The sequence below is a fragment of the Pseudolactococcus insecticola genome, assembly GCF_011170065.1.
GTDB lineage: Bacteria > Bacillota > Bacilli > Lactobacillales > Streptococcaceae > Pseudolactococcus > Pseudolactococcus insecticola.
This window is the reverse complement of record NZ_BLLH01000001.1, coordinates 1-56,742: the sequence shown is the minus strand read 5'-3', so window position 1 is coordinate 56,742 and position 56,742 is coordinate 1. Positions and strand designations below refer to the sequence as shown.

Genomic DNA, 56,742 nt, shown 5'->3' with positions numbered 1-56,742 from the left:
TATTTTATCGTGATTAACTCAGTCCAACCATTTGGCTGCAGCTTTAATTTCTGCTTGGAAACCTGTGTAGAGATCCAAAATGATCTCTTCAACAGATTCTTCTTTTGTGACAAGACCAGCAATCTGACCTGCCATGACTGAGCCGTTATCTACGTCGCCATGGATAACTGAGGCTGGTAATTTACCAGCTCCCATTTCTTCAAAGACGCTCAAATCAGGATTTTCTTGTTTGAAGGCGTCAAGCTCTGCTGCGTCAAAATCTTTTGTCAGCTGATTTTTGATGGAACGCACGGCGTGACCAAAATGACTAGCAGAGATGACTGTTGAAATATCTTTTGCTTTTAAGATTTTATCTTTATAGTTTTGGTGGGCGTTTGACTCTGTAGCGACAACAAAACGCGTGCCGACTTGAACAGCCTCAGCACCCAGCATGAAGCCTGCAGCCATTCCCTTGCCATCAGCGATACCGCCAGCCGCAATGACTGGCAAATCAACAGCGTCAGAGACTTGACGCACAAGCGTCATTGTTGTCAGCTGACCGATGTGTCCGCCAGCCTCCATGCCTTCAGCCACAATGGCATCAACGCCAATACGCGACATTGACTTTGCCTGTGCGACACTTGCGACTACTGGAATCACGATCATGCCGGCTTCTTTGAAGCGCGCCATGTATTTTTTAGGCGAGCCAGCACCGGTTGTGACCACCTTCACGCCTTCTTCGATGACAAGATCCACAATATCGTCAACAAATGGTGACAAAAGCATGATATTGACACCAAAAGGTTTGTCAGTCAGCTCGCGAATGCGATCAATATGCCCTTTAACGATATCTTTTGGCGCATTGCCGCCTCCGATGATCCCGAGACCACCAGCTTTTGACACGGCGCCAGCCAAGTCACCGTCAGCGACCCAGGCCATACCACCTTGGAAAATTGGGTATTTAATGTTAAGTAATTCTGTAATTTTAGTTTTCATAATCTATTTCTTTTAATTTTTAAACATAAAATGATTGTCAACTCTAAAAATAGTTTGATAATCAAAGTATTAGACTAAAAATTTTGAGAACGTCATTGTCATAACGCTCCCAAAATTTTCGAGTATTTACTCAGCGATTTTTGCCTCAACAAACGTCACCAAGTCACCAACTGTGTTCAAGCCATCTTCAGTTTCGATTGCGATGTCGTAAGCATCTTCGATTTCGTTAATGATTTGGAAGATGTCAAGTGAGTCCGCGTCAAGCGATTCAAATGTTGTGTCAAGCGAGATTTCGCTTGCATCTTTACCGAGTTCTTCAACGATGATACTTTGCACTTTTTCAAATACTGCCATGATAATTTCTCCAAATTTTCTATTTTAATCTATAATAAAACAATTATTACCTAAATTTTAACAACAAGTGTGCCCCATGTCAAGCCACCACCAAAACCTGTTAACACAATTGTCTGCGAACCGTCCAATTTTATGGTGCCAGCTGCGACTGATTCTGATAGTAAGATTGGGATACTTGCCGCGCTTGTATTGCCGTAGTGCTGCATGTTCTGCAGAAATTTGGCACGATCCGCCTTGACTTTTCGAGCCATTTTATCCAAGATTCGTGAATTTGCCTGATGTAAAAGAAAATAATCAACATCTTCAGCAGGTATAGCTGCTTTTTCAAGACTCTCAAGCATATTCTTCGGCACATCACGGACGGCAAAATCAAAAATCGCACGACCGTCCATTTTCAAAAACGCATCATCAACTAGACCAGATTTTGAAAATGGTGATGACGGTGACGTTAGGCTGCTCGTCAGACTCATCCCACGATTGCCATCACTCTTAAGCTGTTCTGACAGAATCAAAGGATGTTGTTCATCAGAAGTCACGTTAGGCGACACAGCTTCTATCAGAACACCGCCAGCACCATCGCCAAAGAGCACGCTTGTTGAACGATCAGACCAATCCAGTACTTTTGAGAGGACCTCAGCGCCGATGACTAAGCCTTTTTGATAAGCACCACTTGCAATCAATTTATCCGCCATTGATAACGCATAAACAAAGCCACTGCAGGCAGCCGTCAGATCAAAGGCAAAGGCGTTTGTCGCGCCAATCTTTGACTGCACCAATGTTGCTGTGCTTGGCATATTGCCATCGGGCGTGATTGTTGCAACGATGATAAAATCAATCATCTCAGCCGTGTAGTCTGTCTGATCAAGCAATTGCTCTGCAACTTGCGCCGCTAAGTCTGACGTATTTTCATCGACTGAGATATGACGCGCCTTGATCCCTGTTCGCGAGCTAATCCACTCGTCAGAAGTGTCCATGATTTTTGAGAGATCATCGTTTGTTATGATCTGTTTTGGGGCGTAGTGCGCTGCGGCTGTGAGTTTAGAAACAGTCATTTAATCTCCTCCAAAAAGTTGTGAAGATTTTCCAAACCTGTTTGCAAAATCTTGACCGAGTCATCCGGCATGTCTGCTACAAAGCGCTTGACCATTTCACGATGAAATTTATGATGCAGTCGGTATAACAGCCTGCCCCGCCTTGAGAGCGAGACATGCACTACCCGTCTGTCGCTTTCGCTGCGATAGCGCTCAATGTAACCTTTTTTCTCCAGCCTATTGAGCGACACCGTCACCGTTCCCACCGTCAGCATCAGGTCCTTAGCGATGTCGCTTGGCGTTGTCACCTTGGCTTCACCGATGCTGTCAATGGTGTGCATCTCCTTGATTGACACGTCTGAAAATTGCGACGTGCGCAAACTTGCCTCCTCAATCACCAAAACATTATTGAAAATGTGCGTCAGGTATTTATTGATTTTTTCATATTCTACCGTCATGCACCCCTCCTTTAAGTTTGATAATCAAGTTGTTTGACTATCAAATTATATCAAGAATCTTTTCTCATGTCAATAATAATTAAAAAACAATTTGACAATCAAGTAAAGTTTGTTAAAATAGTAAATGTAACATCTAGTTTTCAAAACTACCAAAAATAGTCTATCTAATACGATTCTCAAAAATAGAAAAAAGAGGCACTAATCACATGACCCTTCCAGAACTCAAAATCGGCAATCTGACTGCCAAATATCCCATTATACAAGGTGGTATGGGGATTGGCATTTCCCTACATCGCCTGGCTGGAACCGTTGCAGCTCAAGGCGGTATCGGTATTTTATCAACTGCACAAATCGGCTTTCAAGAAGAAAACTTCAAACGTGCTTCCGTCAGAACCAATCTAAAAGCCATCAAAACGCAACTCGACAAAGCTCGTGAGATTGCAAATGGCGGGATTTTAGGTTTTAATGTCATGGTCGCAAGTTTCAGGTATGAAGATGTCGTCAAGGCAACGGTCGCAGCGGGCGCAGACGTCATCATCTCAGGCGCTGGCTTGCCCATGAACCTACCTGAGCTTGTTGGCAATGCCAAGACAAAAATCGCGCCAATCGTTTCAAGCGTCAAAGCCGCAAAAATCATCCTGAGAAATTGGGCAAAAAAATACGACCGTACTGCTGATTTCGTCGTTATCGAAGGTCCTAAAGCCGGAGGTCACCTTGGCTTCAAGGCTGATCAGGTTGAGGACGCCATGCAAACGATGGACGATGAAGTTATCAAAATCATCGACCACATCAAAACATACGAAGAAAAATTTCAAACGACTATTCCTGTTGTTTTCGCAGGCGGTGTCTGGGATAGAGGTGATATCGACCACTATCTTGCGCTCGGTTGTGCAGGCGTTCAAATGGCAACACGCTTTATCGGCACAGCCGAATGTGATGCGCCTGATGACTTCAAGGACCGTTTTCTTAAGGCAACCAAAGATGACATTCACCTGACAACGTCCCCTGTTGGCCTGCCAGGACGTGCGATTGACAACACCTTTACTAAGACCATATCAGCTGGCGTCGATGCTTACAAGGCTCAGGAAGCGCCTAAAACACCAATTATTCCACTTGACCCTTGCCTCAATTGTCTTCAAAATAAACTTTGCGACCGCAAAACAATCCCCTACTGCATCAGCCAAGCCCTGCTCAACTCCGTCGAGCATAGAACAGAGATGGGCCTGATTTTCTCTGGTACCAACGGGTACCGCATCAATGAAATCACGACTGTTAAAGCAGTTTTTGATGATTTGACTGCTTGATGAGTTTGAGCTGACTCAAAAAAAACACTGATTTCGCAATAGAAATCAGCGTTTTTTTTGTACTCAGGAAACACTCACATTTTTCATCAGTGCTCGCATCAAATCGACGCGGCTGATAGTCCCAATCAGGCGTTTGTCTTTGAAGACTGCAACTTTACTGAGATTATTTTGTGAGAAAAGTTTGCTAATTTCAGTCAGCGTCATTTCTTTATTGATAATTTTCGGTTTGGGTGTTGCGATGGTCATAAGGTTCTTTTTGAGGAGTTCTCCTGCTTTTTCGATAACTGTTTCCTCATCTGTTAGCTATTTTAGCATAGCAGCAACATTTTGCAAGATGGTCACTTTTTCAAATAAAAAAACTGGCCTTCACCAGTTGAAAAGTTTGACGATTTTCATGTTAAAACGGACTTCTCGGGCATAGAATATATTACCACCGTTTTTATAGAGTTTGCCTTTATTGAACAAAAGCGAGTCATAGGTGATGTGGTAGTAAGTCTCGCCAGTCGTATTGCCAAGGCTTGGCGCGACGACGTCTTTGGAATATTTTTCGGCTAATGGCAGCGTGTTGACACTCCCATTTTCAGCAATATAATCCACATAGGCTTTGCCAAAGTTATAGGCTTGAACGCCAGTCCAGACGTCAACGTTTTTGGCATTGGCATATTCTAAAACCTCGGTCAGATTTGTGATGCCTTGGTGGATACTCTCTTCCTCAGTTTTGATGTTTTTTTCAGTCGATTCTGTCGACTGCATGACGTCAGTCTGTTTGCCCTTGGTTTCCGTGTAGATGATGGCAAGTACAAGGTTGCGATTGCCTGAAATACCGTGTTTTTTAAGCACTTTCGTTACATAATCATCATACTTCATGACACTTTTGACGTTTTCATGCGTGCGATAAATCCAAAAACCAACTGCCAAAACCACTAGCAAAATGAACAGATTTCTAATTTTTTTGAGCACTTTTCCTCCTTTCGTGTAAATTGGCATAATTTTTTACAAAGTTTACCATTTATTTTTGATTTCTTCGATATTTTTGATGATAATCGAGTAAGTACCGTCATCATTTTGGATAAATTCGACCGTTTTAGCATCTTCGTAAAGGCTTTGTGGCACAATCATCTCAATCCCATTTGACAGGGATAATTTTTGATTGGCTAATTTTTTTTCGATCTTGTCCATCGGCATCTGCTCAAATCGGATCTGCTCTGGCATCTCTTCTTTGACCTTGTCTTTAAACGCGAGACGCGCCGTCAGATTATCTGCAAACAACTGATCAGCAAGCCCTTCAGGACTGAGTACCTCCTGTTTTTCGACCGCATGAAAAACAGCATTTTGTACTTTTTGAGAAAAAGCAAAGTCGTCATCGTCAAAAGACTTTGCGACCGTTTCAGCAGATTTTTTGATGGCTTTAATAGCCTTATTGACAGAAATTTCTGGCTTATCTGCAAGCAGATTTTCCGAAAAATAATTGTAGCTTTTACCATTATATTTGATACGCTTTTCGAGCAAGTAATAGGTATTTGTCACACGGTTGATGGCAATGGCTTCATCGGCTGCACTGCCTGCGCCTGGTAACGATGATTCACTTTTGCGAATCTTGATCTGACCACTTGTCGCATCAAAGTCATGCGAAAAAGAATCCCGCAGCGACAGTCTGATAAATGCAAAATGCGTCTGGGTTTCTAGTTCATATTCGACAAAAAGCAAGTCATTTTGCTTTTGCTTTTCTGATAAAACAAATGCTTCTCGCCAGAAATTTGCAACAGCAACAGTGGACGCAATAAAATCATCCGTCAGAAGTGCTAAAAACTGATTTCCACCTGACAATTGGCCACGTTTTGCCTCGTCAGAATAGATTTTCTCGACTTTTTTCGTCACATAGTCCAGCATGACTGGCGTGAGTTCCATCAAATTTTCAGAAAAAACTATCTCAGGATTACCTGGATCAAATGCGTGCAAAATCGCTTTTTTGATATAGATATCCATCTTAATAAAGCGGGAAGGCGTCTGTCAAACTGATGACGTCAGCCTTGATTTGATCAAGTACAGCCTGGTCATCTTTGTTTTGCAAGGCTTTGACAATAAAGTTCGCAACTTTTGCTGCTTCAGCTTCTTTGAAACCACGTGATGTGATGGCAGCTGAGCCAATCCGCACGCCTGATGTCTTAAACGGGCTGAGCGTTTCGTATGGTACAGCGTTTTTATTGAGCGTAATAGACACCGTGTCCAGAAGATTTTGTGCTTCTTTCCCGTTGATGCCAAAACCTGTGACATTGAGCATGAACATATGATTGTCTGTGCCACCAGAAATCACGCGCAAACCAGCATTTTCAAAGGTGTCTGCCATGGTTTTCGCATTTTTAATCACTTGCGCTTGGTAGTCTTTGAAAGCAGGATCAAGCGCTTCTTTGAAAGCAACCGCTTTCCCAGCGATGACGTGCATGAGCGGGCCACCTTGGATGCCAGGGAAGATGGCTGAGTTGATCTTTTTAGCCAAGTCTTCGTCATTGGTGAGAATCAGGCCACCACGTGGGCCACGGAGCGTTTTATGCGTCGTAGACGTTGTAATATCAGCATAAGGAACTGGATTAGGGTGCAAACCAGCCGCAACAAGCCCAGCGATATGCGCCATATCAACCATGAGCTTAGCGCCAACGGCGTCGGCAATCTCACGGAATTTAGCAAAATCAATCGTACGTGAATAACTAGACGCACCTGTCACGATAAGCTTAGGCTGAACTTCTTTAGCCTGTGCCAAGATTTGATCATAGTCAAGCAATTCTGTTTCTTTGTCAACGTTATAACCGACAAAATGGTAAGTTTTCCCAGAAAAATTGACAGGTGAACCGTGCGTCAAGTGACCGCCAGCTGCTAGATCAAGTCCCATGACAGTGTCACCGGGTTCGATTAGAGCTAGATAGGCTGCTGCATTGGCTTGTGAGCCTGAGTGCGCTTGCACATTTGCAAACTCAGCACCAAATAGCGCTTTTGCACGTTCAATTGCAAGAGTTTCTACCACGTCAACGCATTCAGTTCCGCCATAATAACGTTTGCCTGGATAACCTTCGGCGTATTTATTTGTCAAAAGTGTACCTTGTGCGGCTAAAACAGCTTTTGAAACGACATTTTCAGAGGCGATGAGTTCAATATTTTCTTGTTGACGTTTTTCTTCTGCGTGAATGGCATCCCACAGGTCTTGGTCGTATGCTTCGTAGTTAGGATTGTCAAAAATCATTTTTTATTACCTCGTTAATTTCTTCTAGTGTGATAACGCCTTGGCGTAAAATTTCGGGGCGACTGCCAGTTAGCGAGACGATGGTTGAGTCGCATCCACTTATCGCTGCATCATCCGTCAGAATTGCTGCAATCTGACCATCTAAATCTCTCAGCACATCTTGCGCCGTTTTAGGACTTGGATGACCCGTCAGATTGGCAGAAGGACCGACTAAGGGACCCGTTTGGCGCAAAATCTCAAGCGTCACTGGATGAGCAGGAACACGAAAACCTACTGTTTTCATGCCGTTATTAACACGTTTAGGGACTGAAACACTCGCCTCTAAAATCATCGTCAGGCTACCTGGCATAAATTTATTATACAACTTTTCCAGATATTTTGGGTGATTTTTGGAAAATTCTTGCAGCTCCTGAAAACTCGAGATATTCAGATTGAGTGCATGATCAAACGTTCGTTTTTTCACGTTAAAAACGCGCTCTAACACCTTTTCATCGCGTGCGAGACCAAACAGACCGTAAACCGTTTCAGTCGGCAAAGCAACAAGTTCTCCCGCACGCAACAACTCAACGGCACGTGCGCTATCAGCTAAGGTCAATCTCTCAGTCAATGGCAATCATCCTGTCCTTTCCAGACAAGTCCTTAAGGACTCTAATCCGTTTTTCTGGCAACTGTTCTTTGAAAATCTGACGCACACGCGCACCTTGCAAATAGCCGATTTCTAGATAAATCTTACCCGTTTGACTTAAAAACTTGGCTGATTTTTCAGCGATTTTTTGGTAAATGGCAAACCCGTCATTTTCAGCAAACAATGCCAAATGTGGCTCATAATCCAGCACATTTTTTGCCATGTCAGCAGCCTCAAAATCTGCTATATAAGGCGGATTCGATATGATAATGTCATACTTTCCACTCAAGTTATCAAAGACATCTGAGACTTGAAATGTCAGATTTGCGATGCCATTTTTAGCTGTATTTTCTCTAGCCAAGTCAAGCGCTTCTGACGAAATATCTGTGGCTGTAACTTGCCAAGTTGGCTGTTTTTTTGCGAGTGACAGCGCAATGACGCCTGTCCCCGTCCCAATATCCAGTACTTTTAAGCTATCTCGACCGTTATTTTCAGCCAATATCAAAGCCACTAACTCCTCAGTCTCAGGACGCGGAATCAGAGCACGTGCATCAACATTGACAGTAAGCCCGTAAAATTCGGTCTCGCCCACAATATACTGGGCAGGCTCATCGGCGAGCAGACGCTTTGCAATCTCAGCCAAAAAAGCCGCATCTGCCGGCGTTATCTCACTGTTTAGCATCATGATCAGGTCGGTGTAGCTGAGATGTCGCGCATAACGAAAAACATAGCGCAACTCCTCTGGCCGTGCGAGCTCTTGCTCATATTGCTGAAAAGTTTGTAAATAGGTCATAGATTTTCTTTCAATGCTGCCTGTAATTTTACCTGTAATGTCGTCTGGGGCATTTTTTCATAGTCTTCATCTGAAAAATACGTCCAGTTTTTATGACTACCATGCGTCTCAACCTTAACTAGCATGATTTGCCATTTTTGGTGCGTAAAAATGTGTGTGACTGGTTTTATCGTCAGCTGCTGAGCCGTCGGATAAATAGCTGCAACACCTTCATAAATGTCATCCCAAGACGTGAATTCTAGTAAGGGAAACGTCCAAAAATCCGCCAGTAATCCAGTCGTCGGACGTTGCGTGTAGGCAAATCTAGCGCCATCATCTGACTCTGAGACCAAAGCTGCATAAAACCTCTGCACTTGCTTGACTTTCTTAGACTTAACTGGAAAATCAAGCTCTGTCCCGTCTTTAAAACTTAGATTAAACCGTGCAAATGGCGATTCGGCAGTCGTTTTTGTTTTAGCAGCCATCAGAGACGTTCCCAAGTCCATAATCGCCTGATTAAAATCACCTGGCCGTACTGGATCCACAATTGGGGCAATCTTGTCATAAAAAATCTGACGAGACTTTGGCAAAGCAATATCTGCCGTGATTTTAAGCAGCCGTGAAAACACGCGAAACATGTTGCCATCAAGTGCTGGCACGACTTCATGGAAGGAAATACTGGCAATAGCTGCTGCTGTATAAGGCCCAATCCCTGCTAATTTTTGCAGGTCTTTTGCCGTCCGTGGAAACTGTCCTGAAAAGTCTATCATGACTTGCTGCGCTGCCTTTTGCATATTACGCACTCGCGAGTAATAGCCTAGGCCCGACCAGAGTTTCAATAACAGCTCTTCGTCAGCCACCGCAAGATCAGCAACCGTCGGCAAGGCGAAAAGAAAGCGCTCATAGTAAGGAATTACCGTTTCAACCTGAGTTTGTTGTAGCATAATCTCACTAACCCAGACATGATAAGCGTCAGTGTTCTCTCGCCAAGGCAAGTGCGTACGTCCACTTTCATCGTACCAATCAAGTAAGGTCTTTCGGAAGTCCGCCACTGTTTCTCGTGATTCTGACCAATCAGAAAATGCTGTCACTGTTTCAAATCCTCAAGTTTTTGCGTCTGATCAAATAAAATCAACGCATCAATCACTTCGTCAAGCTTGCCTGACAAAATCGTGTCAAGTTTTTGTAGCGTCAGACCAATTCTGTGGTCTGTTACACGATTTTGCGGAAAATTATAGGTCCGAATTCGCTCAGAACGATCGCCCGTCCCAACCGTTGACTTGCGAAATTCATCGTTTTTATCCTGCTCGATCTGCGCAAAATAGTCATAAACACGCGCATTGATGATCTTCATGGCTTTATCGCGGTTTTTCTGTTGATTGCGTTCCTCTTGCATCTCGACTTTGATTCCCGTCGGTTCATGGACAATCCGCACGGCCGTTGCAACCTTGTTGACATTTTGCCCACCCGCACCAGACGCATGATAGATGTCGATACGCAGGTCTTTCGGGTCAATGTCGATGTCGAAATCTTCGATTTCTGGCATGACAAGTACAGTTGCAGTTGAGGTATGCACGCGCCCTTGCGTCTCTGTTTTTGGCACACGTTGTACCCTATGAGCACCACTCTCGTACTTGAGCTTGGAATAGACCGAGTTTCCAGAAATCATGACAGACACCTCTTTGATACCGCCTATCTCTGTGACATTTGACTCTAAAATCTCAAACTTCCACCCTTGATTTTCAGAGTACTTTTGATACATACTCAATAAATCTCCAGCAAATAAAGCTGCCTCATCGCCACCTGCAGCACCGCGGATTTCCAAGATGATATTTTTATCATCGTTTGGATCTTTTGGCAAGAGCAGTATCTTTATCGCCTCTTCTAACTGACTTTTTTCATTTTTCAAGTCTTTGAGTTCTTCTTTGAACATCTCAGCTTCATCGGCAGCAAGACTTGAGTCAGACAGCATTCCCTCGGCATCAGATATGCCTGTTGTCACTTCGACATAGCGTTCGTAGGCAGCAACAGTTTCACGTAAACCAGCCTCTTCTTTTGAGAGTGCCATAAAACGCTTGGTGTCGCTTACGACATCAGGGTCGCTGAGCAGCCCACCAAGTTCTTCATAGCGGTCCGCCATAATTTGTAGTTGGTCAAACATAGTATCTCTTTCCTTTATTTTTTCATTTTTTCTAAATCTGGTTTTAGCCAATGTTTGCGACAAACTGGCAGATAAGCCTCATTGCCTCCGATTTGGATCTGGCTGCCTTCATAGACGGGTTTGCCATTTTCAGTGCGTAGAACCATAGTTGCTTTCTTGCTACAAAACCAGCAAATTGTCTTGATTTCTTCGATTTTATCGGCTAATAATAACAAGTATTTACTGCCTTCAAAAAGCTCATTTTGAAAGTCATTTTTAAGACCAAAGGCCATGACGGGCACGTCAAGCTCATCAACAACTCTAGCAAGCTCATAGATATTTTTTTTACTGAGAAATTGCGCTTCATCTATCAAGATGCAGTAGGGTTTAGCCGCAAGCTGCGCCACATAGCCAAAAACATCAAACTCGTCATCTATCGGCACCGCTTTTTCACGCATGCCAATGCGGCTGCTCACAACGCCAATCTCATCCCGGTTATCAATGGCGCTCGTCATGATCACAACAGGTTTCCCCTGCTCCTCATAGTTATGTGCCACCTTTAAAATTTCGATAGATTTTCCGCTATTCATCGTGCCATATTTGAAATATAATTGTGCCATTTTAGCTTTACTTGCCTCTACTTCTTGTTTCGCTTTTGTTATCATTTTATTTTACCATATTTTGACGAGATTGATAAGGCGTCCTGGTTATTCGGCTAAGTATCCCCAAAACGACTTATGTCTTGAAATTTTTCCAAAAATATGTGAAAATATGACCATAGAAAAGAGGATTAACCGATGCCATTTGTACACGTTGATTTATTTGAAGGACGTTCTGACGAACAAAAAATCGCACTCGCACGCGATATTACTGAAGTTGTTATCAAAAATACTGGTGCGCCAAAATCTGCCATCCATGTCTTTATCAATGACATGAAAGAAGGCACCTATTTCCCTCAAGGAGAAATCAAAAAAGTAGACTAAGCTAAAAAATGCTACAATCAAACAAAAAAACGGCTGCTACATGATAAGCGTCCGTTTTTTGTTTGTCTAAAATTTTTGGGGAAAATTTGTATTGCTATGTGCCGGCAGTTTTTACTATGTACAGATTTTTCTGGTAGAGTGTCTGGTGTTTTCTTGAAAAATCAAACGATGTGCACCTGCTGCCGCAGGTCTTGGCTGTAAAGCCTGTGTTGCTATGTGTAATCTTATGTTGCCGCTTATTTTGCAGCGTTATGTGTCTTGATTAAGCTTCTGCTTTGACCAAAACATAGCGATTGCGTTCCATGAAGACGTGTTTATCGTCGTCTTCACAACCAATTACCTCAACAAGAATAGTATTCTCGTATTTTTTTCTCACAATTCCTGTTATTTTTTCTGAGAATGAGATTGGTTGGCATGTGATAGTAGCACCGATTTCCATGAGTTGTTGTTTCCTTTCTTTACGTTATATTTATATTATATACTTGTTATTTTATAATGTCAATTACAAGTATATTACAAAATAATAAACAAGATATTTCACAGCGCAATGATATTATGCTATAATAGCGAAAACAGGTTAGAAAGGGAATTATGCGCGTTCTTATCACATCTGGCGGGACGACTGAAAACATTGATCAAGTCCGCGGGATTACAAATTTTGCCACAGGCAGTCTTGGAAAACGCTTATCAGAACGTTTTTTAATGGCTGGTCATGAGGTTATTTTATTAGCAGGCTTGCAAGCAATTGTTCCTGATGAGCAAAAAGCGCTTACGATTATCCGCATTTCTGACGTGGCTAGCTTGAGCACGGCCATGGCAAGGTGGTTACCAACGTCAGATGTCGTGGTGCATAGCATGGCGGTTTCTGACTATACTCCGACTTATATGACTGACTTTGATACAGTTGCTGCGTCAGGTGATCTCAACTCATTTCTGGCGAAAACAAACGATGCTGGTAAGATTTCATCTCAGTCTGACTATCAAGTTATGTTTTTGAAAAAGACGCCAAAGGTCATTTCTACTATAAAAGTGATTAACCCGAACGTTATTTTATTCGGTTTCAAGTTACTGGTTGACGTTTCAAAAGAAAAGCTAGTCGATGTCGCAAGTCAGTCATTGACCAAAAACAAAGCCGACTTTATCCTGGCAAATGACTTAACTGAAATCAATGCGAGTCAGCACCACGCTTTTTTAGTGAGTCAATCCAATAGTGGTTTTGTTATAGAAGAAAGTCACACCAAAGATGAAATTGCAGCCTTAATTGTTGCAAAAAGCGAGGAAACTTATGACAAAAATCACTCTGGCCGTAACAGGTAGTATCTCAGCCTACAAAGCCGCTGACATCACATCAGCACTCGGTAAACTTGGCCACGAAGTCACCGTTTTGATGACAGATGCTGCGCAGGCATTTATCACGCCACTCACTTTGCAAGTGCTCTCTAAGCGCCCAGTCCATACATCTATCATGGCTGAGGATCGCGCTGATGTGGTCAACCACATTGACCTAGCAAAAAATACCGAGCTTTTTCTGGTGGCACCTGCTTCAGCGGACACACTTGCGCGCCTAGCACAAGGTCATGCTGATGACATCATCACATCTGTTGCACTTGCGCTTCCCCAAGGTGTCAAAAAAATGATCGCACCAGCCATGAATACCAATATGTATGAAAATCCTTTAACTCAAAAAAATATCCAAACTCTGACAGACATCGGCTTTATAGAAATCGCACCCAAAGTCGCACTACTTGCCTGTGGCGACCGTGGCAAGGGTGCCTTGGCTGATGTTTCAGACATTGTCCAGAGTGTTCAAAAAATTGTCGGTATCGTAGACTAACTCGAAACTGACTCAAAACGCAGACTAAAAACTAGTGACACGACCACTTTTATGGTATAATCGTGATAACTATTTTCATCTTACCATGTTTGACAGAAAGGACTGGGTGTGTGTTCGCATCTTTGCAACACGCATCTAACTCAAAAAAATGACGCAATCAAAAAAAACTTCTAAAGCCTCAGATATCGCTATTCTTAGTATTTTTATCGCCATTATGATAGTCGTGCATCTACTATCAAAAATAGTTTACACCTTCTGGCCGTTTCCGATACAGCCCACACTGCTCCACGTCCCCGTCATCATTGGCTCAATCGTGCTTGGCTGGCGAAAAGGTGCCTTTCTCGGATTTGTCATGGGCCTGATCTCCATGCTCAACTCGACCATTGCACCGATTCCAACATCATTTTTATTCTCACCTTTTGCACCAAATGGGAACGGCTGGTCACTTTTTGTCGCCTTTGTGCCTCGTATTTTAGTTGGCATTCTGCCGTTTTTCATCTATAAATTGGCTAAAAATCGTTTTGGTGCTGGTCTAGCTGGCTTTCTTGGCTCAGCGACAAATACAGTACTCGTTTTGGAATCAGCTTTCTTGTTATTTAACAATCAGCTGAATATGACATTTAAAGCCTTGATTGCTACTATTATTGCGACAAATTCAATTGCTGAGGCGATTGCTGCTGCTATATTAACTGCAGCGATTGTACCAATTTTACTCAAACTGAAAAAAAGTTAAAAATTAACCTTATTTGCTCCGTTAAAACGTGAAATTCACGTTTTTTTTTGTTAAAATAGAAGTATAGTGTAACTGCTTACAAATCGAAAGGAGACTTTAATGTCTTATCAAGAAAATTTTCAAAAATGGGCTGATTTTTCGGAATTACCTGATTACCTCAAAAACGAGCTAAATGCCATGGACGAGCACATAAAAGAAGATGCTTTTTATACGTCGCTTGCTTTTGGGACGGCTGGTCAACGTGGCTTGATCGGTGCAGGTACTAATCGCATGAATATCTACACTGCGCGCGAAACGACTGAAGGTCTTGCACGCCTAATGGATACCAAGGGCGATGCTAAAAAACGTGGCGTTGCCATTGCCTACGACTCACGCCATTTTTCACGCGAGTTTGCCTTTGATGCGGCGCGCGTTTTAGCCTTGCATGACATCCCGTCTTACGTTTTCGAGTCGCTACGTCCGACGCCTGAGCTCTCATTTGCCATTCGTGAGCTTGGTACTTTGACTGGTGTTATGATCACAGCGTCTCACAACCCTGCTGCCTACAACGGTTACAAGGTTTATGGCGAAGATGGCGGACAAATGCCGCCTGAAGATGCGGATCAATTGACAGCCTTTATCAATGAGATTGACAACATCTTTACCATTGCACTTGCTGATGAAGATAGCGAACTGATTACTGTTATCGGTGATGAGATTGACCAAAAATATCTGGAAAACGTTAAGTCTGTTACCATTAACCAAAAAATCATCGATGATTTTGGTAAAAACCTCAATATTGTCTTTACGCCACTTCATGGTACAGGCGAGATGCTTGGTCGTAAAACTTTAGCACAGGCTGGTTTTGAGAAAATCGCCGTTGTCGAAGAACAAGCCATTCCTGACGGTGATTTTCCAACGCTCAAATCACCAAATCCAGAGAATCAAGCAGCCTTTGAGTACTCTGAAAAACTTGGGCGAAAAGTCGACGCTGATATGCTTGTCGCAACTGACCCAGATGCTGACCGGATTGGTGTTGAAGTTCGCCTGCCAAGTGGCGATTATCAACCACTTTCAGGTAACCAAATCGGTGCCGTACTTGCCAAATATATCCTAGAAGCGCACAAAACTGCAGGCACACTGCCTGAAAATGCTGCCGTTGTCAAATCAATCGTATCAACTGAACTTGTAACTGCGATCACAAAATCTTACGGCGTCAAGATGATTAACGTCTTGACTGGCTTCAAGTTCATTGCTGAACAGATCCAAGAGTTTGAAGAAACAGGTTCACAGACCTACATGATGGGCTTTGAGGAATCTTTTGGTTACCTTATCAAACCCTTTGTTCGTGATAAAGATGCCATTCAAGCCTTGCTACTCATTTGTGAAGTGGCAGCCTACTACAAATCTCAAGGCAAAACACTCTACGATGGCATCCAAGACATCTATGCCGAGTACGGTTATTATAAAGAAAACACGATTTCTGTCACGCTCGAAGGCATTGACGGTGCAGCACAAATCAAGGCTGTCATGGATAAATTCCGTCAGAACACACCGACTGCTTTTAACGGTGTCGCTGTTGTTCTGACAGAAGATTTCCTTGAAAATACTGCAACTGATGCTGCGGGTACGGTCACAAAAATGACAACACCTCCGTCAAATGTTTTGAAATATCACTTAGCAGATGGATCATGGATCGCCGTTCGTCCTTCTGGTACAGAGCCAAAAATCAAGTTCTACCTGGCTGCTGTCGCCGAAACAAGCGATGCTTCTGACGAAAAGCTTGTAAATTTCGAAACAGAGATCCAAGAATTTATCAAATAAGCTAACGATTATAAAAAAACAAGATTTCAGTCTTGAGACTTATTGAAAATCTTGTTTTTTTTATGGTAAAATAGAAGATAGCTTTAAGATAAAAGTATCTCAATAGAAAATAGGACTAACATTGAAAAAAACGACCAAACGACTGTTCTTGTCAGGATTCATGCTGACTGCACTTCTCTTTTTGACAGGCTGTGTCAAAACAAAAAATGGTAAGCCGACTGGCGAAGGCTTGGTTTACAACATTCTCGTCAAACCCATGAGCTCTGCTGTTGAGTTTTTTGCTCATAATCTTGGCTTCGGATTTGGCTTAGCCATCATTCTTGTGACCGTTATTGTCCGTCTGGTGATTTTACCGCTTGGCCTCAATCAAGCTTACAAATCAAGCTACATGCAAGAAAAAATGCGCTATCTCAAACCTGTTTTGCAACCTATCCAAGACAAACTCAAAAATGCCACAAGTAACGAAGAAAAAATGGCGGCGCAAGCCGAGTTGATGGCGGCGCAAAAAGAAAACGGCGTCAATATGCTAAGCTCGATGGGCTGTCTGCCACTTTTGATTCAGATGCCATTTTTCTCAGCTTTGTTCTATGCTGCACGCTATACGCAGGGCATCTCAACAGCGACTTTCCTTGGCATTGACCTTGGCAAATCTAGTCTTGTTCTGACGATTATCGCAGGTGTCTTCTACTTCTTGCAAAGTTTCTTGTCAACAATCGGCATTGACGAAGAACAAAAGAAACAGATGAGAACGATGATGTTCATGAGTCCTTTGATGATCATCTTCTTCTCATTTAGCTCACCTGCTGGGGTCACGCTTTACTGGGTTATCGGTGGTATCTTTGGTGTCATCCAACAAGTCATCGTGACCTTCATCATCAAACCTCATTTGCGTGCGAGAATCGACAAAGAATTTGAAGAAAATCCACCCGTTGTCAAAACAGCCGGCTTAAAAGACGTCACACCAAAAGACGTTGCAAATATCCAAAGCAGCTTTACACAACCAAAAAAATCAAACAATCCAAAAAATCGTAATGCTGGTAAGCAGCGAAAATAAAGAAAAAACGTTCTGACGACAGCCGTCAGAACGTTTTTGTGGCTTAATTTATCTCCCAAATCTCTTTGGCATAGAGTTCGATCGTATCATCACTTGAAAAGCGTTCTGAGTTTGCGATATTGATCAAGGCTTTTTGCTGCCAAGTCTGCTTGTCATTGGCATAAAGCGTCGCAAGTTCTGCTTGTTTTTTAACATAATCGTCAAAGTCCTCAAGTAAGAAATACTCGTCATTGTAAGACACGAGCGCATCCCAGATTTCATGGCCTTCATAGTGAATGTTAGGAATAGTACCGTCGACAAATGCATCAACAACACGCTTGATTTCTGGATTATTATCATAAATCGCGCGGGCGTTATAGTCGTGCTTTTGGTAGTGATCATAGACGGCATTTTTATCCATGCCAAAAATGATGATGTTATCCTCGCCCACGGCATCCTTGATTTCGATATTTGCGCCATCAAGCGTCGCAAGTGTTAGCGCACCGTTCATCATGAATTTCATATTTGACGTACCACTTGCTTCCTTGCCTGCTGTTGAAATCTGCTCTGACACATCCGCTGCAGGAATGATGAGCTCAGCCAGACTGACGTTGTAGTTTTCTAAGAATACGACTTTCAGCTTATCGCCGATTTCTGCGTCATTGTTGACAAGTGCTGCGAGTTCATTGATGATTTTGATGACAGACTTTGCAAAATGGTAGCCTGGCGCAGCCTTGGCACCAAAGATGAACACGCGCGGTGTCAGCTCAAGCTCAGAATTTGCTTTCAAGTCCTGATAGAGTTTGATGATGTGCATAACATTTAGCAGCTGACGTTTATAGGCATGGAGACGTTTGACCTGTACATCAAAAATCGCATTAACTGGTAATTCAATCCCAAGCATCTTTTTGGCATAGTCAGCTAGCCGCTGTTTATTAGCCGTTTTGACCAGATCAAGCTGCGCCAATACGGCTGTATCAGACGTCAGATTTTCCAGTTTTTTCAGCTCGTGGATGTCACGGCGCCAACCTTTACCAATCAAATCATCTATTAAATTTGACAGTTTGGGATTGGCAATTTGGCTCCAGCGACGTGGCACGATACCGTTTGTTTTATTATTGAACTTTTCAGGGAAAATGGTGTAAAAATCTTTGAGAACATCTTCTATCAAAAGCTCAGTATGGAGTTTTGCAACCCCATTGACCGAATGCCCGCCGATAATGGCGAGATTGGCCATATGAATCTGACCATTTCTGATGATGCGCGTGTTATCAACGACACAGGCATCAACCTTGCTTGCCCATTTTGCGACAAACTGACGGTCAATCTCGCCTACAATCTGATGAATCCGTGGCACAATTTCTTTGAAAAGTGCGGCATCCCATTTTTCAAGCGCTTCTGACAAGACCGTGTGGTTGGTATAACTCATGACCGCGATCGTCGACGTCCAGGCGTCAGACCACTTGACACCGTAGTCATCCATGAGGATTCGCATGAGTTCAGGCACCGCCATGGCTGGATGCGTGTCATTGATATGTACCGCAACTTTTTCTTGGATGGCGGTCATCGGCAATCCCATTTTCGCATAGGACTTGACGATAGTTTGAAGGCCAGCCGACACCATAAAATATTCCTGAATCAAGCGCAGAGATTGCCCCTCACGTGACGAATCATCAGGATAGAGCACGCTTGTGATATCCTCTACACGTCTGCGATCAGCAAGTGTCGGATAATCCAGCTCATATTTTTCAGGAATTTCAACGTCCCAAAGACGCAGATTATTGACCACACCGTTTTGAAAACCAATCTGTGGCATGTCGTAAGGCACCGCATGGAGCGTTTTGACATTTTCATAAACAGGCTTTAAGACACCTCCGTCATGCGGTTCCAGATAAACATTGCCATAGATTTTAACATCAACTGCCGAATGCGGCTTTTTAGTTTCCCAGACATTGCCTTCTGATGAAAGCCAGGCGTCAGGCAACTCAACTTGATAGCCGTTGACAATCTTTTGCTTGAAAAGACCGTATTTATAGCGGATACCATTGCCAAAACCTGGTGCACCAATCGTTGCAAGACTGTCCATGAAACAAGCCGCCAAGCGTCCTAGACCGCCATTGCCAAGCGCCATATCGCGTTCAGCAGCAACTAAGTCGTTTAGCGCAACACCATTTTCAGCGAGTGCCGCCTCAACCATGCGATAAATCCCTAGATTAAGTAAGTTGGTCTGTAACATTTTCCCCGGCAAAAACTCGATTGAAAAATAATATGCCGTCTTTTTTTTGTCAGCCACGATGCCATTTTTTTGCCGAAACCAGTCTGGCCTCACATAGTTTTTGATGACCTTTGCAAGCGCAACAAACTGTTCTTCAGCCGTTGCATCGCTATTTTTGACCATGAAATCCTCATAGAGTTGGTCTTTAAAATCCTTGATAAATTGTGCTTTATTGATGTCAGTTGCCACGTCTATCTCCTTGTCTTGTACTTTCTTAGTCTAACATATCCCGGTAAAGGCTCAGATAAGGCTGACTAGCTGTATCCCATGAAAAATCAGCTGTCATCGCTTGTTTTTGCAGTTGCTTAAAGACCTCAGGTTTGTCCCGATAAATGTCGATGGCACGGCGCAAAGTCTGCATCATCTGATACCCTGTGAAGTCAGCAAAACTAAAACCTGTTCCTGTCCCATCATATTGATTATAAGCCTGAACAGTATCTCTAAGCCCTCCTACTTCGTGGACAATTGGCAATGTCCCATAGCGCATGCTCATCATTTGCGATAAACCGCATGGTTCAAAGGCAGATGGCATGAGAAAGAAGTCAGATCCCGCATAGATCAGCTGGGCAAGTCCCAAATTAAAGGTGATATTCGCTGAAATCTTATCTGGATAGGTGTTTGCAAAATAAGCAAAATCATGTTCAAAACGCGGATCTCCCGTGCCCAAAAGCACAACCTGCACATCTTGTTCTAGCAAATAGCACATCTCATCCACCACTAAGTTAAACCCTTTTTGGTAAGTCAGTCTACTCACGATCCCGATCACAGGTACATCAGCTCTGACAGGCAAGCCCAGTCGTTCTTGTAGCTGTTTCTTATTTTCAGCCTTACCTGCGAGGTTTTGCACGTCAAAGTGCGTCTGCAAAGCCGCATCAGTCTTTGGATCATAAAGTGCTGTGTCAATGCCGTTGATAAAACCTGAAAGTTTGCCTGATACCATACGCAAGATGCCATCAAGTCCCTTGCCAAATGCTGGTGTCTGAATCTCACCTGCATAGCTTGGTGAGACTGTTGTCACACGATCTGCATAGAGAATACCTGTTTTTAGCCAATTAAAACAATCAGCCATCCGAACAGTCCCATCACGATAACGCTCATCGCCCATACCCAGCAAATCCGATAAAATCACCGGATCATATTGACCTTGAAACTCGATGTTATGAATGGTAAGCACCGTGTGAACGTTATCAAACGCTTGAATCCAGCTGTATTTCTCCTTAAGCAGAAACGGCAAAAGCGCTGTGTGATAGTCGTTTGCGTGTAAAACATCCGGCACAAAGTCCAAGCGTTCAAGAACCTCTAAAATCGCAAGCTGAAAATAGGCGAACCGCTCACCATCATCGTCATAGCCATAAACCTCATCACGACTCCCAAAATAATAATCATTGTCGATAAAATAAACGGTTGTTTTATCCTGCGTGATTTTTTTAACGCCAACATACTGATGGCGCCACCCCACATCGACAAATGTCCAGAAAACATCCTCAATTTTGTCTGAAAATTTCTCAGCAATTTTTTTATAATACGGCAAAATCACGCGCACATCAGCATCTGCTGCATGATTGAGCGACTTTGGTAGCGCCCCTACTACATCGCCAAGCCCGCCAGTTTTGATAAACGGTGCTCCTTCAGCCGCTGCAAGTAAAATCTTCATAGCTTCACATCCTCTGTCACATGACCATATTTTTCGATAATAATCGGAAACTCGCTTGACCCTTCGATAGTCACACCTGGTGCAATCACGACTTCCTTGTCTAAAATGGCGTGCTTGATTTTCGCACCGCTACCTATTTGGACATGTGGAAAGAGAATCGTATCTGTGATTTCAGCACTTTTTTCAATCTCACAACGACGTGACACGATTGAATTAGTTACACGTCCTTCAATGACAGATCCTGAGGCAAACTGTGAGTTGAAAATTTCTGATGACTCTGAAAAATATGTCGCTTCTTCATTTTTAATTTTTGTATAAACTTTTTGCGTTGCATGCAGTAAAGACGTGAATTTCTTGGGGTCAAGCATATCCATATTAGCTTCAAAGTATGATTTGACATCGTGGATATTTTTCATATAGCCCGTGTACTCATAGCCAAGCGCCCCAAGTTCTACCAGCTTATCACGCAAAAGATAGCGCAGTTTTCGTGGCGCCTCAACATGCTGCTCTACTTCCATCATGCGGATCAAAAAGTCTGTGTTGATGATATAAATACCCGCTGACATCGATACAAGATCGCCCTCTTGGTGTTTACTTTCATCGTAGTCTTTGACCTCAGACACAGTGTCTGTCTCATCTAGTTTAATCACGCTATTGACCACACTCATCTGATCTTTTGGCATTTTTTTATAGACCACACTCATGGTTCTTTTGTTGACCTCGTGAACATGAATGAGTTGCTCAAGGTTGATATTACACAAGATATCCGCCGTTGAGAAAATCGTGTACTGACTGTGTGAACGGCGTAAAAACGTCAACAGTTGCGTATAATAAGTACTGTCACAAACCGTCTGTTTACCGTCTTCATTGCTATAAAAGCCGACAAAGAAATGGTTGAGCAAGGTATTTAACCCCCACTCACGCCCTGTCCGGATATGATCCAGTACAGATGGCACATTTTTTTGTGAAAAAATGCCGTAGATATTTGTCACGCCAGCATTGACTAGGTTTGATAGCTGAAAATCAATCAACCGATATTTGCCGTCAAATGGCAGCGTTGCAAGCGGTCGTGAATTGACCAGCTGGTCCAAGTTATGTGTGCCAAGCGCATTTCCCAAGATTGCGCAATATTTACCTGTCTTCATCTTCAACCCCCACTGTTTCATGGTAACCTACGACTGCGATTTCTTTTTCACTGCCGATAATTTCAACATTTTCACCGATGCGACTACCTTCGCCAATAATCGCATTTCTAACCACAGCCCCTGACTCAATGACGCAGTCTGTCATGATAAATGAATTTTCAATTTCAGCATTTTCATGGACCTGAACATTTGTGGAGATAATCGAATGGCGCACATTACCCGCAACACTCGCCCCGTCAACAACTAGCGCATCACGTACTCTCGCAGTCTCACTGATAAAGTTCGGCGGTGCAATATGATTGCGTGAGTAAATCTTCCAGCTTCGATCACGGCTATCTAGTTCATTATTGGGTGAGATATAGGACATATTTGCTTCATGGAGCGATTCAATCGTGCCAACGTCTTTCCAATATCCTGAAAATTCATAGGCATACACGCGTTCACCAGCGTCTAAATAGGTCGGGATAACATTTTTACCAAAGTCAGTCATGTCCACTTGGTTCTTCTCGCCATTTGCCAAAATTTGGCGCAACTCCTTCCAGTTGAAGATATAAATCCCCATAGAAGCCTTGGTCGATTTTGGATTTTCAGGCTTTTCCTCAAACTCGACGATGCGATTTGAGATATCTGTGTTCATGATACCAAAGCGGCTCGCCTCTTCAAGCGGCACGTCCATGACAGCTACCGTCAGACTGGCCTGCGTGTCCTTGTGATCTTGCAGCATCTTGTCATAGTCCATCTTGTAGATATGGTCTCCCGACAAAATCAGCACATACTCTGGGTCCACCTTGTCAATGTAGGCGATATTTTGGTAAATCGCATGGCTCGTCCCCTCAAACCACTTGTTACCTTCTGTTGCTGAGTAAGGTTGCAAAATCGCAACGCCGCTATCAATCCCATCAAGTCCCCAAGCTGCACCATTTCCAACATGTGCATTGAGCTCAAGTGGCTGATATTGCGTGATAACACCAACATTTTTGATACCAGAATTAGCACAGTTTGATAAGGCGAAGTCGATAATCCGATAACGGCCACCAAATTGTACTGCTGGTTTTGCGATAGTTGACGTCAGAGCACCAAGACGCGTCCCTTGACCACCAGCCAAAATCAGCGCAAGCATTTCTTCTTTCATCCTTTTTCCTCTTTCTAATCTATAGTTAAATTCTATTTTCTAATGTCCAGCTATTTTCAACTCTATTGAGCGATCAATAACTGTTTTAACTTCAGCAATATGTGCTGTTTTCTCTTGCGTTTCAGCTTGCCAGATGACACAACCTAAAGCAGGTAGGGTAAATGTCAATATATCTACATAATTTTTCCAGTCTGCTTTTTGTGTTGTCGTATCAGGATTATGCGTCTTCCAAGTGCCGCCAAAGCTTGCTAATTCAGTATTTAGCACTTCTTTATAGGTTCCTGCACGCGGCACGCCAATGGTAAAGTTTGACCGTTCAACTGCTGACATATTGAAGACGCAGATGAGTTGATTGCCCGCCTTGTCTTTTCTGACGAAACTCAGCACACTTTCAGCTGTATTGTCCGCATCAATCACTTCAAATCCGCCATAGTCATGGTCCAACTCAAAAAGTTCTGCTCTACTCTGATAGAACTTACCAAGCGTCTGTGTGAAAACAAGCATCTCATCATTCATCTCGTCAGACTCTGACCACTCCAGCTGCCAATCGTATTTCCATTCCAAAAATTGCCCAAATTCTTGCCCCATAAACAGCAAGTTTTTACCTGGATGGCACATCTGATAAGCAAGGAGATTGCGTAAACCTGAGAATTGTCGTGTGCGATTGCCCCACATCTTGTGCATGAGCGACTTTTTACCATGAACCACCTCATCATGCGAAAACGGCAAGATAAAATGCTCATCCATCATATACATGAAACTAAAAGTCAACAAGTGAAAATGCTCACCCCGATAAAGCGGATCCATCTCATAAAACTTGAGGACGTCATTCATCCAACCCATGTTCCATTTGAAATCAAAGCCAAGGCCACCCATTTCAAGCATGCCTGTGATTTTCGTCTGAGAGCTGGCTTCTTCTGCCGCCATGATAACATCCGGATGTGCGAGTTTGATAACACTGTTAAGCTTTTTAAAGAAAGCAATGCCATCGTGGTTAATATTTGATCCGTCAGAATTTGGCGTCCATGGACCTTGATCATAGTCCAGATAGAGCATGTTTGATACGGCGTCAATACGCACACCATCAATATGATAAAAGTCAATCCAAAACTTGAGTGATGAGATCAAAAACGACTGGACTTGCGGTTTTGACAGGTCAAAATTTATCGCCTGCCAGCCGACATTGCGCGCCCGGTTCTGATCTTGATACTCATAAGTTGGCGTGCCATCATAGTAGGCGAGCGCATCATCATTTTGCGAAAAATGCCCAGGCACCCAGTCGACAATGACGCCAATCCCAGCCAGATGCGCTGCCTCAACAAAGTCCTGAAATGCTTCAGGCGTCCCATAAGTGTGCTCCAGCGCAAAGTAACCCGTCAGCTGATAGCCCCAACTCATACCAAGCGGATGCGTCATGAGTGGCATAAACTCGATATGCGTGTAGCCGAGCGCCTTGACATAACTGATCAGCTCCGTTTTCAGATCTGAAAACGTGTATAAACGACCGTCATCATGGCGTTTCCACGAGCTTGCATGCACTTCGTAAATGTTGAGCGGACTTGTGAACATATCGGTCTCACGTCGTTTTTTCAAAAATGCCTGATCTTGCCATTTTTTGGGTTTAACCTCATAAATCTGTGCAGCCGTATCAGGTCGTGCACCAAAGCGGATGGCATAGGGATCAAGTTTTTCAATGACCTGACCAGATGCGCGTGTCACTAGATATTTGTAAAATTGACCGTTCTTAACCTGATCATCCGAAAGCGTCACTTCCCAGACGCCAGCATCACTTGAAAGTAGGTGATTTTGCCGTGTCATTGGGATTGGCTTTTTACGCCACTGAGTCATGTCCCCAATCAACGCAACGGCCTTTGCATGTGGTGCCCAGACTCGAAATACATAACCAATTTCTGTCTTGTGACAGCCTAGATAATGTTGTGCATGGAAATTTTCCCCTGTGGTGAATGTTCTCAACGCTTCAGATTTAGAGTCTGATTCAGTTATTTTTTGGTCCATACCAATCACCTTTCTTGTTATTTTATAATCATTTATACTTCATTTTACCACAAAAGGATAACTTTGACAATCAAAAATGAAAACGGTTTACAAAAAAAGTCGCCAGAATCGGCAACTATTTTTATGTTATTTTATTTTATAGCTACTTTCAAAAGCAGCAAGAAAAAATGGCACAAAATCAATTGATTTTGTTAAAAATGTTAGTTTTTCAGGATCTACCATACCACCTTGATCTGACAGGTTAAAAACAAAGGTTGCACTTGATTGTGATGCTGCCCCATCACTTCTGACAAATCCGAAAAATTGGTCAGAGTAAAAGACTGATAAGTCTCCCGTCGCAAGAATTGGGGCAGATTTTCTGATTGCAATCCAATTTTTATAAATCTGATGACTGACAGGATTGATCGACTCCCACGGGAAAAATGCTCGATTTTCAGGATCTTTGTGCCCTGTCAGTCCAGCCTCATCACCGTAGTAAATGACAGGTACGCCAGGTAACGTCATCAGAAGCCCGACAGCAAGGTTTAACTTTGCCGTATTGCCACCTAGCATGGTCAAAATGCGCTCCGTATCGTGCGTGCCGATGTTATTAAAGTTATTGAGAAAGATGTCAGTCGGATAGTTTTCATAAAGCTGCATGAGCTTGCCTGCAGCCGTTTCAGGCGTCATAGCACCCGTCAGAAGTCCCAATATCAGATCACGAAACGGATAGTTCATGGTTGCATGTAGAGCGTCACCGTAGATGTACTTACGGTACTGGTCATAGGCGATTTTGCGCGACGCATCTTCCCACACTTCACCAATCAGCACTTTATCAGGCTCTTGCGATAGAGTTGCTCTGATGCCTTTGATAAAATCATCTGGCAGCTCATCAGCCACGTCAAGACGCCAGCCGTCAACACCAAAACTGTTCCATTTGCTAAGCACGCTGTCAGACTTACCATAGATAAAGTCCTGATAGCTTTTTTGATGTTTGTCAATCGTGGGCAGATCCTTGATTCCCCACCAAGATTTGTAGGACTCAGGATAATTATCAAAGCTAAACCAGTCAATATATGGCGACTGCCTGCTCTGATAAGCACCATTGCCACCATTTTTACCATCAAAGTCAAAATAAACCGAGTTGCGCCCAACATGAGAAAAAACGCCGTCTAGCACGATGTGCATCTCGTGTGCGTGCAGGGTTTTGACCAGCCGTTCAAAATCTTCAGTCGTGCCAAGAAGCGAATCAATCTTGTGATAGTCGCTTGTATCATAACGATGCGACGAGCGCGCCTCAAAAATTGGGTTCAGATAAAGCGCCGTCACGCCCAGACTTTTTAGATAGGGAATCTTATCAATGATGCCTGCCAAATTCCCGCCATAAAAGGTCCAGCGGGTAATATCGCCGTTTGGCTCTTTGATGTAGTAAGGGCTATCTGTTTCCTTACCATAGAAGAAAATATCGGATTTTTGATTGTTTATCAGGTCATTCCGTGCAAAAGAATCTGGAAAAATCTGATAAAAAATCGCATCCCGGTACCAATTCGGCGCCTGTTCAGCTTTCAGAAAAAGTGTCTGCGTATAAGGCACCACACTATTTTCATCCGCATAAGTCGTCCCAATCCCTCCGCCAATCTGACTGGCACCATAAAAATAATGGTACTCATGCAGCTGATCACGTTCGATAATCTGAAAATAGTATTTATAAAATCCGATTTCTGTTAGATTTTCAGGGCGAAGATGATAACTATGTTCTGAAATTCGCGTCATATTTTCATACGATTTGAATCCATTTTCAAACTGGGTAACAAGTTTGACGTCGATCTGATTATCTGTTTTGATGTCAATGTGAAAATCAATTGGCGTGCCTAAAATAACAGCACCAAAAGGGTTTTTATAGGCGTCAGACCACGAATTGTAGGTGATTTCTGCCATATTAAACGAGTTTTTCGCCGTCGTGGCTTGCAATGATAGTGAGAGCGCCATCAAACGACCAAGATGAAATGTCACTCGTCAAAATGAAATGGTCGCCTTTTTTAACAGGGTAATCTGTACCTGAAACACGCAAGACGCCTGAACCGTCAAGTACTGAGCACAATGTATAAGGTGCAGTTTTGTCAAAATTGACAAGGCCTGAAATTTCCCATTTTTCAACTGTAAAGAAGTCGTTTGAGACAAATGTCGTTCTGACGAGATTATCTGCCTGCGTCACCACTGGCACAGTATTTGCAGGTGCGCCAAAGTTCAAAACGTCGATTGATTTTTCAATATGAAGCTCACGCAAATTACCTGTGTCATCTTTGCGATCAAAGTCATAGACACGATATGTCGTATCAGAAGATTGTTGCGTCTCAAGAATCAAGATGCCTTTACCAATCGCATGCATGGTACCACTTGGCACGTAGAAAAAGTCGCCAGCCTTGACCTTGACTTTGCTCAGCAAATGGTCCCAGTCACCAGACTCAATCATGCTGCGCAATTCAGACTTATCCTTGGCATTGTGACCGTAGATAATCTCAGCATCAGGTTCTGCTGCGATAATATACCAGCATTCTGTTTTGCCAAGCTCGCCTTCATTTGCAAGACCATAAGTATCATCAGGGTGAACTTGCACACTCAGCCAGTCGTTTGCGTCCAATATTTTGGTTAGTAACGGAAAGACTTCTTTTTTCGAGTTACCAAATAACTCACGATGGTTTTGGTAGAGATCATTCAACTTTTGCCCAGCGTAGTCACCATTTTCAACAGTTGAAACACCGTTTGGATGCGCAGAAATCGCCCAGTATTCGCCTACTTTGCCACTTGGCAGGTCATAGCCAAATGATTTGAGGTGATCGCCCCCCCAGATTTTTTCTTGTAGAACTGATTTGAGAAATAGTGGTTGTGTCATGATGAGCTTCTTTCTATATTTATGAAAACGTTTTATATCTCTATTTTACCAAATAGTTTGAGAATAATGGTCATTCATCCCACTTTTTTCAATTATTTTACAACTCACAGTAGATATGATAAACTATTCATATGACAAAACCATCATATAATGAACGCTATCTCGTCCAAGAAATCGTCCATATCCACAAAATTCTAGCTAATCCATCACGGTTGAGGATCCTATTATTGCTGGCTGACGCCCCTTATAACGTCTCTGAAATCTCACTTAAACTAGGTCTTGAACAGTCAGCTACCTCGCATCAGCTAAGCATTCTTCGCACACATCAGCTTGTCAAGCAAGACAGATCCGGCAGGTCCATCATTTACAAAATTGGTGACAAGCACATCCTACAACTGCTAGCCTTATCCGTTAGCCATGCACAAGAACTTGAAGGGACTCAGCTTCATGATACAAAATCATAAGCACCATACACATCATGTACTATCTAGCGATTCTGTCGTACAAGGTGCAGGTAAGCGGATTACCATTGTTTTCGTCCTAAACATCGTTTTCGCCGCCTTAGAGTTTATTTTTGGCGCCATGTTTGGCTCAGTTGCCATCATGAGTGATGCCGTTCATGACACAGGAGACGCGATTGCAGTCGGTTTTGCCTGGTTTTTTGAAAAAATATCCCGCAAAAAATCTGACAAGTCATATACCTTAGGTTACCGAAGATTTTCCCTGCTTGGCGCTTTAATTACCAGCGTGATTTTACTGACAGGATCGATCCTTGTCATCATCGAGGGGTTCCCGCGCTTGATCCATCCGGCACCTGTTGAGAGTTCAGGTATGTTTTTCTTAGCCATTTTTGCGATTTTAGCCAATAGTTTTGGCGCCTACCTCATGACACGTGGTAGCTCACGAAACGAGAGCCTACTCAATTTACATATGCTTGAAGATGTATTAGGCTGGGTTGCAGTCTTACTTGTGTCAGTCGTCATCCACTTCAAACCATGGTACTGGCTTGATCCCCTGCTCTCCCTTGCCATCTCGATTTTCATCTTAACACAGGCTATTCCAAAATTTATCGGCACGCTGCGGATTCTAATGGAGGCTGCACCCGAGACCGTAAATGCTGTGCAACTTTTAGCTGAGCTTGAAGCGCAGCCTGAGATTGGTGCCATGACCGAGCTTTGCATCTGGTCCATTGATGGTGAGAAACACGCAGCCATGCTCCACATGACAATCCTAACTTCTGATCAAGCACATGCGAAAATAGTAGCACGGCAGATTTTGGCGCATCACCAAGTCGCCTTTTCAGCCATCGAAATCGATGAAAATACCCACGAACACGACCATCACTCTGAAAATTAACTTAGATAATCGTTGGCAAATGCCATATTTTCATTTATAATGATAATATGGCAAAAAGTACAGATCAAAAATCCACATCATCTCTCAAGGCAACTGTCCACAAAATCTGGCATGGTTTTGGGCGCATGGCACTATTTATCGGCATTGCAATCTTAACTGGTGTTATCACAGCTGTCTTCATCTTTTTTGATAGCTCAAAATCTCTCATCGTCCCTGACGTCAAAGGATTGAGCAAGGCAGATGCAACCAATAAACTCGTCAAACTTGGTTTTAAGAAAATCACCTATGATCAGACTCAGTACGCTGGCAAATCCAACATCGCACTCAGAACGGATCCAGATTCTGGCTCACTTGCCAAAAATCTCGGGACCATTAAGATTTTTATCAGCGAATTTCAGGGTATCGATATCCCAAATCTCAAAGGAAAATCGGAAAACGACGCCTTGACACAATTACGCGAAGATTTCAAACTAACCGACAAAAATATTAAGCTCAAACGCGTCTATTCAAGCAAAAAAGTTGGTAATGTGATCAATACCACAACTAAGAAAAATTTCAACCCGCATGATGACGTCTTAACGCTTGAAATCAGTGACGGGCGTGATGTGTTTGCTATCGGCGACTGGGTCAATAAACCCTTTTCAGACTCGCGTGATAGCTTAATTGCAGAAGGCGTAACTGCTGAGCATATCACGATTACTTATGAGAACTCAACGACCATTGCTGCTGGTTTTATCATCTCACAAAAGCCTGATCAACACACTGAGTATCACGTCAAAGAACCCAGCGACTTACGTTTTGTCGTCTCTAGTGGCTCAGTTGTAAAAACGGGTGAAATGCCATCTCTAACAGGTCTTAGTTATAACGACGCTGTCGCAAAATTAACTGCACTTGGCATGGCAAGCGACCACATCACATATAGCGGTGTCAAGACATCAAACGTCAGTGATCAGAGCATTGCTACTGGTACCACAGTCTTCTTTCCAGATAGTTATATCACCCTCGTCATGGCAGCACCGCAGTCTTACCAGAGGGCCATTGATCAGATTGATCCGAAAACCCTTGTTGGCACTAGCGCAACAAGTGCGATTACCACCTTGCGCAACCTTGGCATTACTTGCAAAATAGACTTTACAAGTACGACATCTGTTGCTGCTGGCAGTATCATCTCAGCCGTGGCAAATGGGGATACCTTAGAACTCAATGTTGCAACAACACCAAGCTCTGATGTGCCAAACGCTAGCGATACGACATCAAGCAGCACATCAGCTAGCTCAGCGTCGCGTCCTAGCAGCTCTAGAAACTAAAAACAGGCTTTCCAATAATGGAAAGCCTGTTTTTTTATAATTCAATCAATTTCTGGCTCAGTAACCTTGGACAGAACCGCGTTAATAAACTTGGCGTCTTTCTCATCGTTAAATGATTTTGCAAGTTCGATTGCTTCATTGATGGCCACAACACGTGGTGTCGTTGCATGCTTAATCTCGAAAGCACCAAGTCGTAAAATCACACGATTGACAGGTACAAGGCGTGTCATTGACCAACCTGTTTGCAAATGCGTTGAAAGCTCACGATCAAGCTCTGCTTTTTTGGCACGCACACCATAGACCAAGGACATCAGAAATGACAACCCCTCTTGGTTGACTTCATCAAAGTTGTCAATGAAGTTATGAATTTCAGGGACATCATTTGTCAGTACTTTGGGTAGATTTGCTACTTCTGGCTCAGCATTTTCAACAGTCATCTTGACACCGTCACCATCTGGGGTGAATGTTCGGATTGCTTTTGATTTTTTCGATGCTGTTTTGACTGGCTTAGGACTTGAAACCTCACTTGTTTCAAGCTCAAGTCTATCGTCATTTGTGAGGGCGAAAGTCATCGCATCCTCTACAGTTTCATCAGGTTGCACTTCAAGCAAATAAAGTGCTTGAATCGCACGAATTCGAATTTCGTGCTGGCTTAATGGCTTAGTCGACATCTAGAAAATCCTCATCAAAGAGTTCTTTGAAGTCAGGTTTTGGTGTCTTTTCAGGTACGACACCAGCGACGTGGATATTGACCTCGTCAATCGCAATATCGCTCATATCCTTGACACTGTCTTTAACAGCAGACTGCATGGCCATTGCGACACTTGGCACTGACACACCATAAGTCAGGTAAACATAGATGTCAACTGCGACTTTGTCATCTTCTTGGCGCACATAAACACCGCGACCATCCGCTTTTTTGCCAATGCGATCTGCAAAACGTTTGTTACGCAAGCTATAGACGCCGTCAACTTTTGCTGCTGCAATCGCAACAATTGTTTCAACAACTTGAGGTGCAATGACAATTTCACCCAAGGTTTCTTCTTGTGTTATCGTATCTGTCATAATCTTCCTTTCCTAAAACAGCTTATGCGCGTTTCAAATAAGAGCTAGTTTCAGTATTGATTTCCAATTTTTGACCCACTTCGATAAAGTCAGGGACATTGACAACAAGACCTGTCTCCATCGTTGCTGGTTTACCAGAACCTGTGACAGTTGCGCCTTTAATAGATGGTTGTGTGTCAGTCACGGTTAAAATGACAGTTGACGGTACTTGTACACCAATGACTTCGTCCCCGAAGAATTGAATTTTCACCTCTTCGTTTTCAAGGATAAATTTCAGCTCATGTTCAACATTTGCAACTGGAATTTCGTATTGGTCGTAAGTTTCGTTGTCCATAAAGAAAGCTGTGTCGTCCATTTGGTAAAGATATTGGGCGTTATGCGTTTCGATGATGGCTTGGTCAAATTTTTCTTCAGGACGGTAAGACGTGTCAAAAGTTGAACCCGTACGGACGTCACGCAGTTTCATACGCATGATGGTGTTACCTTTACCTGGTTTGTGGTGGCTGGCTTCCATGACGCGCAAAAGTTTGCCGTCCGATTCAAAAGTCATCCCCGCTTTAAGTTCGTTTGCTGCTACCATTTTTTATAGTCTCACTTTCATATTTTGCATTTCTTCTATTTTATCATATTTAGGGCAAATTAGCCAAATTTATATAATAATCAGCTCTTTTGGTGCCAAAGTCAGGACTTGAACCCCTTCTTTAGTCACCAGTAAATCATCCTCAATCCGAACACCACCGACATTTTCCAAATAAATCCCTGGCTCATCTGTGATGACCATATTTTCCTGTAAATGCGTTTCTGACGCACGTGGAAAATAAGGCATCTCGTGCACATCAAGGCCTAGACCGTGCCCGATGCCATGGCTAAATTGCGCCCCAAATCCTGCCGAGTCAATCACATCACGCGCTGTTTTATCATAGTCGCCATAAGTCATACCGGCCTTTGTCGCATCAATCACGGCCTGGTTAGCGCTTAGAACTGTGTTATAGATGTCTCGCAACTGCTCATCTGCCTGCCCGACAAAAAAAGTCCGCGTCATGTCACTCGCATAATGGTCATAGTAGCAGCCAAAATCCACTGTCACAATGTCGCCAAAAGCAATCGGTTTGTGACTCGCACGGCCATGTGGCAGGCTACTACGCTTACCTGATGCCACGATCGTGTCAAAGCTAATGCCAGATGCCCCAAGTTCCCGCATCTTAAAATCAAGAAAATTTGCCACATCAAGCTCGGTCTTACCAGGCTCGATGAACTTGAGCATATCTCTGAACGCTTGATCAGAAATCTGACAGGCTTTTTGGATGATTTTCACCTCGTCAGAAGACTTAATCTGACGCTGAATCTCTGTAAACTGGCTGAGTGAGTTCAGCTCTACCGTTGCAAGCACCTCAGACATGGCTTGATAGCCAGCATAGCTCAGATCATCCTCAAAACCAATTTTCGTCAGATTTTCTTTCTTGACAAGCTTTGCAATCTCGCTTACAGCATCACGCGTTTCAAGTATTTCAAAATGCTCATCTGCCACATCACGCGCCGCAAGAATATAACGCGCATCAACCAGCAAATACTGTGCCTGACGTGTGATAAACACCGTCCCAGCTGTTCCCCAAAATCCGCTTAGGTAATAAATATTTTTTAGATTTGTCACGATAATCCCGTCAAGATCCGCTGTCACCAGCCGTTCTCTAAAAGTCGATAGTCTAGTCATCTGCTCCTCATTCCTATCAATTTGCTTATAAATCTATTATATCAAAAAAACGCTCTAACGAACGCTTTTCGCTTGAAATATAGAGTCGCAAGCACAATATTGACGGTATACCGCCTACTGTTAAAGACTTCTGGTGTGATAACATTCGCTAATTGCGTGAGTTCATTTGCCATTTAATCATTCTCCTTGATTTGAATTTGATTGTTTGATAAACTCCGTCAGATTGACCGAGTTTGATTTGATTGCGCTCGTGACGTCGCCCGTGAAAGCCGCTGATTTTCCGCCTTGTGGGTTCGTGCCACTCGTTTTAGGCGTCTCTGTAAACAGATAAGCCTTTGATTCTTGAAGCGTTTTGAGTTGCTCATCTAGGCCAAGCAAAGCCCCGTCAGACCCAATTTTGATGTCGTCAGACTTCAGCAAAGCCCTGATGTCTTGCGGGTCACGTGCTTTTGATAACGCAAGTGCTGACGTGATTGCGCTGTCAAGTTTCGTAGCCTGCAACTGATCATTGAGCGTTTTCGTCTCATTGTCATATTTAGATTGCAAGTCGCTCAGTTTTGACTGGATTTCCTCGCTGTTTGCTGACTGCTTTTTCAAGTCCTTGATGTCCTTGTCACGGTCAGCCAACTGCGCTTTGAAACCATCACGCTCGGTCTCCAAAGTTGCGAGCTGCTCTTTGAGCGCCGTCTCGTCTTGGATACCCTTGCCGTGAAGTTTCATCACGTTGTCCACTTGTTCATCAGATAGGCCTAGTTTTGCCAATTCTTCACGTTTCATGTTGTTCTCCTTCTCGACTGTTTGACAAGGTGCCGACCTTGATAGGATGTGTGTTTAACGCCCTGTAGGCGAATGCTGCAAGCGTCTAGTCAGTGACAAGCTCTTTTTGTGTTTGTTTTCTTGTTTGATTAGGCTTTGCAACTAGTTTTACGACAGTTTCGGTCAATTTTGGGTATAAGAAAAGCGCAGGCCGTTTGGCTTTGCGCTTTGATTTTATGTTTGATTTTGATTAGGAGGAAGCTTTTCAACCTCCTCTATAATTTCATCAACAGTATTTGTTTCTTGTTCGTTACTAGCGAGCATATTTTTTGGCAAAACTGTCAAATTCCTCTTTTATCGCAAGTGTTGATTTACGATAATCATTGTGTAATCGTTCTTTGTCTGAAAGCTCATAGTACTGTTTCAGTCTAAGTTCCTTGTTTGAAAAAATTGGCATAGAAATTGATGATAAACCTTTTACAAAACCAAAATTTAGCTTAATGTGTTTTTTAGTCATAGTAGAATCTACTTTCTAACCCCATGCTTAAAACTTTAAATTATGCTCTTTTTTATATTGTTTCCAAGCTTTTACTGGACTAATATTCCCATACGCTGGATTGAATGTTTTCTTGCCATTCGGAAGTCTTACCCAGAACTCTTTTTCTTCAAAATCATCATAAGCTTTTTGGTCTGCTTCATTTTCAAAACCTAAATATCTAGCAACACTATCTGGATCGTCCATGTCAAGTTCATACATTTCAGCATCCATTTCCCAACGTCTTTGTAAACTTTGCCTCATAAAATCACCTCCAGAATTGCAGTTTTGTTAATTTCGTCTATAGATATTTTCTTGAACTTTTGACCTTTATCAAGTAAATCACCCGTTTTTGAAAAAGCGGGTGATTTTGATATTAAAAAATCATTAACGGGCTAACCTCAGTTGATACGTCGTCTATCAACTTTTTCCCTGCTAAAACGTCTTTTAGATTTTGTACAGCTCTTTCAAGTTCTTCTGGATAATCTTCGATGTTTAGTGGGTCGAAGAAAAACCTCTCAGCCAAACTATCACCAGTCATTTCTTCATATTCCTCGCAAAGTCTACTATATTCTTCCGTTGCTTTAGTTATTCTTGGTTCTTGCTTCCGTAGTTTCATCCGATTCATCATCCTTTCAATATCAATCCAATAATAAAATTCAAGTACTCTTCATCTTCCAATATTGTTCTTTTCTTTTTAACCATATTTTTGTCTACAGAGTGTAAGTGACCATCGCCTGGTTCGAATCTGCTTTCTAACCCCATGCTTAAAACTTCGCTGGCGTCAGGATAATTCTTACCAATGTACGGACTTATGAAGTTATCTTTGAGTGTTGTTTCGGAATCCTTATATCTACGATCTTTTAAAATATCTTTTAGTTTCTCAGGAGTTTCCCCGACTGTACGTTTGCGTAAAAATTCCTTGGAAAGGCGTAATGCGTCTTTGTTGAAATACTCTACCATGTGCCCTATTTCATGAAATTCAGTTGTAGCTCTCAGACCTGTAGTATAAATTTCTACACCGTCACCTGGCCTTGCACCTTTGCGGTAATACATAAGTTTTGCGTCTGTTATCTCATGAGCAAAAAATCCACGTTCCGCATGTTTGCCAGCAAATAATTTTTTATCATTTTTTTGTGGTAAAGCTGCCCATTCTTTTGGATAGTACGAGAAAGCATTATTTAGACGTTTTTTTATATCTACGCTTGAACCTTTGAACCAATTCTCAGCTGGTACTTTACCGCCCATAGGTCGATATTTAGAAAAAACAGCTTTCAATGCTTCTTTTTTCCCGATTTTCTCTGAGATTTTATTTTCATTGTTTACTGATTGCCCAAGTTTGATAATATCATCTGGCGTTGCCGTTGTGATGTCAATACTCTTAAACAACTGTTTCGAGGTTGGGGCTTTCGCAATTCCAAAGTAATAAAAAATATCTTCTTTGTTAAGCGCCTTGAAATTTTCTGCCCATTGCTTTACAGTTTTTTCTGTAGCGCCTAACATAGTATATAAGTCGGCTTTTTCTTCGGTGGTTAGACTAAGATTCTTAATGTCTCCTATCCTAGCCAATCGTTCGTCCGCACGCTTACGAGCTTTCCCATTTAAATTATAGTATTTTTCTTTGGATTTGGCAAGCTTCCACTTGTCCAACGCTTCTGGCTTCACAAATTCATCATGCTTATCAAATAACTCAACCTCATCAGCCCACTCATCAAACGACTTAGGCTGATAGGCATCCCAGTCAACATCATCATCTTCCAGCTCGGCGATATAAGCACCCGTCGTGCAGCGGCAGTTTGGATGTAACGGCGGATAGTTCACGCCAGTTGTTGCCTTGTCGATGTCTATCGGCTTGCCGTTATCCAAGTCAGCGCAGCGCTCACAAGTATGGCTTTCTAGCGTTGAAATCAGCACGTATTGCGCTACTCGGCTTTCTTTGTAACCTGAAAGCGTCGCCTGCTCTGTCGTGTGAGCAAGCTCCGTGTTGAAAAGTCTGTGAAGTTGATAAGCAGTGAAGTTATTGCCAATCACTCGTGCTTGCTTGACTAGCCTGTCCACGCCATAACCTAGCGCAATACCACGTGTGAGACTCTCAGTTAGCATTTGTGGCAGTTCTTTGGTGTAAGTACCCCATAAGCGCTTGGAAAAGTTTGACCCTTGCCATGGCTTTGATATGACCTCACGCAGCCCCTTGTCGTTTAGCCTTGCAAAGTTCGCAGTTACCCCTGTCTGGTTTTGCGATTCGTAGATCGTGCGGTAGTAGGTATCCGTGTAGCTATCCATGAGCGACTGCTCAAACTCAGACGTCTCATCGGCAGCATAACTTGCCATCGTCATCGCCACTTGCGACTTGAGCGCCTCTAAGCGACTGACACGGCTTTTGGAGTATTCCTTGTCTTGCAGTCGCTTGAACTTGGGGTCATTTGCCATGTCCTCCCACTCTTTGAGCGACTGTTTCCATGTGTCAAGCTCGACGCCTCGCATTTGTTGCTTGGCTGTGATCATATCGACTACGCCGTCGGCGTTTGCGTACTTAACTATTATTCTATGTGATTTTGTGTGATTAGCTAGTTAGCAAAAAAAAACGCTCTAACGAACGTTTTTCGCTTGAAATATAATAAGGCGGTAGTCGGATTTGAACCGGCGATCAAGCTTTTGCAGAGCCATGCCTTACCACTTGGCTATACCGCCACAACCATTCCATTATATAATAGAATGATAAAGCTGTCAAGTTAAAATCACATCATTAAATTGACAGTTTAGTTTGTAACGTTGAGTTCATTGTTGTAGCCGCGTGTGACGCCATCAGGCATGGTCCAATCCGGATTATTAGTCGTTGAAGCTAGGTAGGTCATCATTTCACGGTAAACATCAAGCGCCAAATAAAGTTTTGAGCCCCAAACTGGTGTCATCCGGTTACTATATCCTGACCAGACTGCCATCGAATACTTCGGCGTATATCCCACAAAGTTTTCATCTGGTGCAAGTGAACTACCATCATAGTAGCCATCAAGATTAGCCATGGCCTGATCGTACTCACTATCCGAGTAGTTCGACGTTCCGGTTTTACCCGCTTGATTAAGTCCTGGAATATAACCATTTGTCATCGTCCCATTTGTGATAACCCCTTTTAGCATATCAGTGATGACATAGGCTGTTGTTGCTTTCATCGCTCGAGTTTTAGTTGGTTTCAAATCTGTCTCTTTGCCATCAGAATCAACGATTTTATTGACATAGTAGGGTTTGGTATAAATGCCTCCCGAGCTAAATGCTGCGTAAGCTGCAGCCATTTTCTCTGTGCTTGCGCCCCATTGATTACCAGTTTGTGATGTGTTACTTGAAATGGCATTGGCGTACTCAAGCTGTGGATAGTTAATTCCTAAACCTGATAAAAAGCCTTTTGCCTTATCAAGTCCCACTGCAGCAAGCGTTTTGACCGCTGGAATGTTCCGCGAACCCCAAATTGCTTTTCTGACTGTGATATTGCCTTGGTATTGTTTATCCCAGTCATAGACTGGCGTATCCGTACCAGGATAGAGGTACCAGCTATCTGAGATGATGTCCCCTGTCGAATGGTAGACACCATACTCATAGGCAGGCCCATAGTCCGTAATGGGTTTCATGGTTGAGCCCCAGTCACGATTTGTCTGAACGGCTTGGTTGATCCCAAAGGTCACGTCTGTTGGCTGCTTACGCCCTCCAAGCTGCGCAATGACTGCACCTGAATTCACATCAACAATGGTTGAAGCGACTTGGAACAGGTCATCTGGGAAATTCACATACTGATCGGTATTAAAAATATCCCAAAGTTTTTGTTGTGCAGCATTGTCAAGCGGTGTATAAATTTTCAAGCCAGCTTTATCGACATCAAGTCCCGTTTTATCTTGCACTTCTTCGACGACCTGCTTGATGTAGTTATCCAGATAGCTTGGTATGGCTTTACTAACCGTTTGTGGTTTCAAGCCGTCTGTGATCGGTTTTGCAAGTGCCTCATTCATTTGCGTCTTGGTAATTTTCTCATACTTATACATGGCACGCAACACCATGTCGCGACGCGCTTTGGCAGCCTCAGGGTGTGCGTAAGGATCATACGAGTTCGGGGCCTGTGGCATCCCCGCAAGGAGGGCGATTTGTGCTAAATCCAGAGATTTGAGATCTTTTCCAAAATAGTTTTTAGCCGCAGTCAGCATGCCATAGTAACCATTTCCCAAATAGGTTTTGTTAATATAATAGGTGATGATCTCTTCTTTGGTGTTTTGACGCTCGAGGTTGACCGCCATCCATGCCTCTTGGGCTTTCCGCTTGATTGTCGCGTCTGACGCCTTGGTCGAGAAGAACGACAGCTTGATCAGTTGCTGTGTCAGCGTTGACCCACCTTGTGTGGTATCGTTTTGCGTGTTATGAATAACAGATGAAATGATTCGCAGCGGATCGACACCACGGTGCTTGAAGAAGCGGTGATCCTCGATAGAGGTCACAGCGTTTACAAGTTCAAGCGGGATATCTTTTGTTGCTGCAAGCTCACGTTTTTCAATGCCCAGGTCAGCTAGGACATTGCCATCCTTATCATAGATGACTGACGACGGTTTTGACTGAAGCTTAGATTCTTCAAGTTTTGGTGCATCTTTTGCGTAGTAAACAAAAAGCGCCACGCCAGCTGCAAATGCTAGAATAATTGCGGTGAATAGTGTGATGAGCAGCCATTTGACCACGCGGATGGCACGTAGTCTACCTTTATTTTTAGTTTTGCGTTGCTTTGAAATGAGACTCACCCCCTAAAATTTTTTGAATGCTATCAATGTACGGAATGCTAGGTAATTTATTGGTCGAGATTTCATAGCCTTGTTTTTCGATAAAAGCAAGAGAAATGGACTTCTGACCGTCATTTTTTTGATAAAAAGGAATCAGATCGCTAGCTTTTAACAAAAATGTTCGTGCTAGCGCAGAAAAATGCAGCAATACAAAGGCTAGGCCGTTCTGACTCAGAACGTTTGACATATGATTAATTTGATGCTCGTGGAAATTTTTTAACGGAAAACTTGTTTTATTTTGCGTTTCCTTGGCTTCAAAATCAAGATAATGTCCCTGATAAACGCCTGAATAATCTGTTGTCGACGCCTGACGGAAATAAGCTTCGGTGATCTTTGCCCGACTGCGCTTGGGATAGTCAACTTTGACAATCTGGATGGGTGTCGGTTTTTTATGGACAACAGCAATACCATGCGTCAGATAATAATCGTTTGTCGCATTGATTTCAGCTTCAAAATTCATACCACGTTTGCCGAAAGTTACCATTTTAGAACGTTTGACAACTTTTTTCGTTTGCGTAGCAACGCTACCGCTTGGATAATTGACCATTTCCCGTGCTCCTTCCCAGATTTTGACATTTTTCAAAATACAGTTATAATTATTATATCATAGTTTAGAACGGGAAAACATTACAATATGAAAACATTGCTCATTATGGGCTACGGCGCCTTTGATCTTGGGATTTTTGATGAAAAGGATGTCAAGCTGACAGTGATCAAAAAAGCCATTCGTAAGCAGTTAGAGCGTTTTGCTTCTGACGGGCTCGAATGGCTGATTCTCGGGGGAAACCTGGGATTTGAATATTGGGTATTGCAAGTCGCACTTGACATGAAAGCTGACTACGGTTTTCAACTTGCGAGCATTCTCCCGTTCAAAACGCACGGTCAGAACTGGAACGAGGCCAATCAGGAAAAGTTAGGGCTTTTTAAAACTGTTGATTTTGTTCAGTATGCCTATGATGCCTACGAAAATCCCGGCCAATTTCGCATTTACAATGATTTTTTGATTAGCAATGCAAATGGCGCCTATATTTTTTACGATGAAGAAAATGAAACCAAACTCAAATACGCCGTTGAAAGCTTCAAACAGACGGAAAACTTTCCCGTGACTTTCCTACGATTTGACGACTTACAGGAGATTGCAGATGAGATGAATGAAGATGAGTTTTGAAAAATCTGATAGCAAAAAAGCTTGTCATTTGAGATGACAGGCTTTTTTGTGTTTACCCGACAGAGCCTTCCATTTCATAGCTGATCAAGCGGTTGAGCTCGACTGCGTATTCCATTGGGAGTTCTTTTGTGAAGGGCTCTACAAATCCCATGACGATCATTTCTGTCGCTTCTGACTCACTCAGACCGCGGCTCATCAGATAGTAAAGTTGCTCTTCTGAGATTTTCGACACCTTAGCTTCATGTTCCAGCGCCACTTGTGAATTATGGATTTCGTTGAACGGAATCGTGTCAGATTTTGACAGGTCATCCATGATAATCGTGTCACACTCGATGTGGCTGACTGATTTTTTACTTGCGGGATTAAAGGTCACTTGCCCACGATAGTTCACTTCCCCGCCACCTTTGGCAATGGACTTAGACACAATTGAGCTGGATGTATTTGGCGCATTGTGGATCATTTTTGCCCCAGTATCTTGGATTTGAGAGCGGTTGGCAAAGGCGATGGACAACATTGTCCCACGCGCACCAGGCCCGTCCAGATAAACTGCTGGATATTTCATGGTAATGGCAGCACCTAAGTTACCATCAATCCACTCAACTGTGGCATTGTCAAGTGCACGCGCACGTTTTGTCACAAGGTTATAAACGTTGTCAGACCAGTTTTGAATGGTTGAGTAACGCACGTAAGCACCTTCAAGCGCAAAAATCTCAACAACAGCCGCATGAAGCGAGTTACTATTATAAGTCGGCGCCGTACAACCTTCAACATAGTGCACACTCGCGCCTTCGTCAACGACGATCAAAGTCCGCTCAAACTGACCTGTATTTTCATTGTTAATCCGGAAATAAGTCTGCAGCGGAATATCAACTTTGACGCCTTTTGGCACGTAGATAAAGGTTCCACCTGACCAAACAGCTGAGTTTAGCGCAGCAAGTTTATTATCAGTAGGCGGCACAAGTTTTGAAAAATATTTCTTAAAAATCTCGGGATATTCTTTCAACGCTGAGTCTGTATCTGTAAAGACGATGCCAAGTTTTGTGAACTCGTCTTTCATATTGTGATAGACCACTTCTGACTCGTACTGCGCTGATGCACCCGCAAGATAAGCACGCTCTGCCTCAGGAATCCCAATACGTTCAAATGTTTCTTTGATTTTTTCAGGCACATCATCCCATGAGCGTGCAGGTTTATCTGACGGTTTTTGATAGTAAATGATGTCATCAAAATTGACTTCTGACAAGTCAGGGCCCCAGTCTGGAAGATCAATCTTATGATAGGCCTCAAGTGATTTGAGCCTAAAATCGAGCATCCACTGTGGTTCATCTTTAGCTGCTGAAATCTCGCGTACAACGGCTTCTGTCAGACCACGACCCGTTGAGTAAACCGGTGTCACATCATCGTGAAAGCCAAATTGATAATCACCCAAATCTACTGATTCGATGTTGGGTTTAATAATAGTATCTTCTGCCATATGTTACTACCTTTCGTATTAGTGAAATGCTTCTGGACTCGTATAAAGAAAATCTTGCGCACGTTCCTTGCCATAATAACGAACAAGAAAGTCACGTTTATAGGCCCAGAAAGCACTATCCGAGTCATTTAGTTTCTGACGAATGTCTTCAACCGTCTTGACAACAAACCGTTCATTGTGAATGCTTGCAAGCACCATGCCAGTCACTTCATTTGCCTTAAACAAATGACGGACATAGCTCTTAGTATGGTTCTGACAAGTATAGCAATCGCAATCCGCATCAATCGGCGTAAAATCGTCTTCAAACTTTTTATTTGTAATATTGATGCGCCCATCATAAGTGAAAATCGCACCATTTCTCGCTTGACGAGTCGGCGCCACACAGTCAAATGTGTCACAGCCAAACTCGACACCAAGAAACAAATCAGCAGGTTGCGCCCCCATACCAAGCAAATGACGTGGTTTGTTTTCTGGCAACGTCTCATTGATCCATGTCAGAACATCAGGCAACTCCTCAGGCTGAAAAGTCCCGCCAATGCCAAAACCGTCAAACTGTTCACCATCTTCAAGTGTCAAACCGCCAAGAAATCCCGCACTTTCACGCCTGAAATCTTCCTCACGCGCCCCTTGTACAACGCCAAACAACGCTTGAAGTTTGTCCCCTTTTTCAGTATGTTCAGCATTGAGCGCCACATGGCGGCGCAGCGAGCGCTCAGCCCACGCATGTGTGGTATCAAGCGCTGACTTGATCTGCTCGCGTCCCGACAAGGGTGACGTCAACTCGTCAAAAGCCATATGAATATCCGCTGCAATCTGATGCTGCAACTCCATAGAATACTCTGGCGTCATGAAAATCTTGTCGCCATTTAAATGGCTCTTGAACCAGACGCCTTCTTTATTGACTTTGGTCAGCTGTTCAGCGCTCATGACAGCATTTTCTGACGAGCCTTTGGTCGTGTGACTGGTTGCGTCAAGTCCTTTTTTATAGGCCATACCCAGTGAAAAGACTTGAAAACCACCCGAGTCCGTGTACATCGGCTTGTCATAGTTCATGAACTTGTGGATGCCGCCTGCTTTTTCGAGTAAGTCTGCACCCGGTCGCAACATGAGATGATAGGTATTTGATAAAATTGACTGTGCGCCAAGGGCATTGATTTCCGCATTTGTTAGCGTTTTCATGGTTGCTGCTGTCGCAGCGCCAATGTAGGCTGGCGTCTGAATATCGCCATGCGGCGTCGAAATCGTACCACTTCGTGCCAATGTATTTGGTATTTTGCGTTTGATGTCAAACGTAATTGCCTTATTTTGCGTCATATTAGTGTCCTGATAGATTGGCAACTTCTGCGCTGCCATTATTTTCTAGGGCTTTTTTAAGCGCATTCCATGCTAATGTTGAGCATTTGATACGCTGCGGAAATTTTGCCACGCCTGATAAAAGTGCAGCATCACCCAACTGTTTCTGACGATTGTCAGCTTGTCCTTGGACCATTTCTGAAAAAATCTCAGCTAACTCGAGCGCTTCTGACGATGATTTTCCGATAACGGCATCTGTCATCATTGAGGCTGAGGCCGTAGAAATACTGCAACCTGAGCCATCAAAAGCAATATCAGAAATCGTATCGCCATCAAGCTTCAGTGACAGTTTAATCACATCGCCACAGGTTGGGTTATTCAGATCCACCGTCGTGCCATCCAGCAATTCCCCGCGGTGATGCGGGTGACCTGAATGGTCAAGAATGACCTGACGGTATAGATTGTCTAGTTTAGAGAGTGCCATTTGAGAAAAACTCCTTGGTTAACTTGATTGCTGAAACTAACTTATCGCAATCTTCATAAGTATTGTAGATGTAAAAACTTGCCCGTGCCGTCGCAGGCACGTCTAGATAGTTGATCAGAGGCTGCGCACAATGGTGTCCAGCTCGCACTGCAACGCCTTCCATATCAAGTGCCGTCGCCACATCATGCGGATGCAAATCGCCTAGATTAAAGGAAATCACACCAGCACGCAAGCTATCATCAAGCGGACCATAGATCGTTAGCCCATCAATTTCACGCAGTTTTGGCATGATGTAAGCAATCAAATCTGCCTCATGCGCATGAATCGTGTCCATACCAATCTCTGTCAGATAATCAACAGCCGCACCAAGACCGATCGAACCTGCGATATTTGGCGTTCCCGCTTCAAATTTCCAGGGTAATTCTTTCCAAGTCGCCGTTTGTTCGTAGACAAAGTCGATCATCTCACCACCAAATTCGACAGGGGACATTTTGTTGAGCAAGGCTTCTTTGCCATAAAGTACGCCGATACCGGTCGGCCCTGCCATTTTGTGCCCACTAAAAGCAAAGAAATCACAGTCTAAATCTTGCACGTCAATCGTCATGTGCGGCGTCGATTGGGCGCCGTCAACTACCATGATAGCCCCATGTTCGTGGGCTATCTGCGCAATTTCTTTGACGGGGTTAATTACACCAAGGACATTGGAGACGTGCGTGATACTGACAAATTTTGTTTTGTCTGTGATTTTTTTCCGCAAATCTGCCATATCCAAGATACCATCTTTTAGGTAGACGTATTTTAGCACAGCACCTGTTTTTTCCGCTGCTTGTTGCCATGGGATGACGTTTGAATGGTGCTCCATGATTGAAATCACGATTTCATCGCCTACTTTAAGCGATTCTTGGGCAAAACGTGCCACCCAGTTGAGTCCTGTCGTCGTCCCGCGTGTAAACAGCACTTCCTTGCGCGATCCTGCATTGATAAAAGCACGAACTTTGTCACGACTCGCCTCATAGTCTGCGGTTGCACGCTCAGCAAGCGTATGCACGCCACGGTGAACATTGGCATTATCCTGCTCATAATAGGCACGCACGACGTCAAGTACCTGCGTGGGCTTCTGCGTCGTTGCTGCATTATCCAGATAAACCAAAGGCTCGTCGTTTACAATCTGATCTAATATTGGAAAATCCTTGCGGATTTTTTGTGTGTCAATTTTTTTAAGAGCCATAGTACTCCTATCTTTTATCTAACTTACTTTCAATCACATCAATCATCTCATCACGTACAGCTTTGACAGGAATTTCGCCAATCACTGCACCCAAGAATCCGCGCACAACCAAGCGTTCAGCGGTATCTTTGTCAAGACCGCGGCTCATCAGATAGTACATATCCTCTGGATCGACCTGACCGATAGAGGCTGCGTGCCCCGCTGTGACGTCGTTTTCGTCAATCAAGAGAATCGGATTCGCGTCAGAACGCGCCTTGTCTGACAGCATCAAAACACGCGATTCTTGTTGCGCATCAGCACCTTTGGCGCCTTTGATGATGTGACCAATGCCGTTAAATGTCAGCGTTCCAGCCTCCAAGATGACACCGTGTTGCAAAATATGTCCAATCGAATGCGGCGCATAGTTTGTCACACGTGTGTCGATGCCTTGGACTTGCTTACCTGATGAAATGGCAACAGCCTTGAGCTCAGCATGAGAGCCTTCCCCAACTAAATCACTATCAAAGTCAGCAATTACATCTCCTTCATTCATGACGCCAAGATTCCAGTCAATCTGAGCGTTCTTGCCCAGACGACCACGGCGACTGATAAAGGTTGTGACATTAACACCTAAGCGGTCAATTGCTGAAAACTTGACTTGTGCACCTTCAAGCGCCACAACTTCAACGGCGATGTTAGCTGTATTTTTGATACTATCATGACCCAGACTTTCAAAACGCTCCAAATATGATAACTTAGCATTTTTTCCGACAATGATCAAAACGTGTTTATTAAAGGGTACAGCCTCATCAGAATCCTGATAGAACAGACCTTCGACTGGCATGTCAATTTCAACATTATCTGGCACATAAAGCACCGCTGCACTATTGAAATAAGCTGTATGATAGGCCGTCAGCTTATCTTCGTCAAATGGCAAAGCAGATCCAAAAAACTGTTCAATCACGTCAGGAATCTCAGTCAAAGCCTGATAAAAATCTGTGAAGATCACACCTTTATCGGCTAACTCTGGTGAGTTTTGCTCAAAAACGGTTTGGGTCCCAACTTGAATCAGTTTGGGATTTTCGCCTAAATTTGTAAAGTCAGGCACATTTGCAGAATCACTAGATTCTGATAACTCGCCCTGACCAAACTTCCAGCGGTCAAGCTTGACACGTTGAATAATTGGCAGATCAAGCTCGCTTATCTTATCAAAAGCGTCCCTACGACGCGCTTGTAGCCACTCTGGCTCAGCATGTGCTTGTGAGAAAGCGATGATAGTTTCTTTCGTCATATTAGACCCCTTCTCAAGCTTCTTCTTTGTAGTCAATACCAAGTTCTTTTGCGATACCATGGTAGCCTTCGCTCTCAAGGCGTGCAGCAAGCTCAGCCCCGCCTGTCATCACGACACGGCCCTCCATCATCACGTGCACCACGTCAGGCGTGATGTAGTTAAGCAAGCGTTGGTAATGCGTGATGATTAAAGCGCCAAACTTGTCGCCACGCATGGCATTAACACCCTTAGAAACAACTTTAAGCGCATCAATATCAAGGCCTGAGTCGATTTCATCCAAAATGGCAAATTTGGGCTCTAACATGAGCAATTGTAGGATTTCATTGCGTTTTTTCTCACCACCTGAAAAGCCTTCGTTGAGATAACGTTCCGCCATGTCCTCGTTCATGTTGAGCAAGTCCATTTTTTCGTCCAATTTTTTGAGGAAATCCATGACACCAATTTTGTCATCTTCTTCGCGTCCAGCATTCATAGCTGCACGCATGAATTCAGCATTGGTAATGCCTGCGATTTCACTTGGATATTGCATGGCCAAAAAAAGACCAAGACGTGCACGCTCATCAACAGCCAAGTCCAAGATATTTTCACCGTCAAGTAGGATTTCTCCTCCCGTGACTTCAAAGTTCGGATTGCCCATGATGGCAGCAGACAAAGTTGATTTCCCTGTCCCATTTGGCCCCATGATTGCGTGAATTTCGTTAGTATTTATGGTCAAATTTACACCTTTGAGGATTTCTTTCTCCTCAACACGTACGTATAAATCTTTAATCTCTAATGTAGACATAGTTCTCCTCCAATAATTAAGTATAGCATATCTATTCTTCCCTATTTTAACAAAAAATCAGACAGAAAAAAATTATTCTGTCTGAAAATTTACTACTTTTTGTTTTTTTTCTTAACTTCCTGCCTGTATTCCGCATTTCCGACTAATTTAACCAAATTTAAGAGCGGTGTCCGATCTTCTCCCAAAACACCAATCAGCTCAATCAGAACTTCCAAACCAATCAGGCTAAAGAAAATCAAGAAAGTACCGCCCCAACGCGATGACACGTTCAAAATCAACGCCACAAACGAAAAGATACTTGCAATGCCGTAAATCACGAGAACTGCGGCATGCTGCGTCAAGCCAAGGTTTAAGAGTCTGTGATGCAAGTGCATTTTATCAGCCTGAACCATGCTACCACCATTGAGCTTGCGGCGAATCATCGCAACCACCGTATCTGTCAATGGCACACCTAGGATAATCATCGGTGTCAGGACTGCAACAGCTGTCGCATTTTTCAAGCCTTGCAAAGACAAAACAGCAATCATAAAGCCTAAAAATAAAGCACCCGTATCCCCCAAATAAATCAAAGCAGGATTGAAATTAAAAGGAAAGAAGCCAGCAATCGCAAAGACAAGCACGAAAATCGTAATCGGCAGATAAACATTTGGCGTCTTTAAAAAGAAATAAGCAACGAGCCCCATAGTAGTCAGGCTAATGATTGACACCCCACTAGCAAGACCGTCCAAGCCGTCAATCAAATTCACAGCATTTGTGATGGCAAGAATCCAGAAAATCGTCGCCAAAAACGACAACCATGTCGGAAATTCAAGGAGTGGCCCACCAAACGGGACTTTGAAATTATCTAAATGACTATGGGTGAAAAACCAGATGACACAGGCGCCTAAAATCTGCCCGAAAAGCTTTGCTTTAGCACCCAACTCGACAATATCGTCAATGAATCCTGTTAGCGCAACGATTCCACCACCTAAAACAAAAGGCCAGATATAGCGAAAATAAGTCGCATCGACAAGTTTGCTATTGGCTAAACCGACAAATCGTGGCAAGACAAATAGCGTAATCACTGAAAACGCAACAAAAATCGCAACACCACCTGCTGATGGCATCGGTTTTGTGTTAATGCGGCGCGCATTTGGATTATCCACCGCACCTATTTTTCGTGAAACAACCACCATGATTGGCGTCAAAATCAAAGCAATAATGGCTGTCACAAGGAGTATGATAATATATTTAACTGTAAATGGCATTTCTGTTATGTTTTGCATATATCATCATTATACCAAATTTTCTGGTGCTTGCCGTGTTTGAATTTGAAATTTTTACGCCTATTTGAGTGATAATGAGACAAAAGACCCAGCAAGAATGTTACGCATCTGCTGAGTCTTTCCTTTATATATGTTGCAGGTTTTCAAGTGCTTCTTCCCTAAAGACGCTCACGCCATGCTCTAGCAAGGTTTCCCGTGAAAAGTCAGACTGATCACCATACTCTAGCATTCTAGCACGCAAGAGTCCCACTTCGCGCGCCCCTTTAAGTTTTTGATTATCCAATATGGTCAGGTAAAACTGATCTTGAAATTGGAAAAGCTCTGATTCTTCAACATCTTCGATGACAGCTTTGCTAAGCTTGACAGCCTCAGAAATCTTTTGAAACTTGATGATAAAATAGACATAGTCAGCATTATCATCCATCAGATCAAAGTTAGGCTTGTCCTGACCAGCATCCATCATGCCTGCAAGGTCTCCCATTTGATCCATCGCTTCGTCCATCATTTCTTGCAAGCCTTCAGCACCTTCTGGAAACTGCATATTTTCCATATTGACTTCTTCAGTGACCAGTAAGTCAACACCCATCGGATGCGGCCTAACTTGGAAAGTCATCATGCCAGAGTTAGCAAATCTATCCTCGATTTCGAGCTCACTAACCAATTCGTAGAAAAGTTTTTCAACCATGCCTTGATTGACCAGAAAATCACTCATTTTCACATCGTGCTCTTTCAAGTCGTCAAATGTCAGGGATATTTTTATCGTTTTTTCGTTTATTTGTTTATATTCCATTTGGCTAACCTCGCCTTTCGTTTCAACATTCATTATAGCATAAAAGCGCTGAATATGAGCGCTTTGGAGATTTCAAATTAGAGAATCTGTGCTAAAAATTCTTGCGTCCGAGCTTCTTTTGGATCGTCAAAAAGTTCTTTTGGTGGCGCTGTTTCGACGATTTTACCGTCAGCCATGAAAATCACACGATCAGCAACTTCTTTTGCAAAGCCCATTTCGTGTGTGACGATGACCATTGTCATCCCATCTTTGGCTAAGGTTTGCATGACGTTTAGGACTTCACCAACCATTTCTGGGTCGAGCGCACTTGTTGGTTCGTCAAATAGCATGACATCAGGGGTCATGGCAAGTGCCCGTGCAATTGCGACACGCTGCTGTTGACCGCCTGATAAACTTTGCGGGTAACTTTCAGCCTTATCAGAAAGCCCAACTTTTTCAAGCAGCTCCCGTGCCACGCTCGCTGCCTCATCTTTGCCTAGTTTACCAGTATTGATTGGCGCAAGCGTCAGATTTTCAAGGACAGTCATATTTGGAAACAGATTAAACTGCTGAAAAACCATGCCCATTCTTTCACGGTGCTTAAAGACATCTACTGTTTTGTCAGCAATGTTTGTGCCTTCAAAATAGACCTCGCCTTTTGTCGGCGTTTCAAGCAGGTTCATAGTCCGCAAAAATGTTGATTTTCCTGATCCTGACGGACCAATCATCACGACAACCTCGCCTTTTTTGATCTGAATATCAAGGCCTTTTAGGACTTCGTTTTTACCAAAATATTTGTGTAAATTTTTGATTTCAATCAGGTTTGGTGTGGTCATTTGGTGTATCCTTTCCCGAGTTTTTTCTCAAGCAAGTTGATTAAACGACTGGTGATAAAAGTCACAACAAAGTAGTAAACGGCAACTAAAAGCCATGGCGACAGGCTTTGGTAGGTCGTTGAGCTTGTCGTCTGCGCCCCATTATAGAGCTCCATAACACCAATCGTCGCAAGAAGGGAACTATCTTTGATGATGGTCACAAATTCATTACCCAAGGCAGGTAAAATGTTGCGAATCGCTTGTGGCAAGATGACTTTTAACATGGTCTGACGTGGCCGAATACCTAGTGAATAGGCAGCTTCCGTCTGACCTTTTGGCACGGCGTTAATTCCACCACGAACAATCTCCGCGACATAAGCGCCTGAGTTCATTGATAAGACAATAATCCCTGGCACCAGACGCGACAAATCCTCCGTCAGAATGCCCAACTGAAACTCGGGCAAGGGAATCTTACCTAGCACTTGAAAGCCTATCATGATTTGCACCAGCATTGGCGTACCGCGAAAAATTTCGATATAGACGTTAGCTAACCAGCGCAAAATTCGGACTTTTGAGAGCTTGGCTAGGGCAATCAACGTCCCTAAAACAGTCCCAATCACCACGACAAAAGCTGAGATCAAAAGGGTGATCACTAAGCCATCATTAAAATACGGCAAAAACTTATCAACAAAACTAAAACTCATATTTATTCACTTTCCGAAAACCAATAATGTCCTCATTATACCATATTTTTTTGACTATTTATTCAAATTTCCCCAAATAAAATTCAATTTTATCACCATTTCTGACGGGCGTCTCAGCAGCCCCCTTGTCAGAAAGCTTACCATTGACCTTAAACAGCCAGTAGAGATTTGATTTTTCAACTTGTGAAATATCGTCAATTTTTGTGATGACACCTGATTCAACCGTGACTTTACTTTCTGACTTAAGACAATCTAAAACTGTTTCATCTGTTGTCACGATCAGATTCTTGTAAGTTTTGACTGTTTTCTTATCAAACTGGATCGTCAGAGTTGCATGACTTGCGGTTTGTGTTTTCTGTTTTTCCTGACAGCCCGTCAGAAAGATGATTGAGATAATGATACTAAATAATGTAACTAATACTTTCTTCATACTCTCTATTTTATCAAAAAAAATAAAAGATGGCGTCTACCATCCCTTATTTTAGCTTAATAACATCTTTTTCAGACTACATGAAATCTCGTAATTGTTTACTGCGACGTGGATGACGCAATTTTTTGAGCGCTTTTGCTTCAATCTGTCGAATTCGTTCACGTGTGACTTTGAATTGTTTGCCAACATCTTCAAGCGTGTGCATCCGACCATCGTCTAGCCCAAAGCGCATGCGCAAAACATTTTCCTCACGATCAGTCAGCGTATCCATGACTTCATCAAGCTGTTCACGCAACATTACACGATTGGTATAGTCCACTGGGCTTTCAATTGCATCATCCTCGATAAAATCACCCAGATGCGAGTCATCTTCTTCACCGATTGGCGTTTCGAGAGAAACTGGTTCTTGCGCAATCTTTAAAATTTCTCGAACGCGTTCAGGCTTGATGTCCATTTCAGCACCGATTTCCTCAGGACTTGGATCACGACCTAAATCCTGCAGCAATTGCCGTTGGATACGGATCAATTTATTGATTGTTTCAACCATGTGGACGGGAATACGGATTGTTCTTGCCTGATCAGCAATCGCGCGTGTAATCGCCTGACGAATCCACCATGTCGCATAGGTTGAAAACTTGAAACCTTTACTATGGTCAAACTTGTCAACAGCTTTCATCAAGCCCAGATTACCTTCCTGGATTAGGTCTAAAAACTGCATGCCACGACCACTGTAACGCTTAGCGATTGACACAACCAGACGCAAGTTGGCCTCAGCAAGCATTTGCTTTGCCATCTCGCCTTCTTCACCACCTGCGACAATCGCCTCAGCAAGCTTTGTTTCTTCATCAAACTTGAGCAGTGGGAAGCGCCCGATTTCTTTTAGATACATCCGAACAGGATCATCGATGCGGACATTGGTCACGATTTCTTCAATTTCCTCATCGGCTTCTTTTTCATCAATCTTAGACGTTTCGAGCGCCATAACAGACGGCTCACCTTTTTTGTCAACGATTGAGATACCTGCATCTTGGATTTTAGTCAGCAAAGCTTCGATGCCATCAGCGTCCAGCTCAAACTCTGTCACGAGCTCCGTCGTGATATCGTCGTCAACTGCCTGACCTGCTTTTTTATGGTCACGAATAAATTCAGCCGTTGCCACGTTAAAGGCTGATCCGACTTTTTTATTTTCTTTTTTTACTACTTTTTTTTCTGCCAATGTTATACCCCATCTTGTTGTCTAAGCGCCATGAGTTGCATGATTAATTGTAACTCGAGTTGTTTATTACCAGCCTGTTTTGCTTGATCAAGCTGACTTTCTAGTTCTACTTTCTGAGAGGCCTTTTCAGCCTGTTTCACATTTGCCACGAGATCTTGAACTTCCTCATCAAGCACCTCATCAGGCACATGAACCGTTGCAAGTATCTCATAAAGTGTTTCAAGCGCATCGTCAGCGGCGTTATCAGTCAAGTAATCGATAAATTCAGAAACTTCAGCATCGGCAGTCTCGACAACCCTAGAAGCGTCACCAGACGAAAATACGATAAGTGCATCATAAAGGACCTGATAACGCTTATGCGTCAAGTGAAAATCAGCTTCTGACGCAACAAGCGCACGCACAGACGGATGATGAACCATCCGATGCAATAGCTGCATCTCGGACATCTCAACACGCGACATTTTTTTGATTGGAGATGCTGTTATTAGCGTCCTATCCTGTGAAAATACTGGCTGAAAGTCCGACAGTTGCTGAGCGTTATTGGTCTCATCGGGCGGTGGAAGAGGAATCTGACCAGCCGCATACGCATCATCATACGCATCATCATAACCACCAAATAATCCATCAAATTGAGAAACGTCAAACGTATCAGGCTGATTTTGCTCTTCTATCACATTCTGACGCCGTAAGTTGACAGCCTGCTCTACTTGATTATACTCGAAATCAGGTAAAATCTCAACTAATCGCTTTATATAAGCATCTTGCGCCGTCAGAGATTGAACAACAGCGATTTTTGGCGCCATCAGATCGATAAAATCAAGCTGAGACTGTAAATTCGTCATATTCTCAGGTCGCAAATAATCAATCAAAAACTCAACAGGTGCCAAGCGGCTATTGACCATCAGAGCAGCTAGTGCATCAGGATAACGTTTGCTATACTCATCTGGATCAAGCCCTTCAGGTACACGCACAACGTCGACGTCTTCATGTTCAAGTAGATTCAAAGCCTTGAAAATCGCATTTTGCCCAGCAGCATCGCCATCATAGACTAGTACAAATTTCTCAGTCAATTGCTTCAACCGTCTGACGTGAGCAGCTGTAAGTGCTGTTCCCATACTTGCAACAGCATTTGAAATGCCATTTTGATAAGCCGCAATGACATCCATAAAACCTTCCATCAAATAAACTTCATGCGTTTTTTTGATGACAGGTTTTGCTTGATTAAGATTGTAAAGTGACTCTGACTTATTAAATATCGGCGTTGTCGTCGAATTTTTATACTTAGCAAGCTGTTTGTTTGATAGATCATCGGGCTGCCAAATTCGCCCAGAAAAGGCAATCACTTGACCAAACTCATTATTAAGTGGAAACATGATCCGCCCACGAAAACTATCAAAAATTCGATTTTCAGCAAACGTGACAAGTCCCGAGTTAACAAGCACATCCTCCTCAAATCTTGTTTTAACACTCTGATACAAAAAGTCCTGATCAGACAAACTCAACCCGATATTAAACTGATCAATCTCCTCATCAGAAATACCGCGTTCAAGTAAATATTCCCGTGCCCTTACGCCTTCCTCAGTCGAGGTTAAAACTGTATGATAGATTCTTGCAGCTTGATTATGTAGCTCGTAAAGCGCCTGATTCGGATCTTCACGCTTTGAACTCGGCACAAGGTCAAGCACAATCCCTACACTGTCTGCAACTTCTTTGACAGCGTCAATAAACGACTCCTGCTTATACTCTTCTAAAAATTTAAAGACATCACCAGATTTACCGCAGCCAAAGCAGTGAAAAAACTGTTTACCCTGAATCACATTAAAACTCGGCGTTTTTTCTCCATGAAATGGACAAAGTCCCACAAAATTCCCACCAGACCTCGATAAATGTACATATTGTGAAATCACATCCACGATATTGACACTAGCTTTTATATCAGCAATTTTTTCTTTATCAAGACGAGCCATAACACCTCTCATATCCCATAATTGGTCAAAAAAACGTCTATTCATTATTTGAAATAGACGTATACGACGGAGAAGACAGGATTCGAACCTGCGCACCGGTTTCCCAGTCTAACGATTTAGCAAACCGTCCTCTTGAGCCTCTTGAGTACTTCCCCAACTTCTTTATTATAACATTTTAATTCTAATTTTGAAAGTGCTGATACAACCACAACTTTCTGATGGGCACAAGTGGACTCGAACCACCGACCTCACGCTTATCAGGCGTGCGCTCTAACCAGCTGAGCTATGCGCCCTAATCATACGATTAAGGTCCATTTTTTATTTTAAAACGGAAAGCGGGTGACGAGAATCGAACTCGCGTAGTTAGCTTGGAAGGCTAAGGTTCTACCATTAAACTACACCCGCACGTCTAAACGACAAATATGGCGCGAGACGGAATCGAACCGCCGACACATGGAGCTTCAATCCATTGCTCTACCAACTGAGCTACCGAGCCAATTAAATCACTGTATAAAACATACAATATTAAAGGAGGATTAGGGATTCGAACCCTAGCACGCTTTTACACGTCTGACGGTTTTCAAGACCGTTCCCTTCAGCCAGACTTGGGTAATCCTCCATAAAAAAGTGGACCTTGTTGGGCTCGAACCAACGACCGCTCGGTTATGAGCCGAGAGCTCTAACCAGCTGAGCTAAAGGTCCAACAGTAATCCAAAAATAGCGGCGAAGGGGATCGAACCCCCGACCTCCCGGGTATGAACCGGACGCTCTAGCCAGCTGAGCTACACCGCCAAAGTGTAATAACATAACTGCTCTAATACACGCAGTCAATCGGGAAGACAGGATTCGAACCTGCGACACCTTGGTCCCAAACCAAGTACTCTACCAAGCTGAGCTACTTCCCGTGGTGCTGATGTCTTCATGACATATGAGATAATTTAAGAATTGCTAAGCACTTCCAAACTAGCTTACACCAAAATTCCCTTCACTTACAAACTAAGTTCGTAATACCCAGAAAATTTTGATGCACCCAGCAGGATTCGAACCTGCAACCGCCTGATTCGTAGTCAGGTACTCTATCCAGTTGAGCCATGGGTGCGACTCTTTAACTCATCATACCTAGTCACCCAGATACAATGCCGAGGACCGGGATCGAACCGGTACGAAGGTTACCCTTCGCAGGATTTTAAGTCCTGTGCGTCTGCCAGTTCCGCCACCCCGGCTTTCCTCTAGCTTAAGCGAAAGACGGGGTTCGAACCCGCGACCCCCACCTTGGCAAGGTGATGTTCTACCACTGAACTACTTTCGCATATCTATTTATTTAGTTAAATGCCGGCTACATGATTTGAACACGCGACCCTCTGATTACAAATCAGATGCTCTACCAACTGAGCTAAGCCGGCTAAGGCATTTGTTACTCAATGATGAGTAACGCTCTTGTCTTATCTAAGACAATGCGGATGAAGGGACTTGAACCCCCACGCCGTTAAGCGCTAGATCCTAAATCTAGTGCGTCTGCCAATTCCGCCACATCCGCTTTATGACCCGTGCTGGGCTCGAACCAGCGACCCATTGATTAAAAGTCAATTGCTCTACCAACTGAGCTAACGAGTCAAATCTTTATTGCTTTTAGAACATTCTCTAATGTTCCAAACGGTCTCGACGGGACTTGAACCCGCGATCTTCGCCGTGACAGGGCGACGTGATAACCACTACACTACGAGACCTATGGGAGTTGACGGGATCGAACCGCCGACCCTCTGCTTGTAAGGCAGATGCTCTCCCAGCTGAGCTAAACTCCCAAAAAAGAGGCTACTACTAGTCTCCTTTTTCGCTTGGCACCGACCATATCTCACAGGGGGCAACCCCCAACTACTTCCGGCGTAATGAGACTTAACTACTGTGTTCGACATGGGAACAGGTGTATCTCTCATGCAATTAGCACCAAACTAATTTCTTT

Annotated in this window: 57 protein-coding genes, 17 tRNA genes and 1 rRNA gene; 11 read left to right on the top strand and 64 right to left on the bottom strand. The window is 43.3% G+C overall.

Annotated elements, in window-relative coordinates:
• Positions 1–18: 18 nt before the first annotated feature.
• From fabK to fabT, 4 genes are all read right to left on the bottom strand, one after another.
• Entirely contained in the window at positions 19–975 is a 957-nt protein-coding gene (gene fabK, locus Hs20B_RS00370; protein WP_172354491.1) for an enoyl-[acyl-carrier-protein] reductase FabK, read from the bottom strand.
• 126 nt (positions 976–1,101) lie between these two features.
• Positions 1,102–1,329 (bottom strand): acyl carrier protein, encoded by a 228-nt coding sequence (locus Hs20B_RS00365; protein ID WP_172354489.1) that lies wholly within the window; start codon positions 1,327–1,329, stop codon positions 1,102–1,104.
• Between the two features lie 50 nt (positions 1,330–1,379).
• Positions 1,380–2,381: a beta-ketoacyl-ACP synthase III gene (locus Hs20B_RS00360; RefSeq protein WP_172354487.1), complete on the bottom strand. Its 1,002-nt coding sequence runs from the start codon at positions 2,379–2,381 to the stop codon at positions 1,380–1,382.
• A complete protein-coding gene (gene fabT, locus Hs20B_RS00355; RefSeq protein ID WP_172354485.1) occupies positions 2,378–2,818 on the bottom strand; it encodes a fatty acid biosynthesis transcriptional regulator FabT in 441 nt (146 codons plus the stop codon). Before fabT ends, Hs20B_RS00360 begins: the two co-directional genes overlap by 4 nt.
• Before the next feature lie 206 nt (positions 2,819–3,024).
• Here fabT and Hs20B_RS00350 point away from each other — a divergent pair, with 206 nt between their 5' ends.
• Positions 3,025–4,122, top strand: a complete 1,098-nt coding sequence (locus tag Hs20B_RS00350; RefSeq protein ID WP_172354483.1) for an NAD(P)H-dependent flavin oxidoreductase — start codon at positions 3,025–3,027, stop codon at positions 4,120–4,122.
• 63 nt (positions 4,123–4,185) lie between these two features.
• On the opposite strand, the gene Hs20B_RS00345 is transcribed toward Hs20B_RS00350, so the two are convergent.
• The 9 genes from Hs20B_RS00345 to Hs20B_RS00305 form a co-directional block, all read right to left on the bottom strand.
• Positions 4,186–4,368 carry a CBS domain-containing protein gene (locus tag Hs20B_RS00345; protein ID WP_172354481.1) on the bottom strand — a complete coding sequence of 61 codons (183 nt, stop codon included), beginning with the start codon at positions 4,366–4,368 and terminating at the stop codon, positions 4,186–4,188.
• 120 nt (positions 4,369–4,488) lie between these two features.
• Positions 4,489–5,082: a lysozyme family protein gene (locus Hs20B_RS00340; protein ID WP_172354471.1), complete on the bottom strand. Its 594-nt coding sequence runs from the start codon at positions 5,080–5,082 to the stop codon at positions 4,489–4,491.
• 42 nt (positions 5,083–5,124) lie between these two features.
• Positions 5,125–6,108, bottom strand: coding sequence for a nucleoid-associated protein (locus tag Hs20B_RS00335; protein ID WP_172354469.1), 984 nt, complete (start codon positions 6,106–6,108; stop codon positions 5,125–5,127).
• Between the two features lies 1 nt (position 6,109).
• The gene (gene glyA, locus Hs20B_RS00330) at positions 6,110–7,357 is read right to left on the bottom strand and encodes a serine hydroxymethyltransferase (protein ID WP_172354467.1); all 1,248 of its coding nucleotides are present in this window, start codon (positions 7,355–7,357) and stop codon (positions 6,110–6,112) included.
• The gene (locus Hs20B_RS00325; RefSeq protein WP_371863822.1) at positions 7,347–7,964 is read right to left on the bottom strand and encodes an L-threonylcarbamoyladenylate synthase; all 618 of its coding nucleotides are present in this window, start codon (positions 7,962–7,964) and stop codon (positions 7,347–7,349) included. The genes glyA and Hs20B_RS00325 overlap by 11 nt, the downstream gene beginning before the upstream one ends.
• Entirely contained in the window at positions 7,957–8,775 is an 819-nt protein-coding gene (gene prmC / locus Hs20B_RS00320; protein ID WP_172354465.1) for a peptide chain release factor N(5)-glutamine methyltransferase, read from the bottom strand. The genes Hs20B_RS00325 and prmC overlap by 8 nt, the downstream gene beginning before the upstream one ends.
• The gene (locus Hs20B_RS00315) at positions 8,772–9,845 is read right to left on the bottom strand and encodes an A/G-specific adenine glycosylase (RefSeq protein WP_172354463.1); all 1,074 of its coding nucleotides are present in this window, start codon (positions 9,843–9,845) and stop codon (positions 8,772–8,774) included. Before Hs20B_RS00315 ends, prmC begins: the two co-directional genes overlap by 4 nt.
• Complete coding sequence (prfA, locus tag Hs20B_RS00310) at positions 9,842–10,915, bottom strand: peptide chain release factor 1 (protein ID WP_172354461.1); 1,074 nt, start codon at positions 10,913–10,915, stop codon at positions 9,842–9,844. Before prfA ends, Hs20B_RS00315 begins: the two co-directional genes overlap by 4 nt.
• A gap of 14 nt (positions 10,916–10,929) precedes the next feature.
• A complete protein-coding gene (locus Hs20B_RS00305) occupies positions 10,930–11,514 on the bottom strand; it encodes a thymidine kinase (protein WP_172355142.1) in 585 nt (194 codons plus the stop codon).
• A 177-nt stretch (positions 11,515–11,691) separates the two neighbouring features.
• Here Hs20B_RS00305 and Hs20B_RS00300 point away from each other — a divergent pair, with 177 nt between their 5' ends.
• Positions 11,692–11,877, top strand: a complete 186-nt coding sequence (locus tag Hs20B_RS00300; RefSeq protein ID WP_172354459.1) for a 4-oxalocrotonate tautomerase — start codon at positions 11,692–11,694, stop codon at positions 11,875–11,877.
• Between the two features lie 262 nt (positions 11,878–12,139).
• On the opposite strand, the gene Hs20B_RS00295 is transcribed toward Hs20B_RS00300, so the two are convergent.
• On the bottom strand, positions 12,140–12,316 hold the full coding sequence (locus Hs20B_RS00295; protein ID WP_172354457.1) for a hypothetical protein: 177 nt from the start codon (positions 12,314–12,316) through the stop codon (positions 12,140–12,142).
• A 152-nt stretch (positions 12,317–12,468) separates the two neighbouring features.
• On the opposite strand from Hs20B_RS00295, the gene Hs20B_RS00290 reads away from it, so the two are divergent.
• The 5 genes from Hs20B_RS00290 to yidC all read left to right on the top strand — a co-directional run bounded on the left by Hs20B_RS00290 (position 12,469) and on the right by yidC (position 17,301).
• Positions 12,469–13,194 carry a phosphopantothenate--cysteine ligase gene (locus tag Hs20B_RS00290; RefSeq protein ID WP_172354455.1) on the top strand — a complete coding sequence of 242 codons (726 nt, stop codon included), beginning with the start codon at positions 12,469–12,471 and terminating at the stop codon, positions 13,192–13,194.
• Positions 13,163–13,711 carry a phosphopantothenoylcysteine decarboxylase gene (gene coaC, locus Hs20B_RS00285; RefSeq protein WP_172354453.1) on the top strand — a complete coding sequence of 183 codons (549 nt, stop codon included), beginning with the start codon at positions 13,163–13,165 and terminating at the stop codon, positions 13,709–13,711. Before Hs20B_RS00290 ends, coaC begins: the two co-directional genes overlap by 32 nt.
• A 148-nt stretch (positions 13,712–13,859) precedes the next feature.
• On the top strand, positions 13,860–14,444 hold the full coding sequence (locus Hs20B_RS00280; RefSeq protein WP_172354451.1) for an ECF transporter S component: 585 nt from the start codon (positions 13,860–13,862) through the stop codon (positions 14,442–14,444).
• Positions 14,445–14,543: 99 nt separating this feature from the next.
• Complete coding sequence (locus Hs20B_RS00275) at positions 14,544–16,247, top strand: phospho-sugar mutase (RefSeq protein ID WP_172354449.1); 1,704 nt, start codon at positions 14,544–14,546, stop codon at positions 16,245–16,247.
• 121 nt (positions 16,248–16,368) lie between these two features.
• Positions 16,369–17,301, top strand: a complete 933-nt coding sequence (gene yidC / locus Hs20B_RS00270) for a membrane protein insertase YidC (RefSeq protein WP_172354447.1) — start codon at positions 16,369–16,371, stop codon at positions 17,299–17,301.
• Positions 17,302–17,344: 43 nt separating this feature from the next.
• Here the strand turns inward: yidC and Hs20B_RS00265 are convergent, their stop codons facing one another.
• The 7 genes from Hs20B_RS00265 to manA all read right to left on the bottom strand — a co-directional run bounded on the left by Hs20B_RS00265 (position 17,345) and on the right by manA (position 28,374).
• Positions 17,345–19,744, bottom strand: coding sequence for a glycogen/starch/alpha-glucan phosphorylase (locus Hs20B_RS00265; RefSeq protein WP_172354445.1), 2,400 nt, complete (start codon positions 19,742–19,744; stop codon positions 17,345–17,347).
• 25 nt (positions 19,745–19,769) lie between these two features.
• Positions 19,770–21,209: a glycogen synthase GlgA gene (gene glgA, locus Hs20B_RS00260; RefSeq protein ID WP_172354443.1), complete on the bottom strand. Its 1,440-nt coding sequence runs from the start codon at positions 21,207–21,209 to the stop codon at positions 19,770–19,772.
• Entirely contained in the window at positions 21,206–22,354 is a 1,149-nt protein-coding gene (gene glgD, locus Hs20B_RS00255) for a glucose-1-phosphate adenylyltransferase subunit GlgD (protein WP_172354441.1), read from the bottom strand. The genes glgA and glgD overlap by 4 nt, the downstream gene beginning before the upstream one ends.
• On the bottom strand, positions 22,341–23,486 hold the full coding sequence (locus Hs20B_RS00250; protein WP_172354439.1) for a glucose-1-phosphate adenylyltransferase: 1,146 nt from the start codon (positions 23,484–23,486) through the stop codon (positions 22,341–22,343). Before Hs20B_RS00250 ends, glgD begins: the two co-directional genes overlap by 14 nt.
• A 39-nt stretch (positions 23,487–23,525) precedes the next feature.
• Positions 23,526–25,502, bottom strand: coding sequence for a 1,4-alpha-glucan branching protein GlgB (gene glgB / locus Hs20B_RS00245; protein WP_172354437.1), 1,977 nt, complete (start codon positions 25,500–25,502; stop codon positions 23,526–23,528).
• A 126-nt stretch (positions 25,503–25,628) separates the two neighbouring features.
• The gene (locus Hs20B_RS00240) at positions 25,629–27,419 is read right to left on the bottom strand and encodes a glycoside hydrolase family 13 protein (protein WP_228407410.1); all 1,791 of its coding nucleotides are present in this window, start codon (positions 27,417–27,419) and stop codon (positions 25,629–25,631) included.
• Between the two features lies 1 nt (position 27,420).
• Positions 27,421–28,374: a mannose-6-phosphate isomerase, class I gene (gene manA, locus Hs20B_RS00235; protein ID WP_172354435.1), complete on the bottom strand. Its 954-nt coding sequence runs from the start codon at positions 28,372–28,374 to the stop codon at positions 27,421–27,423.
• Positions 28,375–28,505: 131 nt separating this feature from the next.
• Here manA and Hs20B_RS00230 point away from each other — a divergent pair, with 131 nt between their 5' ends.
• Genes Hs20B_RS00230 through Hs20B_RS00220 form a run of 3 tightly spaced genes read left to right on the top strand, consistent with a single transcriptional unit; the run spans position 28,506 to position 31,037 of the window.
• Complete coding sequence (locus Hs20B_RS00230) at positions 28,506–28,838, top strand: ArsR/SmtB family transcription factor (RefSeq protein WP_172354433.1); 333 nt, start codon at positions 28,506–28,508, stop codon at positions 28,836–28,838.
• The gene (locus tag Hs20B_RS00225) at positions 28,822–29,730 is read left to right on the top strand and encodes a cation diffusion facilitator family transporter (protein ID WP_172354431.1); all 909 of its coding nucleotides are present in this window, start codon (positions 28,822–28,824) and stop codon (positions 29,728–29,730) included. Before Hs20B_RS00230 ends, Hs20B_RS00225 begins: the two co-directional genes overlap by 17 nt.
• Positions 29,731–29,777: 47 nt before the next feature.
• Positions 29,778–31,037, top strand: a complete 1,260-nt coding sequence (locus Hs20B_RS00220) for a PASTA domain-containing protein (RefSeq protein ID WP_172354429.1) — start codon at positions 29,778–29,780, stop codon at positions 31,035–31,037.
• Between the two features lie 41 nt (positions 31,038–31,078).
• Here Hs20B_RS00220 and nusB read toward each other — a convergent pair whose 3' ends face one another.
• The 13 genes from nusB to recU form a co-directional block, all read right to left on the bottom strand.
• Positions 31,079–31,708 carry a transcription antitermination factor NusB gene (gene nusB, locus Hs20B_RS00215; protein WP_172354427.1) on the bottom strand — a complete coding sequence of 210 codons (630 nt, stop codon included), beginning with the start codon at positions 31,706–31,708 and terminating at the stop codon, positions 31,079–31,081.
• Complete coding sequence (locus Hs20B_RS00210; RefSeq protein ID WP_172354425.1) at positions 31,698–32,102, bottom strand: Asp23/Gls24 family envelope stress response protein; 405 nt, start codon at positions 32,100–32,102, stop codon at positions 31,698–31,700. The genes nusB and Hs20B_RS00210 overlap by 11 nt, the downstream gene beginning before the upstream one ends.
• A 22-nt stretch (positions 32,103–32,124) precedes the next feature.
• Positions 32,125–32,682, bottom strand: a complete 558-nt coding sequence (gene efp / locus Hs20B_RS00205; protein ID WP_172354423.1) for an elongation factor P — start codon at positions 32,680–32,682, stop codon at positions 32,125–32,127.
• A gap of 69 nt (positions 32,683–32,751) precedes the next feature.
• Positions 32,752–33,813: a M24 family metallopeptidase gene (locus Hs20B_RS00200; protein WP_172354421.1), complete on the bottom strand. Its 1,062-nt coding sequence runs from the start codon at positions 33,811–33,813 to the stop codon at positions 32,752–32,754.
• Positions 33,814–33,854: 41 nt separating this feature from the next.
• Positions 33,855–33,986 carry a hypothetical protein gene (locus Hs20B_RS09780; RefSeq protein WP_267130149.1) on the bottom strand — a complete coding sequence of 44 codons (132 nt, stop codon included), beginning with the start codon at positions 33,984–33,986 and terminating at the stop codon, positions 33,855–33,857.
• Positions 33,987–33,990: 4 nt separating this feature from the next.
• The gene (locus Hs20B_RS00195; RefSeq protein WP_172354419.1) at positions 33,991–34,590 is read right to left on the bottom strand and encodes a phage scaffolding protein; all 600 of its coding nucleotides are present in this window, start codon (positions 34,588–34,590) and stop codon (positions 33,991–33,993) included.
• A 292-nt stretch (positions 34,591–34,882) separates the two neighbouring features.
• Positions 34,883–35,086 carry a hypothetical protein gene (locus tag Hs20B_RS00190; protein WP_172354417.1) on the bottom strand — a complete coding sequence of 68 codons (204 nt, stop codon included), beginning with the start codon at positions 35,084–35,086 and terminating at the stop codon, positions 34,883–34,885.
• Positions 35,087–35,113: 27 nt separating this feature from the next.
• Positions 35,114–35,368 (bottom strand): hypothetical protein, encoded by a 255-nt coding sequence (locus tag Hs20B_RS00185; RefSeq protein ID WP_172354415.1) that lies wholly within the window; start codon positions 35,366–35,368, stop codon positions 35,114–35,116.
• Positions 35,369–35,480: 112 nt separating this feature from the next.
• Positions 35,481–35,723, bottom strand: a complete 243-nt coding sequence (locus Hs20B_RS00180) for a hypothetical protein (protein WP_172354413.1) — start codon at positions 35,721–35,723, stop codon at positions 35,481–35,483.
• Positions 35,724–35,731: 8 nt separating this feature from the next.
• A complete protein-coding gene (locus Hs20B_RS00175; protein WP_172354411.1) occupies positions 35,732–37,609 on the bottom strand; it encodes a minor capsid protein in 1,878 nt (625 codons plus the stop codon).
• A 115-nt stretch (positions 37,610–37,724) separates the two neighbouring features.
• Positions 37,725–37,795, bottom strand: a tRNA-Cys gene (locus Hs20B_RS00170).
• A gap of 68 nt (positions 37,796–37,863) precedes the next feature.
• Positions 37,864–39,876: a PBP1A family penicillin-binding protein gene (locus tag Hs20B_RS00165; RefSeq protein ID WP_228407408.1), complete on the bottom strand. Its 2,013-nt coding sequence runs from the start codon at positions 39,874–39,876 to the stop codon at positions 37,864–37,866.
• On the bottom strand, positions 39,845–40,462 hold the full coding sequence (gene recU, locus Hs20B_RS00160; protein WP_172354409.1) for a Holliday junction resolvase RecU: 618 nt from the start codon (positions 40,460–40,462) through the stop codon (positions 39,845–39,847). Before recU ends, Hs20B_RS00165 begins: the two co-directional genes overlap by 32 nt.
• A gap of 87 nt (positions 40,463–40,549) precedes the next feature.
• Between recU and Hs20B_RS00155 the strand changes: the two genes are divergently transcribed.
• On the top strand, positions 40,550–41,083 hold the full coding sequence (locus Hs20B_RS00155; protein ID WP_172354407.1) for an SLOG family protein: 534 nt from the start codon (positions 40,550–40,552) through the stop codon (positions 41,081–41,083).
• A 52-nt stretch (positions 41,084–41,135) separates the two neighbouring features.
• Here Hs20B_RS00155 and sufB read toward each other — a convergent pair whose 3' ends face one another.
• The 30 genes from sufB to rrf all read right to left on the bottom strand — a co-directional run bounded on the left by sufB (position 41,136) and on the right by rrf (position 56,731).
• Positions 41,136–42,557, bottom strand: coding sequence for a Fe-S cluster assembly protein SufB (gene sufB, locus Hs20B_RS00150; protein ID WP_172354405.1), 1,422 nt, complete (start codon positions 42,555–42,557; stop codon positions 41,136–41,138).
• 18 nt (positions 42,558–42,575) lie between these two features.
• The gene (gene tgt / locus Hs20B_RS00145; protein WP_172354403.1) at positions 42,576–43,871 is read right to left on the bottom strand and encodes a tRNA guanosine(34) transglycosylase Tgt; all 1,296 of its coding nucleotides are present in this window, start codon (positions 43,869–43,871) and stop codon (positions 42,576–42,578) included.
• A 1-nt stretch (position 43,872) separates the two neighbouring features.
• Positions 43,873–44,334, bottom strand: coding sequence for a Fe-S cluster assembly sulfur transfer protein SufU (gene sufU / locus Hs20B_RS00140; protein WP_172354401.1), 462 nt, complete (start codon positions 44,332–44,334; stop codon positions 43,873–43,875).
• Positions 44,321–45,562: a cysteine desulfurase gene (locus Hs20B_RS00135; RefSeq protein WP_308779955.1), complete on the bottom strand. Its 1,242-nt coding sequence runs from the start codon at positions 45,560–45,562 to the stop codon at positions 44,321–44,323. The genes sufU and Hs20B_RS00135 overlap by 14 nt, the downstream gene beginning before the upstream one ends.
• Before the next feature lie 7 nt (positions 45,563–45,569).
• Positions 45,570–46,832: a Fe-S cluster assembly protein SufD gene (sufD, locus tag Hs20B_RS00130; protein ID WP_172354399.1), complete on the bottom strand. Its 1,263-nt coding sequence runs from the start codon at positions 46,830–46,832 to the stop codon at positions 45,570–45,572.
• A 13-nt stretch (positions 46,833–46,845) separates the two neighbouring features.
• Positions 46,846–47,616, bottom strand: coding sequence for a Fe-S cluster assembly ATPase SufC (gene sufC / locus Hs20B_RS00125; RefSeq protein ID WP_172354397.1), 771 nt, complete (start codon positions 47,614–47,616; stop codon positions 46,846–46,848).
• A gap of 92 nt (positions 47,617–47,708) precedes the next feature.
• On the bottom strand, positions 47,709–48,881 hold the full coding sequence (locus Hs20B_RS00120) for a glycosyltransferase family 4 protein (protein WP_172354395.1): 1,173 nt from the start codon (positions 48,879–48,881) through the stop codon (positions 47,709–47,711).
• Positions 48,882–49,005: 124 nt separating this feature from the next.
• Positions 49,006–49,671: an adaptor protein MecA gene (locus Hs20B_RS00115; RefSeq protein WP_172354393.1), complete on the bottom strand. Its 666-nt coding sequence runs from the start codon at positions 49,669–49,671 to the stop codon at positions 49,006–49,008.
• A 77-nt stretch (positions 49,672–49,748) separates the two neighbouring features.
• Positions 49,749–50,486, bottom strand: coding sequence for an amino acid ABC transporter ATP-binding protein (locus Hs20B_RS00110; protein ID WP_172354391.1), 738 nt, complete (start codon positions 50,484–50,486; stop codon positions 49,749–49,751).
• Positions 50,483–51,169, bottom strand: a complete 687-nt coding sequence (locus Hs20B_RS00105) for an amino acid ABC transporter permease (RefSeq protein ID WP_172354389.1) — start codon at positions 51,167–51,169, stop codon at positions 50,483–50,485. Before Hs20B_RS00105 ends, Hs20B_RS00110 begins: the two co-directional genes overlap by 4 nt.
• Before the next feature lie 58 nt (positions 51,170–51,227).
• Positions 51,228–51,599 (bottom strand): DUF4430 domain-containing protein, encoded by a 372-nt coding sequence (locus Hs20B_RS00100; protein WP_172354387.1) that lies wholly within the window; start codon positions 51,597–51,599, stop codon positions 51,228–51,230.
• 76 nt (positions 51,600–51,675) lie between these two features.
• Positions 51,676–52,815 (bottom strand): RNA polymerase sigma factor RpoD, encoded by a 1,140-nt coding sequence (gene rpoD, locus Hs20B_RS00095; protein WP_172354385.1) that lies wholly within the window; start codon positions 52,813–52,815, stop codon positions 51,676–51,678.
• 2 nt (positions 52,816–52,817) lie between these two features.
• Positions 52,818–54,782: a DNA primase gene (gene dnaG, locus Hs20B_RS00090; RefSeq protein WP_172354383.1), complete on the bottom strand. Its 1,965-nt coding sequence runs from the start codon at positions 54,780–54,782 to the stop codon at positions 52,818–52,820.
• A 67-nt stretch (positions 54,783–54,849) separates the two neighbouring features.
• Positions 54,850–54,937: transfer RNA gene (locus tag Hs20B_RS00085), tRNA-Ser, on the bottom strand.
• A 64-nt stretch (positions 54,938–55,001) separates the two neighbouring features.
• Positions 55,002–55,075: transfer RNA gene (locus tag Hs20B_RS00080), tRNA-Ile, on the bottom strand.
• Between the two features lie 41 nt (positions 55,076–55,116).
• Positions 55,117–55,187, bottom strand: a tRNA-Gly gene (locus Hs20B_RS00075).
• A gap of 18 nt (positions 55,188–55,205) precedes the next feature.
• Positions 55,206–55,278 (bottom strand) — tRNA-Phe (locus Hs20B_RS00070).
• A gap of 33 nt (positions 55,279–55,311) precedes the next feature.
• A tRNA-Ser gene (locus Hs20B_RS00065) sits at positions 55,312–55,401 on the bottom strand.
• A gap of 9 nt (positions 55,402–55,410) precedes the next feature.
• Positions 55,411–55,484 (bottom strand) — tRNA-Ile (locus Hs20B_RS00060).
• A 16-nt stretch (positions 55,485–55,500) separates the two neighbouring features.
• Positions 55,501–55,574, bottom strand: a tRNA-Met gene (locus tag Hs20B_RS00055).
• A 39-nt stretch (positions 55,575–55,613) separates the two neighbouring features.
• Positions 55,614–55,687: transfer RNA gene (locus Hs20B_RS00050), tRNA-Pro, on the bottom strand.
• A gap of 120 nt (positions 55,688–55,807) precedes the next feature.
• Positions 55,808–55,881 (bottom strand) — tRNA-Arg (locus tag Hs20B_RS00045).
• A gap of 38 nt (positions 55,882–55,919) precedes the next feature.
• Positions 55,920–56,005 (bottom strand) — tRNA-Leu (locus Hs20B_RS00040).
• 14 nt (positions 56,006–56,019) lie between these two features.
• Positions 56,020–56,091, bottom strand: a tRNA-Gly gene (locus Hs20B_RS00035).
• Between the two features lie 21 nt (positions 56,092–56,112).
• A tRNA-Thr gene (locus tag Hs20B_RS00030) sits at positions 56,113–56,185 on the bottom strand.
• A 52-nt stretch (positions 56,186–56,237) separates the two neighbouring features.
• Positions 56,238–56,319: transfer RNA gene (locus Hs20B_RS00025), tRNA-Leu, on the bottom strand.
• A gap of 4 nt (positions 56,320–56,323) precedes the next feature.
• A tRNA-Lys gene (locus Hs20B_RS00020) sits at positions 56,324–56,396 on the bottom strand.
• A gap of 40 nt (positions 56,397–56,436) precedes the next feature.
• A tRNA-Asp gene (locus Hs20B_RS00015) sits at positions 56,437–56,509 on the bottom strand.
• A gap of 2 nt (positions 56,510–56,511) precedes the next feature.
• Positions 56,512–56,584 (bottom strand) — tRNA-Val (locus Hs20B_RS00010).
• 31 nt (positions 56,585–56,615) lie between these two features.
• Positions 56,616–56,731 (bottom strand): 5S ribosomal RNA (rrf, locus tag Hs20B_RS00005).
• Positions 56,732–56,742 lie beyond the last annotated feature (11 nt).

Excerpts from the sequence above, each read along its gene's own strand:
- fabK (WP_172354491.1), bottom strand. The coding sequence starts at position 975 with ATGAAAACTAAAATTACAGAATTACTTAACATTAAATACCCAATTTTC.
- Hs20B_RS00365 (WP_172354489.1), bottom strand. The coding sequence starts at position 1,329 with ATGGCAGTATTTGAAAAAGTGCAAAGTATCATCGTTGAAGAACTCGGT.
- Hs20B_RS00360 (WP_172354487.1), bottom strand. The coding sequence starts at position 2,381 with ATGACTGTTTCTAAACTCACAGCCGCAGCGCACTACGCCCCAAAACAG.
- fabT (WP_172354485.1), bottom strand. The coding sequence starts at position 2,818 with ATGACGGTAGAATATGAAAAAATCAATAAATACCTGACGCACATTTTC.
- Hs20B_RS00350 (WP_172354483.1), top strand. The coding sequence starts at position 3,025 with ATGACCCTTCCAGAACTCAAAATCGGCAATCTGACTGCCAAATATCCC.
- Hs20B_RS00345 (WP_172354481.1), bottom strand. The coding sequence starts at position 4,368 with ATGACCATCGCAACACCCAAACCGAAAATTATCAATAAAGAAATGACG.
- Hs20B_RS00335 (WP_172354469.1), bottom strand. The coding sequence starts at position 6,108 with ATGGATATCTATATCAAAAAAGCGATTTTGCACGCATTTGATCCAGGT.
- glyA (WP_172354467.1), bottom strand. The coding sequence starts at position 7,357 with ATGATTTTTGACAATCCTAACTACGAAGCATACGACCAAGACCTGTGG.
- prmC (WP_172354465.1), bottom strand. The coding sequence starts at position 8,775 with ATGACCTATTTACAAACTTTTCAGCAATATGAGCAAGAGCTCGCACGG.
- prfA (WP_172354461.1), bottom strand. The coding sequence starts at position 10,915 with ATGTTTGACCAACTACAAATTATGGCGGACCGCTATGAAGAACTTGGT.
- Hs20B_RS00305 (WP_172355142.1), bottom strand. The coding sequence starts at position 11,514 with ATGGCACAATTATATTTCAAATATGGCACGATGAATAGCGGAAAATCT.
- Hs20B_RS00300 (WP_172354459.1), top strand. The coding sequence starts at position 11,692 with ATGCCATTTGTACACGTTGATTTATTTGAAGGACGTTCTGACGAACAA.
- Hs20B_RS00295 (WP_172354457.1), bottom strand. The coding sequence starts at position 12,316 with ATGGAAATCGGTGCTACTATCACATGCCAACCAATCTCATTCTCAGAA.
- Hs20B_RS00290 (WP_172354455.1), top strand. The coding sequence starts at position 12,469 with ATGCGCGTTCTTATCACATCTGGCGGGACGACTGAAAACATTGATCAA.
- coaC (WP_172354453.1), top strand. The coding sequence starts at position 13,163 with ATGACAAAAATCACTCTGGCCGTAACAGGTAGTATCTCAGCCTACAAA.
- Hs20B_RS00280 (WP_172354451.1), top strand. The coding sequence starts at position 13,860 with ATGACGCAATCAAAAAAAACTTCTAAAGCCTCAGATATCGCTATTCTT.
- Hs20B_RS00275 (WP_172354449.1), top strand. The coding sequence starts at position 14,544 with ATGTCTTATCAAGAAAATTTTCAAAAATGGGCTGATTTTTCGGAATTA.
- glgA (WP_172354443.1), bottom strand. The coding sequence starts at position 21,209 with ATGAAGATTTTACTTGCAGCGGCTGAAGGAGCACCGTTTATCAAAACT.
- glgD (WP_172354441.1), bottom strand. The coding sequence starts at position 22,354 with ATGAAGACAGGTAAATATTGCGCAATCTTGGGAAATGCGCTTGGCACA.
- Hs20B_RS00250 (WP_172354439.1), bottom strand. The coding sequence starts at position 23,486 with ATGAAAGAAGAAATGCTTGCGCTGATTTTGGCTGGTGGTCAAGGGACG.
- glgB (WP_172354437.1), bottom strand. The coding sequence starts at position 25,502 with ATGGACCAAAAAATAACTGAATCAGACTCTAAATCTGAAGCGTTGAGA.
- Hs20B_RS00240 (WP_228407410.1), bottom strand. The coding sequence starts at position 27,419 with ATGGCAGAAATCACCTACAATTCGTGGTCTGACGCCTATAAAAACCCT.
- manA (WP_172354435.1), bottom strand. The coding sequence starts at position 28,374 with ATGACACAACCACTATTTCTCAAATCAGTTCTACAAGAAAAAATCTGG.
- Hs20B_RS00230 (WP_172354433.1), top strand. The coding sequence starts at position 28,506 with ATGACAAAACCATCATATAATGAACGCTATCTCGTCCAAGAAATCGTC.
- Hs20B_RS00225 (WP_172354431.1), top strand. The coding sequence starts at position 28,822 with ATGATACAAAATCATAAGCACCATACACATCATGTACTATCTAGCGAT.
- Hs20B_RS00220 (WP_172354429.1), top strand. The coding sequence starts at position 29,778 with ATGGCAAAAAGTACAGATCAAAAATCCACATCATCTCTCAAGGCAACT.
- nusB (WP_172354427.1), bottom strand. The coding sequence starts at position 31,708 with ATGTCGACTAAGCCATTAAGCCAGCACGAAATTCGAATTCGTGCGATT.
- Hs20B_RS00210 (WP_172354425.1), bottom strand. The coding sequence starts at position 32,102 with ATGACAGATACGATAACACAAGAAGAAACCTTGGGTGAAATTGTCATT.
- efp (WP_172354423.1), bottom strand. The coding sequence starts at position 32,682 with ATGGTAGCAGCAAACGAACTTAAAGCGGGGATGACTTTTGAATCGGAC.
- Hs20B_RS00200 (WP_172354421.1), bottom strand. The coding sequence starts at position 33,813 with ATGACTAGACTATCGACTTTTAGAGAACGGCTGGTGACAGCGGATCTT.
- Hs20B_RS09780 (WP_267130149.1), bottom strand. The coding sequence starts at position 33,986 with ATGGCAAATGAACTCACGCAATTAGCGAATGTTATCACACCAGAAGTC.
- Hs20B_RS00195 (WP_172354419.1), bottom strand. The coding sequence starts at position 34,590 with ATGAAACGTGAAGAATTGGCAAAACTAGGCCTATCTGATGAACAAGTG.
- Hs20B_RS00190 (WP_172354417.1), bottom strand. The coding sequence starts at position 35,086 with ATGACTAAAAAACACATTAAGCTAAATTTTGGTTTTGTAAAAGGTTTA.
- Hs20B_RS00185 (WP_172354415.1), bottom strand. The coding sequence starts at position 35,368 with ATGAGGCAAAGTTTACAAAGACGTTGGGAAATGGATGCTGAAATGTAT.
- Hs20B_RS00180 (WP_172354413.1), bottom strand. The coding sequence starts at position 35,723 with ATGAAACTACGGAAGCAAGAACCAAGAATAACTAAAGCAACGGAAGAA.
- Hs20B_RS00175 (WP_172354411.1), bottom strand. The coding sequence starts at position 37,609 with ATGATCACAGCCAAGCAACAAATGCGAGGCGTCGAGCTTGACACATGG.
- recU (WP_172354409.1), bottom strand. The coding sequence starts at position 40,462 with ATGGTCAATTATCCAAGCGGTAGCGTTGCTACGCAAACGAAAAAAGTT.
- Hs20B_RS00155 (WP_172354407.1), top strand. The coding sequence starts at position 40,550 with ATGAAAACATTGCTCATTATGGGCTACGGCGCCTTTGATCTTGGGATT.
- sufB (WP_172354405.1), bottom strand. The coding sequence starts at position 42,557 with ATGGCAGAAGATACTATTATTAAACCCAACATCGAATCAGTAGATTTG.
- tgt (WP_172354403.1), bottom strand. The coding sequence starts at position 43,871 with ATGACGCAAAATAAGGCAATTACGTTTGACATCAAACGCAAAATACCA.
- sufU (WP_172354401.1), bottom strand. The coding sequence starts at position 44,334 with ATGGCACTCTCTAAACTAGACAATCTATACCGTCAGGTCATTCTTGAC.
- Hs20B_RS00135 (WP_308779955.1), bottom strand. The coding sequence starts at position 45,562 with ATGGCTCTTAAAAAAATTGACACACAAAAAATCCGCAAGGATTTTCCA.
- sufD (WP_172354399.1), bottom strand. The coding sequence starts at position 46,832 with ATGACGAAAGAAACTATCATCGCTTTCTCACAAGCACATGCTGAGCCA.
- sufC (WP_172354397.1), bottom strand. The coding sequence starts at position 47,616 with ATGTCTACATTAGAGATTAAAGATTTATACGTACGTGTTGAGGAGAAA.
- Hs20B_RS00120 (WP_172354395.1), bottom strand. The coding sequence starts at position 48,881 with ATGCAAAACATAACAGAAATGCCATTTACAGTTAAATATATTATCATA.
- Hs20B_RS00115 (WP_172354393.1), bottom strand. The coding sequence starts at position 49,671 with ATGGAATATAAACAAATAAACGAAAAAACGATAAAAATATCCCTGACA.
- Hs20B_RS00110 (WP_172354391.1), bottom strand. The coding sequence starts at position 50,486 with ATGACCACACCAAACCTGATTGAAATCAAAAATTTACACAAATATTTT.
- Hs20B_RS00105 (WP_172354389.1), bottom strand. The coding sequence starts at position 51,169 with ATGAGTTTTAGTTTTGTTGATAAGTTTTTGCCGTATTTTAATGATGGC.
- Hs20B_RS00100 (WP_172354387.1), bottom strand. The coding sequence starts at position 51,599 with ATGAAGAAAGTATTAGTTACATTATTTAGTATCATTATCTCAATCATC.
- dnaG (WP_172354383.1), bottom strand. The coding sequence starts at position 54,782 with ATGGCTCGTCTTGATAAAGAAAAAATTGCTGATATAAAAGCTAGTGTC.